The following is a 57,671-nucleotide window of genomic DNA, read 5'->3' as shown; positions in this document are numbered from 1 at the left end:
CCGTGGCAAATCGACAATCACCCTTCCTCGCCGATGCCGGGACCAGTTTCGCAACGCGCGGGGACGGTGCGGCGAGCCTGGGGCGCACGCTCACCAGGGCGTGGCGGCGTTCCTGCCTGGGCCTGGCGGGGACCATGGCGGCCATGTCGGCGGCGGCGGGCGAAGCGCCCGCAAGCGCCGCCTTCGTCGACCTGCGCTATCGCTACAGCAATCTGTATTCGCAGTCGGCGCCGCTGCGCGGGCATGCCAATACGGTGCGCCTGCAGTTCGGCTATCGCTGGGCGCTGGGCAACGGCTGGAGCGCGTATGCCGAAGGCATCGCGGTGCGCTCGCTGTTCGGGCGCCAGTACGACGACACCTCCGGCCGCCGCCTGCCGTATCCCGTCGAGGCCGATCCGAAATCGACCGGCCTCACCAATGCCTGGCTGGAATACCGCAACGACGACGTGCGCGTGCGCGTCGGCCGCCAGTACGTGGTGATGGACGGGGGCCGCTTCATCAGCAGCAACGGCTGGCGGCAGACCTCGCAGTCCTTCGACGGCGTGGGCGTGGCCTGGAAGGCGTGGGACGGCGCGGAACTGCGCTACCACTGGCTGGACCAGGTCAACCGCACGGTGGGCGAGGATTTCCCCGACCGCCAGCAGCGCCGCTGGAAACTCAGCGCGCACCTGCTGCATCTGGATCAGGCACTGCCGCTGGGCAAGCTCACTGCCTACGGCTATTTCATCCGCAACAGCACGCGGCCGGTCAATTCGGTGCGCACGCTGGGCCTGCGCTGGAGCGGTACGCGCAAGCTCGGGCCCGAGGGCGCCAGCCTCGGCTGGATCGCCGACGTGGCCCGCCAGCACGACTACGGCAACAACCCCGCGCAGTTCAGCCTGGGCTACCACCTGGCCGAAGTGAGCTACGGCTACGCGCCGTTCTCGCTCAAGGCCGGCGAGGAGCGCCTGGACGGCAATGGCCGCACGCCGCTCAACGTGGCCTATGGCGCGGCGCGCGCGTTCAATGGCTGGGTGGGCGCCTTCCGTATTCCGGTGACGGGATTGCGCGACCGCTACGCGGGCGCGTTCGGCAGCCTGCCGCTCGCGCGCAAGGCGAGCTGGCAGGTGGTCTATCGCCACTTCACCCCGGTGCTGGGCGGACCGGCGCTGGGCAACGAGTTCGATGCCGGCGTGCTGTTCGACGTGGGCAGCGGCGTGACGCTGGAAATGCAGTATGGCGACTACCGCGCGCGCGGCTATGGCGTGGACGAGCGCAAGCTCTGGCTGATCGCGCAGTACCGCTTCGGGCGCCAGCCGTAAACAACGCGGGCCAACTTCCGGCACTTATCGCCTCGCCTGCCTTGCGCCGATAAGTCGGGGCTGGCAAGTGCGCGCCGCGCACTCCAGGCGGAGGTGGGGGCATGGCGAGCAGGCGTCGTTTCGTACAGGGCGTGGCGGGCGCGCTCGCCGGCGCATGGCTGGCCCCTTCGCTGCTGGCGGCGGAAGCCGGGGCGGACAAGGGCGCGGGCAAGAGTGTGAGGGCGGTCGTCGACGATTTCGTCAAGGCGAACGGCTTTCACGGCGTCATCCATCTGGTACGCGGGCAGCGGGTGGTGTTGTCCGAAGCGTTCGGCATGGCCGATGTGGAAACGGGGCGCCGCGCCACGGTCGACACGCTCTATCCCCTGGCCTCGATCAGCAAATGGTTCGTCTCGGTGGCCGTCTTGCGGCTGGTCGAGCAAGGCAAGCTGGCGCTCGACGGATCCATCGGCGACTACCTGGACGGCTACCGCGCCGACAACGGCGCCAAGGTGAAGCTCAAGCACCTGCTGTCCAATTGCAGCGGCATTCCCAATGGGTTTTCGCCGCGGGTCAAGGCCGATCCGGCGATATGGACCAAGCCCTACACCACGGGCGAGGCGATCGAGGCGTTCTGTTCCGGCGACCTGGCGTTCGAGCCGGGCAGCCGGTTCTCGTACGACCTGACCAACTGGATCCTGGTCAAGGGCATCGTCGAACACGTCACCGGCCAGGAATTCGCGCAGGCCATCGATGCGCTCGTGCTCGCGCCGCTGGGACTCAAGCACGTGCTGCCGCGCTACACCGACGCGGCGCGCGCCCAGGTCGCCGTCGGCTACGCCACGATCGAGCCGCCGGTGCGCAAGATGAATCCGCAGCTGGTGTACATGGTGGCGTCGGGCGGCTATTGCGGCACGGCGGCCGATCTCGTGCGCGCGGCCGAGGGTGTTTATGGCGGTTCGCTGCTGAGCGAGGCTTCGCGCAAGGCGCTGAGCACGATCCTGGTGCCGGCGGAATCGTATGCACTGGGCGGCCGCGTCAAGGACGTGCAGGCCGATGGCGCGGCACGGGCATTTGCGTGGGAGACGGGGCGCACCGACGGCTACCGCTCGCTGCTGGCGCACCGGCTCGACGGCCAGGCCACCCTGGTGCTGCTCAACAACACCGACCTGAGCCAGAGAACCATCGACGAGTTCGGCGTGGCGGTGTTCGCCGCCGGCGCGCAGGCATAAAAAAAGCGGGGAATATCGCTGTTCCCCGCCGCTTCCAGAGTATAGCGCACCCCCCGGCTTGCCGTAAGGCCGGGGGCCAGGCGCAGCATTGCCGGCCTTGTCGGTATCGACAGCCTTGGGAGCGATGCGATGGCAGAGCACGATGTGGTGATCGTCGGCGGTGGTCCGACGGGTTTGATGCTGGCCGGTGAACTGGCCCTGGCGGGGATCGACGTGGCGATCGTCGAGAAGCGCGCCAACCAGGATGTGCCCGGTTCGCGCGCGGGCGGCCTGCATGCGCGCACGCTGGAGGTGTTCGACCAGCGCGGCATCGCCGACTGGTTCATCGCGGAAGGGACACCGCATCCGCATGCGTATTTCCACGTGGCGCTGGATATCAGCGACTTTCCCACGCGGCACAACTACACGCTGGGGCTGTGGCAGAAGCATATCGAGCGCATCATGGCGAGCTGGGTCGCCGCGCTGCCGGTGACGTTCCATCGCGAGCGCGAGGTGGCGGGCTTCGCGCAGGACGAGCGCGGCGTCAGCGTCGCGCTGGCCGGTGGCGGCTCGCTGCGCGCTTCGTACCTGGTCGGTTGCGATGGCGGCCGCAGCATCGTGCGCAAGACGGCCGGCATCGCATTCGACGGCTGGGACGCCACCAAGAGCTGGCTGATCGCCGAGGCCTCGATGCGCGAGGAGCCCGCCTGGGGTTTCCGCCACGATGCGATCGGCACCCACGCCATCGGCAAGGCCGAGGACGGCCGCGCACGCATCGTGCTGACCGAAGCGCGGCTGAGCTCGGCCGGCGATCCCACGGTGCAGGAAGTCGGCGCGGCCCTGGCCACCGTGTACGGCACCGACTTCGGCATCCACGACGCCAGCTGGGTTTCGCGCTTCACCGATCTCAGCCGCCAGGCCGCAGCGTATCGCGAGCGGCGCGTGCTGCTGGCCGGCGACGCCGCGCACGTGCATCCGCCGATGGGCGGGCAGGGGCTCAATCTGGGCGTGCAGGATGCGGCCAATCTCGGCTGGAAGCTGGCGCAGGTGATCAAGGGCACCGCGCCGGACAGCCTGCTCGATACCTATCAGGCCGAACGCCACCCGGTCGCCGCGCGCGTACTGCGCAACACCATGGCCCACGTCGCGCTGCAGCGCAGGGACGAGCGCAGCCTGGCGCTGGACGAATACCTCACCGAGTTCCTCGCCATGGACGAACCGCGCAAGCGCATGGCGGCGGAGGTGATCGGACTGGGCATCCGCTACGACCTCGGCGAAGGGCATCCGCTGCTGGGGCGGCGCATGCCCGACCTGGATCTGCTCACCGCCGGCGGCCCGTTGCGGGTCTACAGCCTGCTGCACGAAGCGCGTCCGCTGCTGCTCAACCTCGGCGCGCACGGGGTGCTCGATGCGGCGATCGCGCCGTGGGCCGATCGCCTGCGCCGCGTCGATGCAAGCTGCGAAGGGCCATGGGAACTCCCCGTGCTGGGCCGCGTCGAGGCGCCTTCCGCGGTGCTGATCCGTCCCGACGGCTACGTGGCCTGGGTCGGCGACGGTGGCGACAGCGGACTGGCCGATGCGCTCGCCACCTGGTTCGGCCCGCCGGCGAAGGCGTAGCGCCTTGTCCGTTTCGTCAGGCGGCGTTGGCGGCGTGCAGCGCCGTCCGTCCCTCGAGAAACGCCATGCGCGGCGCCGGATGCATCAGGAAGTTCTGGTGCGAGATATTCCAGGCATAAGCGCCGGCCAGCGGAAACAGCAGGCAATCGCCGATGGCCAGGGCCTCCACCGGCTGTGCACGCGCCAGGACGTCCTTGGGCGTGCACAGCTGGCCGACTAGGGTGACGCGTTCGTTCTCGATGGCCGCGGCGCGCTGGCCGCGCAGGATGCGGAACGGATGGTCGTGGCCCTGCGCCGGCGGCGTGCGGAAATGATGGGTGCCGCCGCGCGCCACGGCGAAGTACTCGCCGTGGCTGCGCTTGATGTCGATAACTTCCATCGCGTACCAGCCGCAGGCAACGCTGACGTAGCGGCCCGGTTCGAAGCGCAGCTTCAGGCCATGCGCATGCTGGCGCAACACCTCGCGCAGGCCGGTGCAGAACCGCAGCCAGTCGAAGGATGCCGAGGGTTCGGCATAGTCGACGCCGAAGCCGCCGCCGGCATTGACCGTGCCGATATCGAGCCCGTAGGCGGCTTTCCAGCGCTGCGCGATATCGAGATAGGCGCGCACCAGGGCGAGCTGCATCAGCGCGTCCTTCTGGTGCGACATCAGATGGAAATGGAAGCCTTCCAGCCGCAGCGCGGGATGCTCGCGCAGGATCGCCACCGCCTGCGGCAGATCCTGTTCGTCCATGCCGAACGGCGTGGGCTTGCCGCCCATCATCAGGCGCGTGTCGCCGACGCCGGGCACGGCGATATTCATGCGCAGGAAGATCGGCACCGGCCTGCCGCCGCGCTCGGCGATGGACGCGAGGCGGGCCAGTTCGCCCAGGCTTTCCACATGCAGCGTGCAGCAGGGCAGCGATGCCGCTAGGGCCAGTTCGCTGTCCAGCTTGCCGGGGCCGCCGAACAGCAGGGGATGACCCGCCTGCTGCTGGTGCAGCCAGCGCAGTTCGCCGCCGGAGGCCGCTTCGAAGCCGTCCACCCACGGCGCCACCGTCTGCAGCACCGGCGCCTCCGGGTTGGCCTTGGCGGCGTAGTACAGCTCGCAGCCGTCGGGCAGGGCTTCGCGCATCCAGCGCACGTGCTGCTGCAGCGCCTGCAGGTCGTAGAGGTAGGCGCAGATCGGTTCGGGCGATTCGGTGCGCCATTGGGCGATCTGCGCTTCGATGCGTTCGGGTGGGCAATGCAGGGTCATGCGTGGATACCTGGTCGAAGCGGAATTCAAGCCACCTGGCGCGCGGCGGCCGGCGGGCTGATCGGATTGGGCAGATAGGTGTAGTCGGAGTCGCGGTCGGCGCGCTTGAACAGGCGCGTGCGCAGGTTGTTCTTGCTGGGCAGGGCCGCGCCTTCGAGCAGGCCTTGCAGCAGCGGCTGCGCGCCGTGGCGTTCCTGCCAGCGCTGCGCGATGGCGCCGATGCACGACCACAGCCGCTCTTCGAGTGCGCTGTCGCCGTCGGCCAGGTGGAAGATCGCCTCGGCCAGATTGTTGACCAGGGCGCAGTAGGCCACGCGCTTCCAGCCTAGCTCCTGGCCGTAATGCACGGACTGCCGCGCGCGTTCCGACAAGCCGGCCAGCGATGCTTCCGGCCAGCGTTCGCGCACCAGCTTGGTGCCTTCCAGGTCGCGTATCCAGAGGCGCGCCGGCATGCCGCGGTCGAAGCCGATCACGGTGTTCTGCAGATGCGGTTCGAGCACGATGCCGTGCTTGAAGAAGGCCAGCCACACGCCGTCCAGCAGCAGGCCGGCATAGGCTTCGAACCAGGCGGTGGCGGTGCGCGCATAGCCGGCGGAAGAAGCGGACGGGCGCAGCATCGCCTTGCATATGCTGGCGCCGTGGCGATCGGTGGCGAACAGTGCGCCGGCCACCTGCGGGTGGTAGCGCTCGCGTACCAGGGCGGCGGGATTGTCGCGATAGAGGATGCCGAAGCTCTCGGCCAGCTCGCGGTGCGCCTCGGCGTCGCCGCCCAGCGCACTGAAGTCCAGCGTGGTCGCCGCCGGCTCCAGCATCACGCCGAAGCCCGGCACGCGCTCGCCCACGTCGCGCCATGCCGGTTCCAGCAGCGCGGTCATCGCCACCGCGCTTTCCAGTTCGTACCAGGCGTTCTTGCGCACGCAGTTGGTGAGGCGCACGTGGATCGACATCTTGAGGAAGTAGTCGAGCTCCGCGTGGTACATGGTGCGCACCGACGAGGTCGGCTGCAGCGCCATGCCCAATGGACCCAGCGGTTCGATCAGGCCGCGTTCGCGCGCCTGCCGCAGCAACGGATGGGCGAGCAGGCGTTCGGCTTCCCACGGATGGCAGGGGTAGAGATGCTCCGCGCCGGCCACCTTGGCCAGCGTGGCGCGCGCATCGCGGCCCAGGCTGCGCAGCAGTCCCGGATCGATGCGGAACCAGTACAGCGGAACCCGCACCCGCGCTTCCGGCGAGCAGGCCAGCACCTGCGCCAGCGGCACGCCTTCGCGGCTCTTCGGGGTGGGATGCAGCGCGTGGCCCCACAGCATGCCTTGCTCGGCGTCGATCAGCGCGTCGCCGCTGGTCATGGCATCGGCGGAGAGCTCCAGCAGATGGCGGGTGATCTCGATGCTGTTGGCGGATTGCGCCAGCAGCTCGGCGTTGAAGCCGCATTCCGGCGCCAGGCGTTCCAGCAGGAAGTGGATGGTGGTGCGCGCGTCGGCGCAGCGCCAGCCTTCGCCCGCGGCCTTCAGATATGGCGCCGACGTATAGGTGCAGCGGCCGAGCCGGCTGCTCTGGCCCAGCCGCACGCATAGCGCGTAGCCCGATTGCGCGAAGCCGATGCGCAGCAGCGGGCCTTCGCCGAGCGCGAGGCCGGCCGGGCGGTCCAGTCCGCGGTAATCCATATCGGCCTGGCCGCGCGGCAGCGCGAATTCGCGCAGATAGCAGTTGAGCCAGCAGGCGATCGCCTGCGCATCGGCCTGGGCCGCATACCACTGTTCACGCATCGCTTGCTGAAACATAGGTTTGCCTCGATGGAAGGAAGAGATAGCTGCGCGCGGCGCAGATCAGCGCGATGGCGCCCGCCATCGCCGCGGCGACGAATGGCGTGGCCAGGCCCCAGCGATGCACCAGCGCGCCGGCGGCCACGCCGCCGAGCGCGCCGGCCCATTTGCCGCAGGCGTCGAAGCGGCCGAACAGCCGTCCCGCACCGCCTTGCCCGGCGTGCTGGCTGAGTGCGCGATTGAGTCCGCCGATGGCCAGCAGCATGCCGATGCCGTAGAGCACGCGCGCCGGTGCGAGCAGGCCGGGGCCGCCGAGCAGTGCATGGCCCAGGCAGGCCAGCGAGAACAGGCCCAGTCCGAGCAGCAGCGGCCGTTGCGGAGCGGAGCTGCGTGCGCGCAGCCAGGGCAGCAGCACCAGGTACACCAGGTGCGGCAGGCTGTAGTACAGGCCGGCGTGGCTGTCGCTGCCCACGCCCAGCGCTTCGCTGTAGGAAATGAAATAGGGGAAGGTCACGACCATGGCGAAGTAGAAGAAAAACTGCACGAGCAGCAGCGGCGCCAGTTCGCGCAGATCGTCCAGGGCTTGCGGCTTTGCGTTGGCGGAAGAACTTCTGGTCACCGTATCGGCCGGCAGCAGCCAGGTCAGCAGCAACGCCAGCAGCGGCAGCACGGCCAGGTAGCGGTACAGCGTCTGCGCCAGACCCAGGCCGGTCGCCAGGCCGAGCAAGGCCGGTGCGGTGACCATCGCCAGGCGCGCGGAGAACTGCGTCCAGTCCAGCGCGCGCGTCAGCGACTGGCCTTGCGCCTGGGTCGCCAGGTAGGCATTGGCCGCCGCCAGCGAACCGCCGCAGGTGCCCTGCACGATCAGGGCGCACACGAACCAGGCCAGGTTCGGCGCGAAGCCCGCCATCAGAAAGCCCAGCACCAGCCCGGCCTGCGCGCGCATCAGCGAGAGCTTGCGGCCGTAGCGGTCGGCCAGCCGTCCCCAGGCCGTGGCCGTCAGCGCCGTGCACACGGTGGGCAGCACGTAGAGCAGGCCGCTCAGCCAGTCGGGCGCGCCGGGCGCCAGGCCTTCGAGCACGCGCGGCATGAACACCGGCATGCCCAGCGCGGTGAATGCCGCCAGGTAGTGGGCGGCCAGCACGGAAGCGAGCGTGCGCATCAAGCCGCTCCGTCGGCGTGGCGCACGCCTGCCGCCGTTTCGTCCGCCAGCATGAAGTTGGGGCCGCTGTCGCCGTAGAACTTGTTGATGTCGCTGGCGCCGGTGATGCGCTTGCTGAGCAGGCTGCCGGCGCTGAGCAGGTATTTCACCGGCAGCCAGGGCGCTTGCAGCAGGCGCTCGGCCGGTTGCGTGTCGATGCCCTGGCGTTGCAGTTCGACCAGCGTGGCGCGCAGCGTGCGGCGCAGTACCGCGTACATCGGTCCGCGCCACGCCGGTTGCCATTCGGCCACGCCTTCGAGCACGGCCAGCAGATCCAGCTGCAGGATGATGGTGCAGAACATCCGCGCCAGGGCGGCATCGTCGTCGACCGGAATGCGCGGGTCGCGCAGGGCGCCGAGCGATTCGATCCCCGGCAGCCGCGCGCGCAGGCGCGGCAGCAGGACGCGGGCGGAGTCGTTGTCCTTCATCAGCAGGCGCGGCGCCTGTCCTGGGGCGTAGATCAGCACGGTGTTCTGCTGGTTGGCTTCCAGCGCCACGCCGTAGGCCAGCCACAGGCGCAGGTGCACTTCGCTCAGCAGCGATACGTACGATTGCCACCAGGCGAGCAGGTCGCCCTGGTGGAAACGGTCGGCAAGATGCGCGGCGAAGGGACGGCCGTCGGGCATGGTGCTGCTCAGCGCCGCAGCGGGGACAAGGGTGGCGTCGGGCAATGGCGGATAACGGCGGACCAGATAGGCAAGGTGCCTGGCCTCGTCGACGTGGCCGCCGTGCGCTTCGTCCACGTGCACGTAGCGGTTGCGCAGCGCGTCGTCGCCTGCTTCGATGGCGGTGAGCGCCTGGGCGAACCAGTGGCCGTCGTACAGCGTCGACGGCTTGATCAGGCGCAGGTTGAGCGCGCCGAGGGTGCGCATCAGCAGCGGCAATTTGAGGTGGCTGCCGGGATGGTTCACCGGCATCACGGTGCGCACCGACAGCGTAGGCCGTACCGGCAGCCACGCGAGCGGCGCGCGATGCGTATCCGGCGGCAGCGGGAAAGCGTCGCCCTCGTCCAGTCGCGGCCAGGTCAGCGGGTGCACGGGGAGCAGGGCATGCGTCGCGGCCAGCGTTTCGTCCAGCCCTACGTCGCGCATGCGGGGCCAGAATGCGGGTTGTGGTGTGGTGAGCTTCAGTGCATCGCGCGGCACCGCCAGCCAGCGCAGGTCGAAGCTCGGATCGAACTCCGGCGCATAGGCGCGCATATCCGTTTCGCCGAAGCCGGACTTGGCGCGCGCGGTCGGATAGAACGGATGGTCGCGATAGCTCGCCACCTGGTCGCAGCGCAGGGCGCGCTCGTCCCAGCCGGCGGCATCCAGGGCGCCGGCCAGCGCATCGGTGCGTTCTGTATAGGCCTGGCGCGACAGCGCGCGATGCTCGGCGGCGCAGCGGGCTTCCGCCGCGTAGTCGCGATGCAGCTGGCGGGTCTCCTCGTCCAATCCTTCCGCCAGCAGCGCCAGCCACGCATCCGCGCCGTGTTCGTAGGCCAGCCCCTGCGGCGTCTCGCGCAGCCATCCGTCGCCGAGCGCGCGCAAGCTCTGCATGTAATCGCTGGCCTGCACCGGCAGCCACAGCACGCCGCCGGGCAGGTGGGCGATGCGCCACCAGCGTTCGGGGAAGCGATGTTCCGGCCATGCCTGCCGCGCTGCCGGCGCGGGCGCCGCTTCGCTGCCGCGGTGCATGATCCCGCGCAGGTCTTCGCGCAGGCAGCAGTCGATGATGCGCCAGGCGATATAGCCGCTGTCGCCGCGGTTCATGCGTCGGCTCCCTGGGCGATGTGCCATTGCAGGCCCGGCTCGGTCGCTTCCAAGGCCTGGCCGAGATCGTGCTCGGTCTGGGCCACGATGCTCAGCGTGCCCAGGTAGTCCTTGTTGGAGCGGCTCAGGCGGATCTCGTCGCCCTGTTGCCGCAGCCGCCGGTATGCCACGTGCGCACGTTCGTGCTGCTGCGCGCAGTCGTCGCTGATCTGCAGCAGCCGGCCTTCCTCGCTGGCCACGTAGTAGCGCACCAGCGCGTGCTGGCTGGCCGGCTGCAGCGGCACGAGCGGTTCGCCCAGGTGCAGGCGCAGGATGGCCTCGAACCAGCGCCCGCCATGCATGCGGTCGAGCATGAACTCGCGGCCGTCGCCGATGCTGCGGTAGTTGATCTCGACCAGCACGGGGCCGCGTTCGGTAAGAATGAATTCGCTGTGGCAGACGCCGAAGTCCACGCCGAAGGCCAGCACCTGGGCCAGCGCCTGCTGCCGCTGCTGCGTGCCGGCGGGGCCATTCCAGCGCGCTTCCAGTTCGATGAAATGCGGCGGCTCGGACAGCGTCACGTCGAAGCCGCCCACGGCCTGCGTGCGCCGCCGGTCGCTCAGCGTCTCCAGCGTGAACAGCGGACCGTGCAGGAATTCCTCCAGCAGCACCGCGCGCCCCGGGTGGCGTTGCCAGAACGCCTGCAGGTAGTGCTGCAGCTCGCCGGGGTTGGAGCACAGCTGCACGTCGAGGCTGGCTACGCCCTCGCGCGGCTTGGCGATCAGCGGCCACGGCGCATGCGCGGGGATGGCCTGGCCCGGCATCAGGCTTTCGAACCACGGCGCGGGCAGGCCGAGCGAACGCAGGCGTTCGCGCATGGCGGCCTTGTTCTTCGCGTCATAGCACACGCGCCACGGTTTGCCCGGCAGGCCGAATGCTTCGGCGACCAGGGCGGTGGAAGTCTGCAGGTGATCGCTGTTGGAGAACACCGCGCCCGGCCGGATACCCGCGCCGTGCAGCACGTCGATCACGCTCAGCGGATTGAACACATCGCACTCGATCACCTGCTGCGGCGCGTGTTCCGGCGCGCGGCCGAAATACTCCAGGTGCTGCAGCCGGTGATCGGTCAGCAGCACCACGGGCAGGCCCAGGCGGTGCGCGGCGGGAAGGAAACCATCGGTGACCGCCGCGTGGCATACGTGGGTCAGGATCACCAGGGGCGACAGGTTGTCGGTCATGAAGATATCCGTGTGAGAGGTCTGCGCGTGGCGGACTGCTCGGATGCCGGTCATGGCCGAAGCGCGAGAACGCGCGCAAGCCATCCACACGGCATCCTCGGCGGTCTGCCGAAGCGCTCGTTTCGACTGTGATGGCTGGGCCGGGCGGAACGCCTGGCTGGCTCGGTAGTGCTGCGGTCCGCTACCGGCAGGGCCGCGAATGCGCTGGTGCGTTCGCGGCGGGTTCTGGCTCGGCGCATCCCCGTGCTTGCATCGGCGCAGGAAGTTGCCGGAATCCTGAGCCGATGCGGCCGATCAATGGTGCATGGCGGCAGGTAAGTTTGGTGTCAACGCGCGGTTGCAGATGCAAGACACGATGCAAGGGCGTGCGCTGCATCACGCTGCATCAGAAGCTCAGTTCCACGCCTGCCGTCGCCGTGCGTCCCGGCGCCGGCTGGCGGCCCCAGGGGCTGGTGTCGATGCCGCGGTACCAGTAGCGGCGGTCGAACAGGTTGTTCACCGCCAGCGTGCCCTTGAGCGTGCTGCTGCCGGCGCGCATCAGCGTGCGCGTGAGCTGCATGTTCCATACCCAGTACGACGGCAGTTCGCCGACGGAGGCGATGGCGTTCTCGCGCACCGTGTTCGCCGCATCGCTGTAGGCGCGGCTGAAGTAGTAGCTGGTGAGCGCGACGACGGTGTCGCCCGCGCCGTAGCTGGCGCCCAGGTTCAACTGGTTGCGCGAGGTATACGGCACGCGCCGGCCGGCGTACTGGCCCGATGCCTGGCTGGCGTCGAGATAGGCATAGCCGGCGCTGAGCTTGAGCGCGCGCAGGCCGGGCGGGCTCCATTCCAGTTCCAGTTCCGCGCCCTGGTGGCGGGTCTTGCCCAGGTTGGCGTAGGTGCGCGTGGTGTTGTCGAGCTGGATCTGCTTGTCGAAGTCGATGCGGTACACGTCGAGGTTGATGCTGGTGCCTTCGGCCGGCGTATAGCGCGCGCCGGCTTCGTAGTTCCAGGCCAGCTCGGAGTCGAGATTGTCGCCGTAGATGATCTGCGTCACCTGCGGCGCGCGCAGGGAACGCTGCGCGTCGGCATAGACGTACCACTGCGAGCTGGCCTTGTAGCCGACGGTGAGGCCGGGCAGGGCATTGCGCACGTTGTTCTGCGTGGTGCTGCCGTTGGCGCGGTTGAGGTAGGTGGAATCGAGATGCTCGTAGCGCAGGCCGGGCGTGATGGTCAGGCGGTCGTTGAACAGGCCGACCGCATCGCTGACGTAGGCGGACCAGGCGCGGTCCTTGAACTGCCAGTTGCGCACGAGTGTGTAGACCCCGTTATCCAGGCCGGTATTGCCGACGAGGAAGTCGATGTCCTCGTGCACCGCGCGCACGCCGGCCGTCCACTGCTGCGTGACATTGCCGGAGTCGACATGCAGCGCAATGCGCGGCTCGCTGCCATAGACCTTGAAGCCGCGCGGCGCGCTCTGCAGCAGCTGCGGCGCCAGGTCGGGGCGCCAGGTCTCGCTGGCGAGGCGGCGCATGCCCACGATGAAGTTGCGCGTGCTGTCGGCGCTGAAGTTGCTCCAGGTGAACTGCGACTGGTCGAACGGGCCCCAGGCGCCGAGATCCTGCTGGTAGGTGAGCGAGGCGCGCGTGGTGCGGCCGGTGAAGCGGTCCAGCGGACGGGTGGCCTGGCGCGGGTTTTCCTCGTAGCCGGCCACCGACAGCGCGCCGGCCATGTCCATGTTCGCCACGTAGCGCTGCACGTCGGCCTTCAGCAGCTTGTCGTCGGCCAGCCACCATTCGGTGCGCAACCTTACGTTCTTCACGTCGGTGCCGCTGTGCTCGCGCCAGTACTGGCCCTTGTTCCAGTCGGCATCCAGCTGCAGGCCGAAGTCGGGCGTGAGGTAGCCGCCGGTGCTCACCGTGGTGTCGCGCAGGTAACGGCCCGCGCCGCCGGCGGTGATCTTCTCGCCCAGCGTGGTGGTCCAGCGCTCGGGGATCGGCTTGCTGACCAGGTTGATCACGCCGCCCACATTGTTGGGCCCGTACTGCACCGCCGCGCCGCCGCGCACGATGTCGATGCGGTCGACCTGGTTCATGGTCACCGGGAACAGCGACAGGCTGGTCTGGCCATACGGCGCCAGCGACAGCGGAATGCCGTCCTCCAGCACCTGCACGCGGCCGCTGCGGCTTTCGTACAGGCCGCGCAGCATGATCTGCGGTAGCACGCCGGTGCCGGTCTCGTCGAAGATCTTGATGCCCGGCACCTGCTGCAGGGCGTCGTCCAGCGAGCGGTTGGCGCCGGTGGCCAGTTCCTCGCTGCCGATCACCTTGCGGCTGCCGGCATAGGTGCGCACGTTCTCCTTCGACGACTGGCCCAGCACATTGCCCTGCACCTGCACGGCTTCGAGGTCGCGCGGCTTGTTCGGCGCGGTGGTGTCATCGGCGTGCGCGGCGGCGCACAGCGCGCAGGCGATGGCGAGGCCGAGGAGATGCAGGCGCAGGCGGGGAAGACCGGTCACGTAGCGATTCCAATGCGGGGAGTGAGGGATCAGGGTTCGCGCAGGGCGCTGGCGCGCTCGCGCAGGGCGGCGAGCAGCAGGCCGCGGTCTTCGCCGGCGAGCATCCAGCGCACTTCGCGGCGGGCCCAATGGCGCAGCTGTTCGTCGTTGCGCGGGTTGGGGCAGAACGGAATGCCGGCTTCGTCGCAGCACTCGGCGATGCGCAGCAGGCGTTGCCACACTTCGGCGTGCAGCGGCTGCGGTCCAAGGCCGAGGTCCAGCGCGAGATCCAGCGCGCCTTCCATCACCAGCGAGATGCCGGGGACGGCGAGGATCCGCGGCAAGGCGCGCACGCCGGCGTCGGTCTCGATCATCGGCACCACCAGGATGTCGCGGTTGGCCTGTTCGATGTAATCGGGCAGCGGCGTCTTGCCGAAGCCGGTGACGCGGCCGCCGGTGATGCCGCGCCGGCCCAGCGGCGGGAAGCGCGCGGCGGCGACGGCGCGTTCGGCCTGCTCGACCGTTTCCAGGCGCGGGATCACCACGCCCCTGGCGCCGGCATCGAGCACGCGGCCGATCAGCTTCTCGTCCACCTCCGGCACGCGCACCCACGGTGCGCAACCGCCCAGCTCGCAGGCGCGGATGGCGTGCTGCAGCTGGTCGGGGGAGACCAGCAGGTGCTCCAGGTCGAGCAGGACGAAGTCGTAGCCGGCATGGCCCAGCATTTCGCACAGCAAGGGGCTGGGTACGGATTGCAGGAGTCCAATCGAGCGCGGCATGCGAACCCAGGTCCGGTGGGAAGGTGCGCAAGCATAGGTTTAATGAGAATGATTATCAACAAAGTGCGTCCACGAGGCGTTGCCGATCGTCCGGATCCAGCTCCGCCAAGGCTTGCCGCGTTCGGGTTGCCAAGTATTAGACCGGACGACTAGCATGCTCGGGCTGACATGGCAGGCGACACCTCATGAATGCTTCGCAGGAGTTCCCCCAACTCTTTGCGGCGGTCCAGCAACTCCGCGCGCGCAGCACGCCCGAGCCGGCCGCACTGGCCACCATTGTCCGCACCAGCGGTTCCACTTTTCGCCGGGCCGGCGCCCGCATGCTGGTGCATGCCGACGGCGAAGTGACCTGCGCGCTCGCCGGCGGCTGCCCCCAGCGCGACATCGTGCTGCGCGCCCAGCGCGCCATAGCCGAGCGCACGCCCGCCCTGGTGCCGTACAACCGCGAATCCAATCTGGACGTGCTGATGGAAGTCGGCTGCGGCGGCGAACTGGACGTGCTGATCGAGCCGCTGGTGCAGCCGGACGATTTCCAGTTCTTCGACGTGCTGGCCCGGCTGCACGACGAACGCGCGCCGGCCAGCGTCGCCACCGTGTTCTCGCGCGACGGCGCGGTGCACACGCCGCGCCCGTGGCGGCTGATCCGCCATGGCGCCGGGCATTGGACCGATATCCCCGCGCCGCAGCTGGCCCGGCGCATCCATGCGCTGGCCGACGGCCTGCCGGCCCACGGCGGCGCCGTGCTCGAACGCGCCGAAATGGACGGCGCGCAGATGGACGTGCTGTTGGAAGCCTGGCGGCCCAAGCCCGCGCTGGTGGTGGTCGGCTACAGCGAATGCGCGCTGGCGTTGTCGCGCCTGGCGCATGGCCTCGGTTGGCAGACCACGCTGGTCGAGCATGTCGCCGCGGCGCGCGGCCAACTGGAAGGTGTCGGTGCGCAGCTCCATGCCGCGCCCGAAGCCTTGCCGGAACGGTTGCCGTTCGATCGCCAGACCGCGGTGGTGGTGATGACGCACCACTACGAACGCGACCTGGCCTACGTCCAGGCGCTCGCCCAGGTACCGCTGGCCTATCTCGGCGTGATCGGCTCGCGCGAACGCGCTGTCCGCATCCACCGTGCCGTATCCGCTTCCGCCACGGCCATCCATGCCCCGGCGGGTCTCGATATCGGTTCGGAAACCGCGCAGGAAATCGCCCTCTCCGTCGCCGCCGAAATCATGGCTGCGATGCGCGCGCGTTCCGGCGTGCGGCTCAGCCGCACCGACGGGCCGATTCATTCATGACCGGCGCGCGCACCCTCGGCATCGTCCTGCTCGCCGCCGGCGGCGCGGTGCGCTATGGCTCGGCCAAGCAATTGCTGCCGATCGACGGCGAGCCGCTGGTGCGCCGCATGGCGCGCGCGGCGCTGCAGGTGTCGCCGCGGGTCGCGGTGGTGGTCGGCGCCTATAAAGACGACGTCGAAGCCGCGCTCGATGGCCTGCCGCTCGATGCGGCCTTCCATGCCGGCTGGCCCTCCGGCATGGGCGGCTCGCTGGCCTTCGGCCTGGGACGCCTGCGCGAACGCCATCCGGAGCTGGCCGCCGTGATGGTGTGCTTATGCGACCAGCCGGCACTCGGCGCAACGCAGCTTCAAGCCTTGGCGAACGCAGCCACCGCTGACCTTATCGTCGCCGCGGACTACGGCGACGGTGTGCTCGGCGTGCCCTGCCTGTTCCCCGCGCGCTTCTTCCACGAACTGGAACTGCTGCACGGCCCGGAAGGCGCGCGCAGCCTGCTGATGGCTTATGCGGACCAGGTGCAGGCGCTGCCCATGCCCGAGGCCCGTATCGACATCGACACGCCGGACGACTACGAACGTTGGCGCACGGGCAGCGGATAGCCCGATCGAAGCCGTATCCCCGACATCGCCCATGCACAGACGCGGAGGCAACATGATCGTCCTGAATATCAACGGTGAATCCCGCTCGGTCGACGTCCCGGACGACATGCCCCTGCTATGGGTGCTGCGCGACGTGATCGGCCTGACCGGCACCAAGTTCGGCTGCGGCATCGCCCAGTGCGGCGCCTGCACGGTGCACCTGGATGGCGCGGCGGTGCGCTCCTGCGTGCTGCCCGTTTCCGCCGTGGGCAGCAAGGCCGTCACTACCATCGAAGGCGTCGGCGCCAGCGCGGTGGGCAAGAAGGTGCAGCAGGCCTGGCTGGATATCGAAGTGGTGCAATGCGGCTACTGCCAGTCGGGCCAGATCATGTCCGCCACCGCGCTGCTGGCGGCGACGCCGGAACCGAGCGACGCGGAGATCGACGTGGCCATGTCCGGCAATATCTGCCGCTGCGGCACCTATGTGCGCATCCGCGAAGCGATCAAGCAGGTGGCGACCGGCCAGAAGGTGGCGCCGCAGACCATTCCCAACGTAGCGCCAACAGCCAGCCCGGCTGCCGCGGCCGCCGCGCTGCTTTCCTTCGTTCGCGTGGAGGACGTGGCATGAACGCGCGCTTCGGCAACCCCCCGGGCGAAGGCCGGCCCGACAACCCCTCGCGCCGCGAAGCGCTGAAGCTGGGCGGACTCGTGGTCGCCTTCCTGTGGCTGGGCGGCGGCGCCAAGGTGCTGGGCCGCGCGGTGGCGCAGGGGCCGGTGGCGGCGGGCGATCCCGCGTTCGCGCCGAATGCGTTTATCCGCGTCGGCGCGGATGGCTCGGTGCATCTGGTGATGCCCAGCATCGAAATGGGGCAGGGCGCGTACACCGGCCAGGCCACCTTGCTGGCCGAAGAGATGGACCTGGGGCTGGACCAGATCGTGGTGGAGCACGCGCCCGCCAACCGCAAGCTCTACGCCAACCCCCTGCTGGGCGAGCAGGCCACGGGCGGCTCCACCACCATCCGCTACTGCTGGACCACGCTGCGCCAGGCCGGCGCGGCCGCGCGCACCCTGCTGGTCAACGCCGCCGCGGCCAAATGGAAAGTGGACCCCGCGCAATGCACGGTGGCGCGCGGCGTGATCAGGCACGAGGCGAGCGGACGCACCGTGGGCTACGGCGAAGTGGCCAATGCCGCCGCGCAATTGCCGGTGCCGGAAAAGGTGCAGGAAAAAGACCCCTCCGCCTTCGCCCTGATCGGCAAGCCGCTGCGCCGCGTCGATACCGCCGGCAAGGTCGACGGTTCGCTGCAGTTCGGCATCGACCTGCGCGTGCCGGACATGAAGATCGCCACGGTCAAGGCCTGTCCCACCTTCGGCGGCAAGCTGGTGGCGGTGGACGACAGCCGCGCGCGCCAGGTGCCGGGTTTCGTGGCGGTGCTGAAGATCGCCGATGCGGTGGCCGTGGTGGGCGAGCACTTCTGGGCCGCGAAGCAGGCGATGGAAGCGCTGGATATCACCTGGGACCACGGCCCCAACGCGCATTACTCCACCGAGCAGCTGTTCAAGGACCTGGCCGAGGCCTCGAAGAACGGCACGCCGATTCCCGGCAAGGCGGTCGGCAACGTTGACGGCGTCAAAGGCAAGGCGCTGGAAGCCACCTACCAATTGCCCTTGCTCGCGCACGCCACCCTGGAGCCGCAGAACGCCATCGTGCACGTGCGCCCCGACGGTTGCGATATCTGGACCGGCACCCAGGTACCGGCGCGCTGCGTCGATGTCGCCGCCAAGCTCACCGGCCTGAAGCCGGAAACCATCGTGGTGCACAACCAGTACATGGGCGGCGGCTTCGGGCGGCGCCTGTTCGAGGACCCGGTCGAGCAGGCCGTGGCCTTCGCGCGCCAGGTGAGCTATCCGCTGAAAGTGGTGTGGACGCGCGAGGAGGACATCGCGCACGACCGCTTCCGCCCGGCCTACTACGACCGCATCGCCGCCACCCTCGGCGACGACGGCAAGCCGCTGGCGTGGACGCACCGCATCACCAGCGGCTCGGTGCTCGCCACCTTCGCGCCGGGTGCGATGGCCAAGAACGGCATGGACTCGGACGCGATCGAATGCGCCGCCGACCTGCCGTACGAATTCCCCAACGTCAAAGTGGAATGGGTGCGGCACGACCCGCCGGACGGCCTGCACCTGGGCTGGTGGCGCGGCGTCGGTCCCGTGCACAACGTGTTCGTGATCGAGAGCTTTATCGACGAGCTCGCGCATGCCGCGAACAAGGACCCGCTGGCCTATCGCCGCGACCTGCTGCAGAAGAACCCGCGCGCCCTGGCGGTGCTGAACCTGGCTGCCGAAAAAGCCGGCTGGGGCAAGGGCAGCCTGCCGGCGCGCGTCGGCCGCGGCGTGGCGGTGGCGGCGCCGTTCGGCAGTTATCTGTGCGTGATCGTCGAGGCGGAGGTGTCACCGCAGGGCGAGGTGAAGTTGCGCCGCGCGGTCGCCGCGGTCGACTGCGGCGTCGCGGTCAATCCCAATACGGTGGAGGCGCAGATCCAGGGCGGCCTGATCTTCGGCTGGACCACCGCGCTGTACAACGGCATCACGCTGAAGAACGGCACCGTGCAGCAGCACAATTTCAACGACTACCGCATGATGCGCATCAACGAGACGCCCGCGCTCGAAGTGCATCTGGTCGACAGCAAGGAAACCCCCGGCGGCATCGGCGAGACCGGCACCGTGATGGCTTTCCCCGCGCTGTTCAATGCCGTGTTCGCCGCCACCGGCGTGCGGCTGCGCAGCTATCCCATCGACCGCGCCGCGCTGGTGCAGGGCGCCGAGGCGCTCAAGGCCGTGGTCACCCAAGCGTCCGATCATGGCCAGGCGCAGGAGGGCAAGGTATGAAACTCGTGCGCGCTGTATTGGCGCTGGTCGCCATCGTCATCGTTGCCGCGGTGGCCTTCACCGCCTACGCCTGGTTCATCGTGCGCGACGGCAAGGAAACCGGCGCACCGCAACCGGCGGTTGCCGGTGCGCCGGCCAGCATCACCGACCCGATCGCGCGTGGCGAATACCTCACCCGCGCGGCCGATTGCGCGGCCTGCCACACCGTGCCCGGCGGCCAGCCGTTCACCGGCGGCCTGGCCTTCAAGATGCCGTTCGGCACGATCTACTCGACCAATATCACCGCCGACAAGGAAACCGGCATCGGCGACTGGAGCGACGACGAGTTCGTGCGCGCGCTGCATGCCGGCGTGGGCAAGGATGGCCAGCCGCTGTATCCGGCTTTCCCGTACACCTCGTATACGGCGCTCAGCCGCGATGACGTGCTTGCCATCAAGGCTTATCTGTTCAGCCTGCCGCCCAAGCATGCGCCGGCCACGCCGAACGAGCTGTCGTTCCCGTTCAACCAGCGCTGGGGCTTGAGCGTGTGGAACGCGCTGTTCCTGAAGAAGGAGCGCTTCCAGCCGGTGCAGGGCAAATCCGAGGCATGGAACCGCGGCGCCTACCTGGCCACGGCGCTGGGGCATTGCGACGAATGCCATACGCCGCGCAATGCCATGTACGCGCTGAAGAGCAGCCAGGCCTTGTCCGGCGAAGTGCTGCAAGGCTGGAAGGCCTACAACATCACGCCCGACAAGACTTATGGCATCGGCAACTGGAGCGAGCAGCAGCTGGCCGATTATCTGTCCAAGGGCCATGCCAGCGGCCGCGGCACCGCTTCCGGCCCGATGGGCGAAGTGGTGCAGAACAGCCTGCAATACCTCAGCCAGGAAGACATCGCCGCGCTGGTCACCTATCTGCGCGAGGCAAAACCGCAACAAGGCAATGCGGGCACGGAGGTGAACGAGCGCCCGGCCCTGGCCTTGGCGTCGACGGCCAACGCTCCGGGTGCGGAGGAGCTGGCGCAGGGCGGCCTGGGGCAGCACCTGTTCCAGGGCGCCTGCGCCGCTTGCCATGCGTGGAACGGGCAGGGGCGGCAGGTCGAGGCGGCGGCGCTGCTGGGGACACAGGCGGCCAACGATCCGGAAGCGCACAACCTCACCCAGGTGATCCTGCAGGGCTCGACCTTGCGCACCATGCATGGGGAGGCTTCGATGCCGTCCTTCGGCCAGGCCTATACCGACGCGGAGGTGGCCGCGCTGGGCAACTTCGTGCTGGTGCACTTCGGCGGCAAGCCGGCGACGCTGACGGCGGACGAAGTGGCAAAGCGCCGCACGCCGTAGGTTGGGGTGAGCCAAGGGCGAACCCCAACACCACGATGATCATGCGCGCTGCGTTGGGGTTCGCCTCTCGGCTCACCCCAACCTACGCTGGCGCGTCCGGCATGGTGCGGGACATAAAACGCTTGGTGTAGCAGCCTCCCAGCGCCCATACTTCAACCTGTGCATGAGCCACCGCCGAAGCCTGCGGCTCGTGCGTCCAGACGGGATGATTGTTAATTGAACGTGATGCCTTCCATGCGCCATCCGCGAGGGAAAACGCGCGCGCTTTTGCGAGGCGCGGGAGCGGCGTCATGAACGTGCTGTCCGATCGCTATGGCCGCCACTTCCCCTATCTGCGCCTGTCGATCATCCCCGCCTGCAATTTCCGCTGCACCTACTGCCTGCCCAACGGCTACCACGCCGACCCGGCGGCCACCGCACCGCTGACCTTGGCGGAAATCGCGCGCCTGCTGCGCGGCTTCGCCGCGGTGGGCATGCACAAGCTGCGCATCACCGGCGGCGAGCCGTCGGTGCGGCACGACCTGACCGAGGTGCTGCGTACCGCCGCCGCCATTCCCGGCGTGCGCAAGCTGGCGATGACCACCAATGGCACCTTGCTGTCGCGCCGGCTGGGCGAATGGATGGACGCGGGGCTCAACGCCATCAACGTGAGCGTGGACAGCCTCGACCGCGCCAGCTTCGCGCGCATCACCGGCCACGACCGCCTGGACGACATCCTCGCCGGCATCGACCAGGCCGTGGCGGCGGGCCTGCCGTCGGTGAAGCTCAACGCCGTGCTGCTGCGCGACGTCAACGACCATGAGCTGCCCGCGTGGCTCGACTATCTGCGCGACCGCCCGGTGGGCCTGCGCTTTATCGAATTGATGCAGACCGGCGACACGCTGGCCTTCTTCCGCGAACGCCACGTGCGCGCCGAAACGCTGGAAACGCAACTGCAGGACGCCGGCTGGGAACTGCTGCCGCGCGCCGCCGATGCCGGCCCCGCGCGCGAATACCGCCACACCGGTTACGCCGGCCGCATCGGCATCATCGCGCCGTATTCCAAGGATTTCTGCGCCGGCTGCAACCGCCTGCGCGTCACCGCCACCGGCGACCTGCGCCTGTGCCTGTTCGGCGAGTTCGGCATTCCGCTGCGTCCGCTGCTGCAGCAGGACGACCAGCTCGAAGCGCTGGTGCGCGCGATCGGCGGCCAGCTGGTGCGCAAGGAAGAGACGCACCACCTGCACGAAGGCCGCACCGGCATCACACCTCATCTGGCATCCACCGGAGGCTGATCCATGCTCGAACGCGATACGCGCGTCACCCCGCTCTTATGAGTGCCCGCTCTTATGAGTAATTTCCATATGGCCGACGTGCGCCGCAAGCGCGCCACTGCGCGGCGCGCCGTGGCTGTCGGAGAGTTGTACGCAGGCAACGCCTATGAAGATCTCGCGCATGGCCGCCTGCCCAAGGGCGACGCCATCGCCATGGCCCAGATCGCCGGCCTGCAAGGCGCGAAGAACGCATCGCAGCTGATGCCGCTATGCCATCCGCTGCCGCTGGAATACATCGACCTGCGCTGCGAGCGCGTGCCGGAACGCCAGTCCATCCGCGTGTACTGCGAAGTGGCCACCTTCGCCCGCACCGGCGTGGAGATGGAAGCGCTGGCCGGCGTCAGCGCGGCCCTGCTCACCTTGTACGACCTGACCAAGCCGGTGCAGCCGGCCTTGTCGATGGGCGGCACGCGCCTGCTGTTCAAGGAAGGCGGCAAGAAAGGCCTGTGGCTGCATCCGGACGGCATGAGCGATGCCGAGCGCGAACACTATCGTCCGCGCGCATCCGCCGGGCTTGAAGGCGTAGCCGCTGCCGTGATCACGCTCAGCGACCGCGCCAGCCGCGGCGATTACGAAGACGTCTCCGGCCCCTTGCTGGTGGAACGCCTGCGCGCGCTCGGCGCCGAGGTCGGTGCCGCCGAACTGCGTCCCGACGAGGAAGAAGGCCTGGCCGCGCGCCTGCGCGAACTCGCCGCCGATGGCACGCGCCTGGTGCTGTGCACCGGCGGCACCGGCCTGGCGCCGCGCGACCGCACGCCCGAAGCGCTGGCGCGCGTGGCCGACCGCCACGTCGCCGGCATCGGCGAACTGTTCCGCAGCGAGAGCGGCCGCCATACGCCGATGGCCTGGCTGAGCCGCGCCGACGCGGTGCTGGTAGGCGGCACCCTGGTGATCGCGCTGCCCGGCAGCGCCAAGGCGGTGGCCGAAGGCATGGACATTCTCGCGCCGATCCTCAAGCACGCACTGGACATGGCGGCCGGCGGAGGCCACGCATGAGCCACCAGCTGCTCGAGCCGGACGAGGCCGTGCGCATCGTCCTGGAACACTGCACGCAGGCGCCGGCGGAAGATTGCTGGAGCGAACTGGCGCTGGGGCGCGTGCTGCGCGAGCCGGTGGTCAGCGGCGCCGCGGTCCCGCCGTTCGACAACTCCGCGATGGACGGTTATGCGCTGGGCGGCGGCGCCGAACCCTTGCCGGCCGGCAGCGAATGGCTGGTGGAAGGCGAGCAGGCGGCCGGCGATGCCATGCGCGGCCGCGCGCGCGGCGCCTGGGAAATCATGACCGGCGCGGCGATGCCCGAGGGGCTGGACCGCGTGATCCCGGTCGAACAGACCGAACGGCTGGAAGCGCCCCACCGCGTGCGCCTGCTGGCCGACGTGGCGGTGGGGCAGAACGTGCGCCTGGCCGGTTCGGACGTCGCCATCGGCGAGACCGTGCTGGCCGCGGGTACGCTGCTGGGGCCGCAGCATCTGATGCTGCTCGCCTCGCTGGGCGTGGCGAAGCTCAGCGTCACCGCGCGTCCGCGGGTAGCGGCGCTGTGCACCGGGCGCGAACTGGTCGACGACCCCGCCGTGCCATTGGCGCCGGGGCAGATCCGCAACTCCAACGGCCCTTTCCTCGCCGCGCGCATACCCGCGGCCGGTGCCGAACTGGCGCACGCCGAAACGGTGGGCGACGACGTCGACGCCTTTCTCGATGCGGTCGACCGCGCCCGCGCGGCCGGCGCGCGCATCATCATTTCCACCGGCGCCGTGTCGATGGGGCGCTACGACTTCGTGCCGGTGGCGCTGGAACGGCTGGGCGCGCAGGTGCTGTTCCACAAGGTGGCGATCCGCCCCGGCAAGCCGCTGCTGTTCGCGCGCCTGCCGGACGGCACGCTGTTCTTCGGCCTGCCGGGCAATCCGGTCGCGGTGGCGGTGGGCCTGCGCTTCTTCGTGGAGCCGGCGCTGCGCGCGATGCTCGGCCTTGCGCGCGAGCGGCCCTGGCAGGTGCCGCTGGCCGCGCCCTTCGTCAAGAAGCCGCGCCTGCATTTCTATCTGAAGTCGCAACTGGCGGTGGACGAGCGCGGACAGCTGTCGGCCATCGCGCTGCACGGCCAGGAGTCGTACCGCATCCGCCCGCTGGCGGATGCCAATGCCTGGGTGCATATCCCGCTCGATGCCGGCGAGCTGCCTGCTGGCACCTTGGTCGAGGTCCATGGGCTGGGCCATCTGGAAAGTCCGTCGTGGGGTCGCGCATGAAAACCCGGATCGCCCTGTACGGCGCGCTGCGCGAAGCGGACGCTCGCGGCTATCTGGAACTGGACGTGCCGCCCGGCAGCAGCATCGCCGAGCTGCGCGAGCTGCTGGCGGCGCATCTGCGCGAGCATGCGCCGCAGGTGAATGCGGGGCTGGTGCGCATCTCGGCCTTCGCCAGCGCGGAGGAGATACTGCACAACCACCGCGAGGTGCCCGAGGGTGTCGAATTGGCGGTGCTGCCGCCGGTCAGCGGAGGTTGAGCGTGGAAAGCGTGATGGACGATCTGCACCTGGCGGTGGTCGAACGCGCCGAGGCCGCGCTGGACGTGGCCGCTGCGCTGGACTTCGTGTCGGACCCGCGCTTCGGCGGTATCGCGGTCTTCGTCGGCAAGGTGCGCGACTTCAATGTCGGCCGCCACGTGGTCGGCATCAGCTACGACCTGTTCGTGCCGCTGGCCCTGCGCACCTTCCAGGCCATCGGCGAACGCGCGCGCGCCGAGGTGGGCGCGCCGCTGAAGCTGTACATCGCCCACGCCAAGGGCGACCTGGGCCTGGGCGACCTCGCCGTGGTGGTTGCCGCGGGCACGCCGCATCGTGCCGAAGCGTTCCGCGCCTGCCGGCTGGCGATCGAAGCGGTCAAGCACGAGGCGCCGATCTGGAAACAGGAGCATTACGTCGACGGCGACAGCGCCTGGAGCGAAGGCTGCTCGCTGTGCGAAGCCTCGGCGGAAGAAACGCACGACACGGCCGGGCATGGCGGTCATGGGCACGCCCACTGAGCCGCCGCGCTGCCTGGGCGTGGTGCTGGCGGGCGGGCTGTCCTCGCGGATGGGACGGGACAAGGCGCTGCTGTCCTGGCGCGGCAGGCCGCTGATCGAGCATCAGCTCGAGGTGTTGCGCGAAGCCGGTGTGGACGAAGCGCGCGTCAGCGGCATGCGCCCGGATTACCAGGGTGTCGCCGATGCCACGCCGCAGGCGGGGCCACTGGGCGGCTTGGCTGGCATCGCGCAGGCGGTGATCGGCGATGCCGACCTGCTGGTGATTCCAGTCGACATGCCGCTGCTGCAAGCCAACCTGCTGCAGCGCTTGCGGAGCGAGCAGCCGCAGGCATCCAGTGTCTCTTTTGCCGGCCACGTGCTGCCGCTGCGCTTGCGCCTGAATACGCGCAGCCGCGAGGCTTTGGCGGAGCTGATGTCGCGCGACGACCCGCGCCGGCGCTCGCTGCGCGCCCTGCAGTCCGCGCTCGGCCACGTGGAGCTGGCGCTGGGTGCCGGCGAAGCCGCGCAGCTGGCCGACTGCAATACCGAAACCCAATGGAACGAGGTGGCCGGATGAAGGTGCAGCTGCAGGGCCAGACATTGCGCCTGCGCATCGACGAAGCGGAGCTGGCGCAACTGCTGGGCGGCGCCGCGGTGGGCAATCGCACGCGCTGGCCGGATGGCCGGCTGGAAAGCCAGCAACTGATCCTGGGCGATGCCCATGGCTGGCAGCGCCATGCCGACGGTTGGCAGGTGGCATTGAATGGCGCCGACGTGCGCGCCTTCGCCGCGCGCCTGCCCAGCCGCGACGGTCTGGAGCTTGCCTTGCCGGTACCCGGCGGCGAGCCGCTGCAACTGTTGTTCGACGTGGACGTGCGCGACAGCGTGCGGCAGCGCCGCGGCAAGAAGGAGGAGGGGGCATGAAACGCGGATATCGTCTCCTGGCGCGCTGGCTGTCGCCGCTGCTGTTGCTGTCCGCCGCGGCGGTGCTGGCAACGGACGCGCCGGTGCTGCGCGTGGCCTACGCCGGCTCGATGGGCGTGGTGATGGACCAGTCGCTCGGCCCGGCCTTCGCCAAGGCGCACGGCGCGCGCTTCGAAGGCGTGGGGCAGGGTTCTTTCGCGCTGGCACGCCTGCTGGCCGGCAAGCAGATGCAGGCCGACGTGTTCGTCGCCATCACGCCGCCGCCGATGAAGGTGGTGCGCGATGCGGGGCTCGCCGGGCGCGCGGTGCCGGTGGCGAGTACGCGCATGGTGGTGATCTATGGCCCCAAGAGCCGTTTCGCCAAGGATTTCGAAGCGGCGGCCAAGGGCAGGAAGACCTGGTACGAAGTGTTGCGCCAGTCCGGACTGCGCATCGGGCGCACCGATCCCGCCGTCGATCCGCAGGGCGCCAACGCCTTGCTGACCTTGCAGCTGGCCGAGACCTATTACCACCAGCCCGGTCTGCTGAAGGACATCGCCGGCGAGCTGCAGAACCCGCAGCAGATCTTCGCCGAACCTTCGCTGATGTCGCGCCTGGAGGCCGGCCAGATCGATGCCGCCGTGGGCTACGCCAGCGCGGCGTTCTCGCATCATCTGCCCACTATCGATCTGCCCGACGAGATCAACCTCGCGCAGCCGTCCCTGCAGGAAGCCTGGTATGGCAAGGCCAATCTCACCCTGGCCGACGGCAAGGTGCTGAAGGCGCAGCCGCTGGTGTTCTATGCCGCCGTGCTGACCGATGCGAGGCAGGCGCAGCTGGCCGCCGACTTCGTGCAGCTGCTGCAGTCGGCTGCGGGGCAGGCGATGCTGCGCGAACGCGGCTACGACCCGCCGCACGGCGAGGCGCTGTGAGCTCAGCGACCGGCATGGCGCGCTATCGTCCGCGGCTTTCCGCGCTGCCGGCGGCGCTGGCCTTGCTGCTGCTGGCCACGCCGTTCGTCGGCCTGCTGCTGGCCACCGACTGGCGGCATTTCGGTTTCGCGCATGGCGACGGCGGCGCGGTGCGCGTGTCGCTGGGCTACAGCCTGATCGCGCTGCTGCCGATCGTGGCGCTGGGCACGCCGCTGGCGTGGTGGCTGGCGCGGCATCGCGTGCGCGGGCAATGGCTGGTTGATGCGCTGCTGCTGGTCTCGCTGCTGACGCCGCCGCTGGCGATGGGCCTGCTGCTGGCGTCGATATACGGGCCTTATGGCCCGGCCGGCCATCTGCTGGAACGCGCCGGCGTGCTGCTGACCAATTCGGCGCCGGCCTTCATCCTGGCGCAGTTCTACGCGGCGCTGCCGTATTACGTGATGGCCGCGCGCACCGCTTTCGAAGGCGTGCCGCGCGAGCTGGAACAGATCGCGCTCACGCTGGGCTATTCGCCCTGGCGCAGCTTCGTCCACGTCAGCCTGCCGCTGGCGCGGCTGGGGCTGGCCGCCGCGGTGGCCTTGGCGTGGGTGCGCGCGCTGGGCGAGTTCGGCGCGGTGCTGATCGTGGCGTATTACCCGCAGGGCATCCCGGTGAAGCTGTGGGTGAACCTGCAGGACATCGGCCTGGATGCGGTGTATCCGCTGCTGTGGGTGTTCTTCCTGGCGGCGCTGCCCTTGCCGCTGGTGCTGGGCATGGCCGTGCGCAGGCGCCTGGCGTGATGCGCATCGATTACCGCATCGAGCAGCCGGTGGCGCTGCACGCCAGCTTCGAGGTGGCCGGCTTCACCGTGCTGCTGGGTGCGAGCGGCGAGGGCAAGACCTTGCTGCTGTCGGCGATCGCGGGGCTGATCGGGGCGCGCGGCGAACCGTTCGACGGGCTGCCGCCGCAGCAGCGTGCGGTGGGTTATCTGCCGCAGGGCCACGCGCTTTTTCCGCACCTGCGCGCGTGGGAGAACGTGGCTTTCAGCCTGCGCGGCGCGCAGCGGCGAGCGCAGGCGCTTCAGTGGCTGGAGCGCGTGGGCATGGCCGATCTGGCCGAACGCTGGCCGGCTTCGTTGTCCGGTGGGCAACAGCAACGCGTGGCCTTGGCGCGCGCACTCGCGCGCAAGCCGAGCCTGCTGCTGCTGGACGAACCCACCTCGGCGCTGGACCCGGTCACGCGCGACGAAGTGCTGGCCGAACTGATTGCCGAAGTGCACGAGGCCGGCATTCCCGCCCTGGCGGTGAGCCACGATCCGGCGCTCGCCGCGGTGGCCGACCGCCTGGTGCTGATGCACGGCCGCCGCATCGTGCAGATCGGCACGCCCGAAGAGGTGCATGCGCAACCGGCGAGCGGCGCGGTGGCGCGGCTGCTGGGGTTGCGCAACGTGCAGCGCGGCCGCGTCGTCGGCTCGCCCGGGGCGCAGCGCCTGTCCTGGCCCGAAGCCGAAGCCAGCCTGCCGCTGGAGACGCCGTTGCCCGATGGCACCTTGGTCGATTGGCATATCGCGCCGGCGGCGGTGCGGCTGCACGATCAGTCCGTCGCGCCAGCGGGTGCCATTCCCGCCGCGTTCGAACTGCGCCAGACCGCGCCGCACCGCAGCTATCTGGGCATGCGTTGCGGCCAGGCGCGGTTGTGGGTGGAACCGCCGGCGGGCTACGAGTTGCCGGCGGCAAGCGCGGTGTCCTTGCCGCCACCGGCGATCCGTTGCTGGCCCGTGGAAAACGGCAGCTAGACATGCGCATCCCTGGCCCGTATCCGGCAGCGGGCCTATCATCGCCTCGATCGACGACATGCACGACGCGGTAACCCCATGAGCGCCCACCCCAAAGACAGCGACCTCGACAAAAGCATCCAGCCCTACGACGGCCCCGCCGGCGGCTGGGGTGCGCTGCGCGCCGTGGCCAAGGCGATCCGCGACCAGATGGCGGTGGCGCGCTCGGTGGAGGCGCTGCAGCGCGCCAACAAGCCGCTGGGTTTCGATTGCCCCGGTTGCGCCTGGCCCGATCCGCGCCACACCTCCTCGTTCGAGTTCTGCGAGAACGGCGCCAAGGCGATCACCTGGGAAGCGACGTCCAAGCGCACCACGCCGGAGTTCTTCGCGCAGCACACGCTGTCCGAACTGTGGGAGTGGACCGACCACGCGCTGGAAGACCAGGGCCGCCTGACCCACCCGATGGCGTACGACGCGGCGCAGGACAAATACGTGCCGGTTTCCTGGGACGAAGCCGCCGCGCGCATCGGCGCCGCGTTGCGCGCGCTGCCCGATCCGACCATGGCGGAGTTCTACGCCTCCGGCCGCGCCTCCAACGAGGCCGCCTTCCTGTACCAGCTGTTCGCGCGCGAATACGGCTGCAACAACTTCCCCGATTGCTCGAACATGTGCCACGAGGCCTCCAGCGTCGGCCTGCCCGAATCGATCGGCGTGGGCAAGGGCACGGTGCAGCTGGAAGACTTCGAGCATGCGGATGCGGTGTTCTGCATCGGCCACAATCCCGGCACCAACCATCCGCGCATGCTCGGCACCTTGCGCGAGGTATCGCTGCGCGGCGTGCCGATCGTGGTGCTGAACCCGATGCCCGAGCGCGGCCTGGAACGCTTCACCTCGCCGCAGGACCCGGCCGAGATGCTGACCGGCCGTTCGGTGCCGATCGCCACCACGTATTTCAAGCCGAAGATCGGCGGCGACATCGCCACCATGAAGGGCATCATGAAGTGGCTGTTCGAAGCCGACGCGGCGGATCTGGCCGGCGGCGGCAAGGGCGTGCTGGATCGCGGCTTCATCGCCGAACACACCACCGGCTTCGAAGCGCTGCGCGACGACGTGCTCGCCACCTCGTGGGACAGCATTGAGCGCGCCTCGGGCCTGAGCCACGCCGAGATCGAAGTGGCGGCCGGCATCTACGCCGCCGCCGAAAAGGTGATCTTCTGCTATGGCATGGGCATCACCCAGCATCGCCACGGCGTGCAGAACGTGCAGCAGTTGCTCAACGTACTGCTGCTGCGCGGCAACCTGGGCAAGCCCGGCGCCGGCATCTGCCCGCTGCGCGGCCATTCCAACGTGCAGGGCGACCGCACGGTGGGCATTACCGAAAAACCCAGCGCCGCCTTGCTCGACGGCATCCGCCGCGTCTACGGCTTCGAGCCGCCGACCGCGCATGGCCACGATGCGGTGGCCGCGGTGCGGGCGATCGGCGAAGGCCGCTCCAAGGCGCTGCTGTGCCTGGGCGGCAACCTGGCGGTGGCGATGTCGGACCCGCAGGCAACCTTCCCGGCGATGCGCAAGCTCGACCTGGTGGTGCACGTCGCCACCAAGCTCAATCGCTCGCATCTGATCCCTGCGCGCGAGGCGTTCCTGCTGCCTTGCCTGGGCCGCACCGAGATCGACCTGCAGGCCGCCGGCCCGCAGTCGGTGACGGTGGAAGACTCCATGTCGATGGTGCATGCCTCGCAGGGCCGGCTGCGGCCGGCGTCGGAGCATCTGCGTTCGGAGCCGGCGATCGTCGCGCTGCTCGCGCGCGCCACGCTGCCGCAGTCGAAGGTGGACTGGGAAGGCATGGTGGCGGACTACGACCGCATCCGCGACGGCATCGAGGCGGTATTCCCGATCTTCGCCAACTACAACGAACGCGTGCGCCAGCCGGGCGGCTTTCACCTGGAGAACGCCGCCGCGTTGCGGCGCTGGAACACGCCTTCCGGCAAGGCGCGCTTCCTGCTGGCCAAGGGGCTGGACGAGGACGCGCCGGCACCCGCCGATGTGCTGCGGCTGGCCACCATCCGCTCGCACGACCAGTACAACACCACCATCTACGGCTACAACGACCGCTACCGCGGCATCACCGGCCGGCGCGACGTGGTCTTCGTCAACCCGGACGACCTAGCCGAGCGCGGCCTGCGCGAAGGCGACCGCATCGACGTGGAAGCCAGCGCCGCGGACGGCACGCCGAACGGGCGCGCGGTGCGCGGTTTCGTGGCGGTGCCGTTCGGCATCGCGCGCGGCTCGGTGGCGATGTACTTCCCCGAAGGCAACGGCCTGCTGGCGCTGGACGAACACGATGCGCGTTCCGGCACGCCGGGCTACAAGTCGATCCCGGTGCGGTTGTCCGCATCGCGCGAACCGGCGGAGGCCTGACCGCCATGCCGCGCTCCGGACTCGCGCGCCGCCATGTCACCGTCCGCCAGGGCAACGACCTGCGCCAGGGCGAGGACTGGCTGGCCGAGGAAGCGCCGGTGGAGCTGCGCTACAACGGCGAATCCTTCGCGGTGATGATGGCCACGCCGGCGGACCTGGAAGACTTTGCCTACGGTTTCTCGCTGACCGAAGGGCGCGTGGCGCGCGCGGGCGATATCCGCGGCGTCGCCATCCACGAGCAGCTCGAAGGCTATGTGGTGGACGTCGACGCGGGCGAAGTGGAAGGCGTGGACGAGGACTCCGCCCGCCTGCTGCCGGGACGCAGCGGTTGCGGCCTGTGCGGCAGCCGCCATCTGGAAGACGTGCTGCATCCGCTGGCTCGCGTGCCGGACGGTCCGCTGCTGGAGCCGCATGCGCTGGAGCGCGCGCTGGAGGGTCTCGCGCCGCACCAGCAGCTCAACAGCCAGACCGGCGCGGTGCACGCCGCGGCATGGGCATCGCCAGCCGGCGAGATCCTGCTGGTGCGCGAGGACGTCGGCCGCCACAACGCGCTGGACAAGCTGCTCGGCGCCTTGACCCGCGCCGGCACCGATCTGCGCGGCGGCTTCGTGCTGGTCACCAGCCGCGCCAGCTACGAGATGGTCACCAAGGCGGCCAGTCTCGGCGTCGGTGTGCTCGCCGCGATTTCCGCGCCGACGGCGCTGGCGGTGACGCTGGCGCAGTCCTGCCATCTGACGCTCACCGGCTTCGTGCGGCCCGGGCGCCATGTGGTCTACAGCCATCCGCAACGCCTCAGCGACATGGCGCAAGCGCCATGATCATCCGCCCCACCCACAGCCATTCGGTGCGCACGCTGCTGTTTGCGCTGAAGGGTTCGATCATCCCCATCATCTGGCCGCGCGTGCTCTATACCGTGCTGCTGTCGCTGGCGGTGGTGCTGGCCGACTGGAAAGGCGTGGCGTTGCATTTCCGGCTGGACGCGGCGCCGCTTACCTTGCTGGGGCTGACCCTGGCGATCTTCCTGGGCTTTCGCAACACCGTGGCCTACCAGCGCTGGTGGGAAGGCCGCTCGCTGTGGGGCGAGCTGGTGATCGCGACGCGCAACCTGACGCGGCAGACGCTGTCCTTCCTGGCGGATGCGCCGCTGCAAAAGCGCCGGCAGCTGGTGCACGCGCTGATCGGCTATACGCATGCATTGCGCCATCACCTGCGCGGCACCGATCCGGAGGCGGACCTGCGCCGCTGGCTTCCGGCCGATATCTGCGCCGTCGCCATCGCCGCGCCCAACCGGCCCAATGCGATTCTCGGCATGCTTGGCGAGGCCTATGCCAAGGAGGCGCGCGCAGCGGGCGTCGACGGCATGCTGCTCGCGTCGATGGACAAGGAACTCAACACGCTTTCGCACGTGCTCGGCGGTTGCGAACGGATCAAGGGCACGCCGATTCCGTTTGCCTACATCCTGCTGCTGCATCGCACGGTGCACGTGTACTGCTTCATGCTGCCGTTCTGCCTGATCCATCCCTTCGGCTGGCTCACGCCGGTGGCGGTGGGCGTGCTGGCGTATACCTTCTTCGGCCTGGATGCCATCGGCGAGCAGATCGAGGACCCGTTCGACCTGCTGCCGAACGACCTGCCGCTGGATGCACTCAGCCGCACGGTGGAGATCAACCTGCGCAGCCTGCTGGGCGAGACCGAACTGCCGCCGCCGCTGCAGCCGGAAGACTACGTGCTCACTTAGCACAGACGTACACCGATCCTTGAACGCCGGCGGGCGATGATCCGCGCCTGCCGCCTTGTCCATGAGGAAGTTGCCATGAATCAGCGCTTCGATGCCGTCGTAATCGGCGCCGGCCAGGCCGGCCCGCCGCTGGCCGAACAACTGGGCAAGGCGGGCCGGCGGGTGGCGGTGATCGAGCGCAAGCTGGTCGGCGGCACCTGCGTCAATACGGGCTGCATCCCCACCAAGGCGATGGTGGCGAGCGCTTACGTGGCGCATATGGCAGCACGGGCGCATGAGTATGGCGTGCGTGCCGAGGCGGCCGCGCAGGTCGACATGCAGCGCGTGTGGGAACGCACCCAGGGTATTTCGGGCAAGTCGCGCAACGGTGTGGAGCAATGGCTGAGTGGCATGGCCCAGGTCAGCTTGCTGCGCGGGCATGCACGTTTCGAATCGCCGCACAGCCTGCGCGTGGGCGAGGAGCTGATCGAGGCGGAATCGTTCTTCATCAATGTCGGCGGCCGCGCCGCGGTGCCGGATTTTCCCGGCATCCACGACGTTCCCTTCCTCACCAACACCGGCATGATGGCACTGCGTGAATTGCCGGAACATCTGATGATCGTCGGCGGCAGCTATATCGGCCTGGAGTTCGGGCAGATGTTCCGCCGCTTCGGTTCGAAGGTGACCATCGTCGAGCGCTCGGAGCGCTTCCTGCCGCGCGAGGACGCCGACGTGGCCGATGCGGTGCTGGCGATGCTGCGCGGCGAAGGCATCACCGTGCACCTGGGTGCCGAATGCATCGCGCTGGAAGGCAAGGCCGGCGCCATACGCATCAAGGCGCGCGGCAACCAGCTATGCGAACAGGCGGTGGGCACGCATCTGCTGCTGGCGGTCGGGCGCCGGCCGAACACGGACGACCTGGGCCTGGAGCGGGCCGGCGTCGCCATGGACGAGCGCGGCCATATCAAAGTCGACGACCACGGCCGCAGCAGCGTGCCGCATATCTGGGCGATGGGCGATTGCAACGGCCAAGGTGCGTTCACCCATACCTCGTACAACGACTACGAGATCGTCGCCGATGCCGTGCTGGGGCAGGGCAGGCGGCGCATTTCCGACCGCATCCAGGCCTATAGCCTGTTCACCGATCCGCCGCTGGCGCGGATCGGCATGAGCGAGCAGGAGGCACGCAAGTCGGGCCGCGAGGTGCAGGTGGGCACGCGGCCGATGGCGCGGGTCGGGCGCGCGGTCGAGCGCGGCGAGACCACCGGTTTCATGAAGGTGGTGGTCGACCGCGCCAGCAGGCAGCTGCTGGGCGCGGCGATCTTCGGCATCAACGGCGACGAGGCCATCCATGGCCTGCTGGATACGATGTACGCCAAGGCGCCGTATACGACGGTGTCGGAAGCGGTGCATATCCATCCGACCGTGGCCGAGCTGCTGCCGACCACGCTGCAGAGCCTGAAGTAACGCAGGTTGGGGTGAGCCGAAGGCGAACCCCAACATCGCATCGGATGGAGCCTGCCGCATGATTGTTGGGGTTTTCACCCCAACCTGCGCCGACGCTACGCTACCGCATCGGCGCGGCGCGCCAGCTTGCCGGAGATGAAGCGCACGCCGACGCCGGCCACGCACAGCAGCACCGCCGCCAGCTTCATGTGCGCGCTGAACAGCGCCACCGCACCGAACAGCACCGCCACGAACAGGTCGCGCAGCAGCCAGCTCCAGGCGCGCGGCGCGGGCACGTCCGGCGCCAGCTTGCCGATAAACGAGGCATAGCCCCAGGACGCGGCCAGGCACAGGTAATTGGCCATCAGCGCCAGCGCATAGATCAGCATGCCTTCACCGGATTCGCCGTTGGCGGCGGTCAGCACCACGCGGATCACCACCGGCATCAGCGACACCATGCTCAGCACCGCGAGAGTGAGCAAGGTCATTGGCGTGTCGACGTGGCGCAGGTGGGTGAGCACGCGGCGGTGCTGCATCCAGACGCCGCCGACGATGAAGAAACTGAGGAAGTAGATCAGCAGCGGAGTGGCCCACTGGGCGATCAGGCCGTGGGCGCCGGCGGCTTCCTCCGGTTTCAGTTCCACCGCCGACAAGGTGAGCGCGATCGCGAACACGCCGTCGGACAGCATCACCAGGCGGTCGAAATGACGCTGGTGCACGTGATGCTCCCGCACGGGCAGCTGATGATTGGATTCCACGTTGAGCTTCCCCCTGGTTGAGGCGGTCATGATGCACTAGTGGGTGGGGGAATCGTAAGGTGTTGCGAGGGGGAGTCCTTCGCCCCTCCGGGGAGCACGCGGGGAGCGCACAGGGATGTGCGCGGCTTTCCTCGCTCATCAAAGCCGGGCACATCCCTGTGCCCTCTTCGCGTAGGGGAGCGAGGAAGGTGGCGGCAGCCGGATGAGGGGGGCTCTAGCGGGAGCGCTTCTACAGAGTCAAGAAAAAAGCTTTTAGGTTTTTCTCGACCCTCCGCTCACCGCTCCGACCGGCCCCTCACCCCGACCCTCTCCCCGGAGGGGAGAGGGGGCTGGTTGCGCGAGATTGTGGTGTTTGGCATTGGCATACGCATCGCCGTGAAGAAAAAGTGCATGCAGCCCATCATTATCATTTGGACGTCTAAACATCCGATCGCTTGCACAGGAAACGGTTGACAATCGAGTGGCAGCGATGCAAGTTTGCCGCGAACCCGAACGGACCCGCTCCTTCGGGTTTTATAGGGGGCGAGATTTGGATCGATCCATGTAAGGGATTGCCGGGCCGGTCCTGGGCTACAGGCGCATCGCTTTCCTACGCGCACTCGCTTGCCTTCGTGTCGCCATGCGGCACGTTCATCTCGTCCATGGGCTCAAGCCAGCGATGGGGATGACGATGATCGAAGCGACACAGCGCCTGCCGTCCGCGACTGCTCTTTCCAGGTCTGCTTTTTCCAGGCATGCCCTGGCCGTGGCATTGGCCATCGCCGCGATGGCTTCCGGCGGGGCGCAGGCCCAGTCGACCACCGGAACGATCTTCGGCCAGGTCGCGGCCAGCGGCGGCGAGACGGTGCTGATCGAGAACGCCAATGGCTTCCGCCGCGAGGTGGGCGTCGATGCGCGCGGCCGCTACGTCGCCGCGCAGCTGCCGCTGGGCACGTATACGGTGTCGTTGCGGCGCAACGGACAGACCGTGGACTCGCGCAACCAGGTGGCGCTGCAGGTGGGTGCGGGTACCGACGTGTCCTTCATGGCTGCCGCCACGGACAAGCAGGCCACCAATCTCGGCGCCGTCACCGTGGTGGGCAATGCGCTGCCGGCCATCGACGTCACCAGCGTCGATTCGCGCACGGTGATCACCGCCGAACAGCTGGCCAGGCTGCCGCTGGTGCGCTCGGCCGAAGCCGCCGCGCTGCTGGCTCCGGGCGTCAACCGCAACAGCGCCAACTTCACCACCGCCACCGGCAAGCCGCTGGTGAGCTTCGGCGGTTCGGCGGCCACCGAGAACGCGTATTACATCAACGGATTCAACACCACCGACCCGCTCAACGGGCACGGCGGCATCACGCTGCCGTACGGCGCGATCGACCAGCAGGAGGTCTACACCGGCGGCTACAGCGCCCAGTACGGCCGCTCCGACGGCGGCGTGATCAACCAGGTGGGCAAGCGCGGCAGCAATGCCTGGCACTTCGGCGCCCAGGTGCTGTGGGAACCCTCGTACACGCGCAGCGACTACACCGATCTCTACTATGCCAACGGCACGCCGGCCTCGCCGGTGGCGGGGCGCCTGTACGATCCCAAGAGCGGCAACAAGCTGTGGACCACCACGGTCAGCGCCTATGCCGGCGGTCCGCTGGTCAAGGACCGGCTGTTCTTCTTCCTTGCCGGCGAGTTCGAGCGGCAGCAGGGCGCCAACGTCAATGCGGTGGACAACAGCAAGCCCTACCAGACCTACCGGTACGACAGCCCGCGCTGGTACGGCAAGCTGGACTGGAACATCAGCGACAGCCATATCCTCGAGCTGACCGGCGCCTCGGACAAGCGCAAGGGCAGCGGCGCCGTCTACGACTACGACTACACCGCGCGCCGCCAAGGGGCGCTGATCAACGCCGACGACAACACCAAGGTCGGCGGCGACCTCTACGTCGCCAAATACACCGGCTATCTCACCGACAACCTCACGCTGAGCGCGATGTACGGCGAGATGAAAACACGCGACTACGATGTGCCGGGCAGCTACGACGGCGACCTTACCTACGTCAGCGGCATCACCAACCAGAATCCGGCCTTGAACGGCGGCGTGCCGCGCGGCAACAACCAGACCGTCTCCACGCTCTACGATCCGGCGCGCGGCAACAAGACCACCAACACGCGTCTGGACCTCAGCTATCACCTGGGCGACCACACGCTCAGCATCGGCATCGACAACCAGCGTTCGGAAGCGCTGAACCAGGGCAACCGCAATTCCGGCCCCGGCTACACCTGGCAATACGGCCACACCAATACGCCGAACCTGCCGCTGGTTTCCGGACTGGGCGTGCCGGCGCCGGCGGATTTCCCGAACGGGCAGGGCGGCTACTACGTGCAGAAGAACGTCGCCAACAATGCGGTGAGCGTGCGTTCCATGCAGCGCGCGCAATACGTGGAAGACAAGTGGCAGGTCAGCGACCGCTGGCTGCTGTCGCTGGGCCTGCGCAACGACCAGTTCACCGACTACAACCCCAGCGGCGCGGCCTTCATCACCCAGACCAAGCCGCAGTGGGCACCGCGCCTGGGCTTCAGCTGGGACGTCAATGGCGATGCCAGCTTCAAGGTCTACGGCAATGTCGGCCGCTATTACCTCAGCATGCCGCTCAATCCCGCCACCGGCGCGGCGGCCGGCTACGTCAGCACGCAGCAGTACTACACCTATGGCGGCATCGCCGCCGATGGCACGCCCACCGGGCTGACGGTGATGTCCAACCCGGTGTCGGCGAACAACTCCTTCGGCATACCGCCCGACCCGCGCACGGTGACCGCGCAGGGCATCAAGGCGGAAAACCAGGACGAATTCATCCTCGGCTTTACCAAGGCCGCCGGTTCCACCTGGGTCTACGGCGCCAAGCTGACCCAGCGCATCCTGCGCAATGCCATCGACGACTTCTGCGACGTCAACCGGGTGTTGGACAAGGCGCAGGCGCTGGGCTACGACATCGCCTCCAGCAACAGCTGCTACCTGATCAATCCGGGCCGCGCCAACACCTTCAACCTGGTCACCACCGGCGGGCAGCTGGTCGGCGTGCCCATGAGCAATGCGGAGCTGGGCTTCGATCGCCTGAAGCGCCGCTACTACAGCCTGGAAACCTTCCTGGAGCACCCGTTCGACGGCACCTGGTACGGCAAGCTCGACTACGTGTTCTCGCGCAGCTACGGCAATACCGAAGGCCAGGTGCGCTCGGACCTGCTGCAAGGCGGCGCCTCGGCCAGCGAGGACTGGGACAACTACGCCATCATGGAGCACACCAACGGGCCGCAGAACAACGACCACACCCACGTGCTGAAGCTCTACGGCTACTACCAGCTGACGCAGGAGTGGCAGTTGTCCGCCAACCTCAGCGTGCAGTCGGGCAATCCGCGCATCTGCCTGGGCTATTACGGGCCGGATCACACCGACCCCGTGGGTTACGGCAATGCCTACCACTATTGCGATGGCCAGCCGTCGCCGCCCGGCAGCCATGGCCGCCTACCGTGGCTGCATCAGCTGGATCTGGGCGTGACGTACCGCCCGCTGTTCGCGGCCAAGCGGCTGGCGTTCAATGCCAACGTGTTCAATGTGTTCAACGAGCAGCGGCCGACCTTCCTGCAGCCCAATTCCGAGCAGGCGCCGTATTCGCCCAACCCGCTGTTCGGCACGGCTCTGTATCGGGAAGAGCCGCGCTATGTGCGCGTGAGCGTGAGCTACGACTACTGAGGACAGGACGCAGCGTCGCACCGGAGGACACCATGCCGCCTGGCCGTGTCTCCCCGGCGGCCTTGCCCCTATACTCCGCGGCCATTCGGGCAGCGCCAGGCTTTCGGCGCTGCCCCGCTCACCGCATCACCCGCCAAAGGCTTTATCCGTGACTCTTACCAGGGGCGAGTCGCTGATCCCGCATCGATGCGCCGTCCGGCGCGCCTGCCTGCTCGTGTTCGCCGCCTGCCTGCTGGCATGGCAACTGGCGGCGCAGGCCGCGCAGCTCCCGCTCACCCTGTACGACCAGGGCAGCGGCCTGACCAGCCTCTCGGTGGTGCGCATCTACCAGGACCGCGAAGGCTTCGTATGGGTGGGTACGGAGAAAGGCCTGTACCGCTTCGACGGCATGGCCTTCAGCCAGGTCGGCGCGGAGCAGGGCTTCCAGGTTTCGGAGGTGATCAGCTTCGACGAGGACGTGCGCGGACGCCTGTGGGTCGGGTCGCGCGCGGGCCTGCAGCTGCGCGAGAACGGCCGCTTCGGCTGGGTGCGCCCCGAAGGCAAGCCGCTGCTGGCCGATCGCGGGCAGACCTTGGCGGCCGACGATGCCGGCGGCATGTGGCTGGTCAGCGCCAACCGCCTGCTGCTGCTCAGCCCCGATGGCGCCAGCCACTGGAACGTGACGGCGCCTTTCAGCGACGCGCAGCGGCAGGCCTTTGCCGGACTCGACAAGGTCAGCGCGGTCTTCCATGCCAACGGCAGCACCTGGTTCGGCTGCGGCGACGAGCTGTGCAGCCTGCGCGGTGGACAACTGCGCCGCTACGGCGCCGATGCCGGCGTACCGGCCGACAAATGGCTGGGCTTCCTCGCCGCGCGCGACGGCAGCCTGTGGGTGCGCGGCATCCACACGGTGCGGATGCTCGCACCCGGCAGCGACCAGTTCGTCGCGCGCGACATGCCGGGCAACAGCGCGGACGTGGCGGCATCGAGCATCGATATCGCGCAGGACCACGAAGGCCGAGTGCTGACGCGAAGCTCCACTGGCCTGGCGCGCTGGGACGGCCAGCGCTGGGAGCTGTTCGGCACCGACGACGGCCTGCCCAAGGTGGGCGTGTCGGCGCTGAGCGTCGACCAGGACGGCACCTTGTGGATCGGCACCTACGGCCGCGGCCTGCTGCACTGGAGCGGCCGCGACGCGGTGGAAAACTGGACGTCCGCGCAGGGGCTGAGCGGTTCGCTGATCTGGTCGATCGACCGCGCGCCTTCCGGCGCGGTGTGGGTGGCCGACGACTGGGGCGGCAGCGTGATCGGCGCGGGGCAGGACCATGCCGAGCCCTGGCCGCTGGCGGTGGCGCCGCCGCACCAGACGCGCACCGTGCTGTCGGCCGCGGACGGCTCGGTCTGGTACTTCCTGTTCGACGGCCGCGTGCTGCGCTACGAACCGGACAGCCGCAAGACCACGGTGGTCGCCACCTTGCCGTTCCTGGTGCGCGGCGCGTTCCAGGACAGCCACGGGCGCTTCTGGGCCTACACGCTCGGCGGCCTTTATGCGCTCGACGGCGCGACCGGCCGGATGGAGCGCGCGGCGCCGGATCTGATTCCCACCTCGATGTGCTCGGATCTGGCGGAAGATCGCGCGGGACGCCTGTGGGCAGCCTGCCGCGCCGGCCTGTTCCGTTTCGCCGACGGCCGCTGGACGCATGTCAGGGTGGCGCCGGAAGAAGCGCTCGGCGGCTACGAGAACGTGGCCGTCACGCCGGACGGCCGGCTCTGGCTCAGCTCCTTGCAGCCCGGCCTGCTCGGCGGCGCGGCCGGCGATGCGGACAGCGTGACGCTCACGCCGGTGGACGATCCGCTGCTGGCCGATTCGCGCGTGTACTTCCTGCGCGCCGATCGCCGCGGCCGCCTGTGGGTGGGCGGCAACAACGGCGTGGACGTATTGAATGCGCAGCGCTGGACGCGCCTGACCTCGCGCGACGGCCTGCTGTGGGACGAAACCAATCATGGCGCCTTCCATGCCGACGAGGACGGCTCGGTCTGGGTCGGCACGCCGATCGGCCTGTCCCATCTGCTGAAACCGGAAGAGCTGCTGGCGCCGCGCGAGCTGCATCCCTGGCTGGTCTCGGCGTTCTACAACGGGCACGAGCTGGCGGGTAAGCAGGCGGAAGCCGACTTCGGCGTCGGCGGCGCCCTGGTGTTGCGCTTCGCGGTGCTGGGCAACAGCTCGGGCAGCCCGGTGCGTTTCCGCTACCGCCTGTCCGATATCGACAACGACTGGGTGGAGGCATCGACGCGCGAAGTGCGCTACGCCGCGTTGCCACCCGGCACCTATCGTTTCGAACTGCAGGCGGTCGACGAAAACCAGCGGCGCCTGTCCGCGCCGATCAGCCTGGGCTTTACCTTGAATCCGCCGTGGTGGCGCAGCACGCCGGCCTTCGCCGCGGCGGCCTTGCTGCTGCTGGCCGCGTTCGCGCTGGCCTGGCGCTGGCGCGTGCGCGTGCTGGTCAAGCATGCGCAGCGGCTGGAGCAGGCGGTGGCGGTGCGCACCGAGCAGCTGCAGAGCGCCATGCGCGCGCGCGGCATGCTGCTGGCGCGCATCAGCCACGACCTGCGCTCGCCGCTGGCGGGCATCATCGAAAGCGTGCGGCAATGGCGGCAGGGCAGCCGGCGGCGCGACTATCCGGCGCTGATCGAAGGCAGCGCGCGGCAGCAGCTGGATCTGATCGACGAGCTGCTGGAATTCTCACGCGACGAGCTCACCGACCTGGAACTGGTGGAGGCGCCCGGCTATCTGCACGCCTTCCTGCAAAGCGTGGCCGAGCAGGCGGCGCTGCCGGCGGAGCGGCGCGGCAACCGCTTCGTCACCCGCTATGCGGAGGATCTGCCCGCCCTGGTCCGGCTGGATTTCCGCCGCCTGCGCCAGGTGCTGGCCAACCTGATCGGCAATGCCGCCAAGTTCACCGACGACGGCTATATCCAGCTCACCGTCACCGCCGCGCCAAGCGTGCCGGGCCGGGTGCAATTGCAGGTGGCGGTGGAAGACAGCGGCATCGGCATCGAGCCCTCCGAACGCGAGCGCCTGGCGCAGCCGTTCGCCCGCGGCGGCAATGCCGCGCATTACGACGGTTACGGCCTGGGGCTGGCGATCGTCACGCAGCTCCTGGGGCGCATGGGCAGCCGGCTGAATATCGACGCCGCGCCCGGCGGCGGCAGCCGCTTCGGTTTCGTGCTGGACGTGGCGCTGGCGGAAGAGGCCGAGCTGGATCAGGAGCTGTCGGCCGAGGGCGGCGGCGAGATCGACGGCGCGGGACGGCGCATCCTGGTGGTGGACGATCATCCGCAGAGCCGCGACATGCTGTGCGATCTGCTGGACGGGTTCGGCTTCGAGAGCGTGCCGGCGGAGTCGGGCGAAGAGGCGCTGTCGGCCTTGCAGAAGCAGGCCATCGATCTGGTGGTGACCGATCAGTTCATGCCGGGAATGGATGGATGGGCGTTGTTGCGCGCCTTGCGCAGCGAATATGCGGCGGTGCCGGTCCTGCTCTATTCGTCATTGCCGCCGCGGCGTGCGGAGGATGGCCTGGCGTTCGACGATGCGTTGCTCAAGCCGGCGAGCGGGAAGCAGTTGCTGGAGCATGTCGATCGCCTGCTGTCGGGCGTAAACAGCGAAACATGAAATCCGCAACTCTTCTCCCCTCCGGGGAGCACGCGGGGAGCGCACATGGATGTGCGCGGCTTTGAGGAGCGAGGAAGATGCCGGCAGGCAGATGAGGGGCGGGTGCTCGCGGCAACGCTTCTACGAAGAAAAGAAGAGCTTTTTGAGCTTGTAGCGACCCTCAGCTCACCGCTCCGCCCGGCCCCTCACCCCAGCCCTCTCCCCGGAGGGGAGAGGGAGCAGAGCTAATGCTCGCCTGTCGTGACACCCGGCAACCGCGCCAACGCCAACTGCTTGCGCAAGCTCTGCACCACCCCGCGCGTCGCCGCCGTCAGCGCCATCCCCGACAGGCTCAGCAGATGCACCGGCGTCGGCTCCGGCTCGAACTCCTCGAACACCCGCTGCAGCCGGCTCGCCTTCAAGTCATCCGCGCAGGCGTAGAGCGGCAGCTGCGCCACTCCGGCCCCTTCGCGCGCCGCTACCAGCAGCGTGGACAGATGCCCCGTGCTCAGCGGCCCCGCCGGCTTGCGCACGCGCGCGCCGCGCAAGGTCCAGTGGCGCGAGCCGCCGGCGCTCGGATAACCCAGGCAATGCCGGTCTTCCAGCTGGTCCGGATGCGTCGGCGAACCCAGGCGGCGGAACAGGCGCGGGCTGCCCACCGTCACCATGCGCACGTGGCAGAGCTTGTGCGCCACGATGTCGCCGCGGTCGGGCATCTTGTCGTCCATATGCAGGGCCAGGTCCACGCGCTGCGCCAGCAAGGCCTCGACGCCGCCGTTCATGCTCAGCGCAAGATGCAGGCGCTCGTGCTGCGCGGACACTGCCACCAGTGCCTGCGACAGCAGGTCGCCGGCCAGGTCCGGCACGTCGATGCGCACGCGGCCGCCGGGATTGCCGGCCGCGTCCTGCACCGCATGGATGGCCGCTTCCGCCGACTCGCACATCAGCAGGGCGTGGCGGTATACCTCGTTGCCCAGCGGCGTCACGGCGAAGTGGCGCGCGTTGCGCAACAGCAGCTGCGCGCCGAGCCGCTGCTCCAGCCCGACGATGCGGCGGCTGAGCAGCGAGCGCGTCATGCCGGTCTGCCGGGCCGCGGCGGCGAAACCGCCGGCCTCGATCACGCGGGTCAGCAGGTACAGGTCGTTGAGGTTGTCGGTCAGGAGCATGGTGCGGATGCGGCCAGGCCAGCGCCGGAGCGGCGACGGTGAGGAGCTTAGGTCCACGCCGGCGGGGCGGACTTTGCCCGGGGGGACCGCCGTTTTGCCTGGGGGGACGATGAAACGAAAGCCGCTATATACTCGTTCCGCTCGTGCAGCCGGATGGCCACGGGCGGTTGGCAGCGGCCTCGGCCGCCCACAGGGGGAAACATGCCAGCGCAGGCGTCACCGCACATCCTGGTGATCGACGATTCGCCGGAAGAACTTCGCCACCTGCAGCAGCTGCTGCGGGGCGAGGGCTATCGCGTGACGCTGGCCACCGACGGACGCCAGGGCTTCCAGCGCGCCATGGCGCTGCAGCCGGACCTGATCCTGCTCGACGTGCGCATGCCGGTGCTCGACGGTTTCGCCACCTGTCGCCTGCTGAAAGAAGCCCCGCGCACGCAGCACGTGCCGGTGATCTTCCTGAGCTCCGCCGGCGCGCTGGAAGAACGCCTCGAAGGCCTGACCCACGGCGGCGTCGACTACGTGCTCAAGCCCAGCCACCCCGACGAGGTGCTGGCCCGCGTGCGCATCCACCTGCGGCTGGGGCCGCGCGCGCATGCGGCGGCGCCGGCGGATGCCGAGAGCTTCCTGTCGCACGACGAGATCACCCTGCGCGCCGCCGTGCGGCTGATCCGCGAGCAGCTGGCGGCCTTGCCGCCGCTGGAAGAGATCGCGCGCAAGGTGGGCACGCACGACAAGCGCCTCTCGGCGATCTTCCGCCAGCACATGGGCACCACCGTGTTCGCCTGGATCCGCGAGGAGCGCCTGCGCAAAGGCCGCGAGCTGCTGACCGAAACCTCGCTGGGCCTGCAGGACATCGCCGAGAGCGTGGGCTTCCGCAGTTCCTGCAACTTCATCACGGCGTTTCGCGAACGCATGGGCGTGACGCCCAACCAGTTCCGCAAGGCCTCGCACAGCGACGAGCTGGCGACCAGCGAATAGCGCGCGCCAGCTTCGCGCAAGCATCTGCGCGAGCTGGTTCACAGTTTGCTCGCCACGCGATTGAAGCGGCTGCCCAAATGCGCTTCAGTACGACGCACGCCGCTTTCCTGCGCCGTCCGCAAGCTTTGCCGCATGCCACGCCAACCCGGCGCAGCCGCTTCGGCAAAATCGTCGCCAACTGCAGCGACGCCGGTTTTCCCGCTGAAAAAGCCCTTTTCCCCATCCCTCCCATGCCAACTGCGGCACGCCAAAGTTTTGGCGCGGCGGCGGCACGTCCCGCCGTGCAATACGCAAGTTCCCGCAGCACCACCTTCCACGCCTTCCCGCGGCAAGCTTACGATCCGCGCCGCTGACGACACCGATTCGGCATCGATGGGAAATGCCGACATTGGCCTGGCTGCCGCGTAGCGTCGCGGAGCCGCCGCCAAAGGGGGTAACCGGTGTCGTCAGCAAGGCTTTCGCGCTGAGGTCGTGACGGCAGCTGCAGGGACTGCCGCCGACACCTCCTCACCCCATCTCTAGCCGCCACAAGGGCGCAACCGTCCTGCTTTTCAGCAGCGGCGGCCAGGGGCTTTTCGCCGTCTGCATGCACTTCTCCGCGCACCGGAGGAGCGGGTACGGCTGCGCCACTTTCCGACCAGGCCGTTCCGCCGCGCGGGACGCCACGAGCATGAGAGTGAACGGATATGTCCGCTTTGCCGGGTAGTTATCGCGGGACAGGGACACGCGCCAGGGCGACGCTGTACCAGAAGCTCTTCGCCTTGCTGGCGCTGCTGCTGCTGGGCATGGCCATGCCGACAGTGGCGCAGGCAAACGAATGCCGCATGGCCGATCCCAACTCCAAGGGCGCGCACGTCGACGAGATCTGCTGGCTGCAGCTCGACGGCGTCACCTTGAATGCCAATGGCTCGACGCCGCTGACGTTCAACCTGCCCGACGGCTCGACCATGACCTTTACGGTCGACGTCAGCAACGTGGGTTCGAGCGCGGGCCTCAAGGGCGTGCAGGCGCCGAGCTGGACCGGCTCGCAGTTCAGCGGCAGCACCGGCTACTACACCATCTACAAGCCCAATACCGCTGCGCTGTACACCAACACCGGCACTGTCGCCAACGACACCACGGTGGCCTTGCGCGACATCCATCTGTTCGGCCCCAGCGGGGTGGAGAGCACCAACGCGTTCGAGATGGTGGTCGCCGACGGCGAAAGCACCAACAGCAACGAGTATCTCGACTTCGGCGTGGTCTCCGGCGGCAGCACGTTCAACCTGGTGGAATGGCTGGGCGCATCCGCGGCCAACAACCTCACCTATGGCGCGCCGGGCAGCGCGGGCGTGCCGAACACGCCGGCCTCGGCCTGCGCCGGCATGATCGATTGCATCCGCATGGTCGGCAAGAGCGGCACCGCCAACGCCGTGGTGTTCTCGACCACGCGCACCGGCTCGCCGTTCACCGTGATGGGCCAGGTGCACACCAACGCCAGCAGCCTGCAGGGCTTCGCCTTCGGCGTGCGCTGGGGCGGCGTGCGCCTGCGCAAGGCGCTGCCGAATGGCCGCCTGGACGCCAGCGACCAGTTCACCTATCGCGTGATCAACGTGAAGGGCCAGGAGATCATCAATACCTCCACCACCGGCGCGGCCACCGGCAACTACGCCTACATCAGCGGCCAGGCGACCATGCCGGGCAACGTGATCACGCTGAAGGAGGAGATGGCGCCGGGCAGCAAGTCCACGCTGGACCAGTACGACCGCAATATTGTCTGCACCAATGGCAACCCGGGTTCGGCAACGGTGTTGCCCACCGGCACGTTCGATCCCGCCAACCCGCCCAAGGTCGACCTGCAACAGCTGGGCGACCGCGTGGATTGCACGCTCACCAATATCCCGCGCATCGCGGACCTCAAGCTGGTGAAGACCGCGCCCGCCACCGTGCAGGCCGGCCAGCCGCTGAGCTACACGCTGGCGATCAGCAACAACGGCACGCACACGGCCACCGGCGCGGTATTCACCGACGCCCTGCCGGTGGGCATCACCGGCGTCAGCGCCGGCGGCGTGAGCTGCGGCAGCGCTACCAACGGCGCGGTGTGCGGTGCGCTCGGCGTGAATGTCACCGGCAGCGATGCCGCCGGCTATACGGTTACCGGGGCGGTGCAGAGCCTGCCCGCCAACAGCAGCGTGGTGGTGACCATCAATGCCACCGCGCCGGTCAGCCTGATCGGCACGCTGAGCAATACCGCCAACGTCAAGCTGGCTTCCACCGATACCACGGTGGGTGAGCCCAGCGCCGACACCGGCGACAACACGTCGACCGCCACCACCACGGTGCAGGGCACGCCCGCGCTGCAGGTGAGCAAGACCGCCACGCTCAACGACACCAACGGCAACGGCAAGGCGGACGTCGGCGAAACCATCAGCTACGCCATCACCGCCACCAACAGCGGCAATCTCACGCTCAATGGCCTGACCGTATCCGACCCGATGGCCGGCGGCACTGCGCTGGCGTGCTCGCCGGCCTCGATCGATCCGGGCAAGAGCGCCAGCTGCGGCAGTTTCGTCTATACGGTGAAGCAGGCCGACGTGGATGCCGGCGTGGCGCTGCACAACGTCGCCACCGTCACCGGCACGCCGCCGGGCGGCGGTTCGCCGGTGACGTCCACCGGCACCACCGATACGCCGGTCGGCGACGTGCAGATCACCGCGAAGAACGACAGCTACAACGTGCCAAACGGCGCCAATGGCGGCAGCACCGGCAACGTGGTCGGCAATGACCAGTTCGGCACCACCACCGGTCCGGCCATCGGCACCGCCAAGGGGCAGGTGACGCTGAGCTGGGGCAGTGTCGGCAATCCGCCGGCCACTGGCGGCTTCACCCTCAATGGCGACGGCACCATCACGGTGAAGCCCGGCACGCCGGCCGGCACCTACAAGATTCCGTACACCATCTGCGATGCCGCGCAGGCCTCCAATTGTTCGACCGCCGAAGCGGATGTGACGGTGGGCGCGGCAGCGATCGCCGCCACGCCCGACAGCTATACCGGCATCGACGGCGGCGTGGGGCAGGCCAATGCCGGCAACGTGCTGGATAACGACACGCTCAATGGGGTGAAGACCACCCCGTCCACCGTCAACCTGACGGTGACCACGCCGGCCAGCAACCCGAACGTGAAGCTCGACCCGGCGACGGGCGAAGTGTCGGTCGCCCCGGGTACGCCCGCTGGCACCTACACCATCACCTACCAGATCTGCGAGAAGCTCAACCCGAGCAACTGCGCCAGCACCACGGCCAGCGTCACCGTCGCCGCCGGCAAGATCGCCGCGGCCAACGACAACTACACCGGCATCAACAGCAGCCTCGGCAATGCAAACGTCGGCAACGTGCTGGGCAACGACACGCTCAACGGCAGCGCGGCGGCGGTCTCGACGGTCACGCTGAGCGTCACCTCGCCGGCCAGCAACCCGAACGTGAAGCTCGATCCGGCGACCGGTGAAGTGTCGGTCGCTCCGGGCACGCCCGCCGGCACGTACACCATCGGCTACCAGATCTGCGAAAAGCTCAACCCGAGCAACTGCGCCACCGCCACCGCGACCGCCACGGTGGTGGCCGGCCCGATCACCGCGGGCAGCGACAATTACTCCGGCGTTTCCGGCGCGGGCAACCCGTCGGTGGGCAATGCGCTGGACAACGACACGCTCAATGGCGCCAAGGCCACGCCGTCCACCGTCAACGTGACGGTGACCACGCCGGCCAGCAACCCGAACGTGAAGCTGGATCCGGCCACCGGCAATGTCTCGGTGGCGCCGGGCACGCCGGCCGGCACGTACACCATCGGCTACCAGATCTGCGACAAGATCAACCCCGCCAGCTGCGCCAGCGCCACGATCAGCGTGATCGTCGCCGCCGGCAAGATCGTCGCCACCAATGACGCCTACACCGGCATCGATGGCGGCGTGGGCCAGCCGAACGCCGGCAACGTGCTGGACAACGACACGCTCGACGGCGTGAAGGCCACTCCGTCCACCGTCAACCTGACGGTGACGGCGCCGGCCAGCAACCCGAACGTGAAGCTGGACCCTGCCACCGGCCAGGTCTCGGTCGCACCGGGCACGCCGGCCGGCACGTACAGCATCGGCTACCAGATCTGCGAGAAGCTCAACCCGGCCAACTGCGCCACCGCGACGGCGAACGTCACCGTGATCGCCGGCAAGATCGTCGCCACGGGTGACAACTACACCGGCATCGATGGCGGCAACGGCAATCCGTCGGTCGGCAATGTGCTGGACAACGACACGCTCAACGGCACGAAGGTCACGCCGTCGACGGTGACGGTGTCGGTCACCACCCCGCCGGGCAACCCCAACGTCAAACTGGACCCGGCGACGGGCAATGTCTCGGTGGCCCCGGGCACGCCGGCCGGCACGTACACCATCACCTACCAGATCTGCGAAAAGCTCAATCCCAGCAACTGCAGTTCCGCCACGGCCAGCGTCACGGTCGCCGCCGGCAAGATCGCGGCCACCGACGACAGCTACACCGGCATCGACGGCGGCGCCGGCAAGCCGAACGCGGGCAATGTGCTGGACAACGACACGCTCGATGGCGCCAAGGCCACGCCGACCAACGTCAACCTCACGGTGACCACGCCAGCGAGCAACCCGAACGTGCAGCTGGATCCCGCCACCGGCCAGGTCTCGGTCGCCCCGGGCACGCCGGCCGGCACGTACTCCATCACCTATCGGATCTGCGAGAAGCTCAATCCGGCCAACTGCAGGAGCGCCGTCGCCACGGTGGCGGTGGTCTCGCTGCCGCTGCAGGCGGTGAACGACGACTACCGCACCACGCCGGTCAACGGCGCCACCGGCGGCACGCCCGGCAAGGTGCTGGGCAACGACACCCAGGGCGGCGCGGTCATCGGCGATCCCGGTCGCGTGATCACCACCCTGGTGGACAACGGCGGCCTGAAGGGCGCTTCGATCGGCCCGGACGGCAGCGTGATCGTGCCGGCGGGCACCGCGCGCGGCACCTACACGTTGAGCTACCGCATCTGCGACACGCTGCTGCGCACCAACTGCAGCACGGCCTCGATCACCCTGGCGGTGAGCGACGATGCGCTGCTGCACGTGAGCAAGCAGGCCACGCCGCAGACGGTGAAGGTGGGCGACGTGGTGCGCTACACGCTGACCATCCAGAACACCGGCAAGGCCGACGTGCACCAGGCGGTGCTGGCCGATACCCCGCCGGTGGGCTTCACCCTGGTGGCCGATTCGCTCAATGTCGGCAACTCCGGCGGGCGCCTGGCCGGCAGCAGTCCGATCCGCGTCGAAGGCATCGACGTCGGCGCCGGCAAGAGCATCACGGTGGTGTACCTGATGCGCGTCGGTCCCGGCGCGTCGGCCCGCGGCGAGTACGTCAACACCGCGCAGATGCTGCTCAATGGCGTGCTCACCAGCAACGTGGCGCAGGCCAAGGTGCAGCGCGATGCCGATCCGCTGTTCGAGGACAGCCGCGCCTTCGGCACCGTGTTCGACGACCGCAACGGCGACGGCTGGCAGGCCAGCGCCACCGCCGACGGCCTGCGCGTGCAGGGCGGCTTCGCCCCGGGCGCGTACATCGCCGGTTCCACCACGGTGGACCGCGGGCACGGCCCGCAGCCGGAGGCGGATGCGAGCGCGCCGCTGCTGCATGGCATCGCCCTGGGTTCGCTGCGCGGCCGCGATACGGTGGCGCAGCCGGAAGACCTGCGCCGCATCGTGATCTCGCAGCGCCTGCGCCGTGCCGAGTTCACCGGCGATTTCCAGCTGACCAGCGCGGAAGGCACCACGGTGCGCCTGCGCAGCGGCGGGCAGAGCGATACGGCGCTGAGCGGCGATGCGGCTTCGGGCCATTCCGCGGAGAAGCTGACGGTGGAACGCCGCGTCAGCACCGAAGCGGACGGCAACCTGCGCGTGGACTACGTGATCGTCAACCGCGGCGTCGACGAGCGCGGCATTCCCGGCGTGCGCATCGGCACGGTGGAAGGCAACCTGATCGAGACCGACGCCTACGGCCGCTTCCACCTGGAAGGCATCGACGTGCCGAACATGGCGCGCGGCCGCAACTTCATCATGAAGGTCGACGCGGCCACGCTGCCGCCGGACAGCGAGTTCACCACGCCGAACCCGCAGGTGAAGCGCATTACCCAGGGTATTCCGGCGCGCTTCGACTTCGGCGTGAAGCTGCCGGTGCAGACCTTGCCGGCGCCGCAGAACGACGAGCCGGGTGGACCACCGGAGCGCGCCGCCACGCGTGGCGACCAGCAGACGGGAGGGCAGCCATGAACGCCCGCCGCTCTCACTCTCCGACCAAGGCCAACCGGACCATGCAGATCAGGACGCTGGACGCCGCCATTCTCGGCGTGCTCATCGCGGGCGCCTGGACGCCCGCCCAGGCGCAGTCGGCTAACGCCGCTGCCATTGCCACCACCACCACCGCCGCGCAAAGCGCACCGGCGGCGCGCGGCCGCTACAGCCTGGATCTGCCCAACGGCGGCCTGATCTGGGCCACCGAGGATCCGGCGCTGACCTCGCCCCTGCTCAATGTGCAGGGCAGCGCGGTGGCCGCGTTCGAGCGCGGCCAGGTCACCGAGCCCGTGCGCTTCCAGGTGTACAGCAACTACGACGCGTTCATCCGCAAGATGCAGATCAGCATCTACCGGAGCGACGACACCAACCTGACTGCACCGCTGGCAACGGTGGACGTCGCTCCCGGTGCGGTGGTGCAGGCGAGCTGGGACGGCAAGCTGCCGGCCGGCATCTCCCTGCAGGCGGGCCAGCAGCTCAGCTACGTGCTGCGCGCCTGGGGCGAGGACGGCAGCGTGGATGAAACCTATCCGCGCAGCTTGCAGCTGGTGCGGCCGGAAGACCGGCAGCGCTCGCTGGAGCAGCGCCGCCAGGGCGCCACCGGCGAGTTGCGCTCGATGAGCGCGAGCCAGCTGGAGGACCGCGAGCTGCTCGACAGCACCTTCGGCGGCAATGCGCTGCGGCGGCAGAACATCGCCATCCGCGGTTCGCGCGTGCGGGTCTACGGGCAGAACGTGCCGGACCAGTACGCCGTGACCATCGCCGGGCAGAGCGTGCCGGTGGACCAGCAGCGCAAGTTCGTCGCCGAGTATCTGCTGCCGACGGGGTCGCACACGCTCGACGTCGCCCTGCGCGGCGCGGGCGGTGCTGCCAGCCACTATCCGCTGGCGGTGAATGTGCGCGACAACTATCTGTTCGCGGTGGCGATTGCCGACCTCACCGCGTCGAAGAGTTCGGTCAGCGGCACGGGTGCTTCCGCCTTGACGGTGGACCCGCGCTACCGCGACGGCTTCCTCGACGAGGGACGCCTGGCCTTCTATATGAAGGGCAAGCTGGAAGGGCGCTATCTGTTCACCGCCCAGGCCGACACCACGGAACGCAACACGGGCAGCCTGTTCAACGGCTTCTTCAAGGCCGATCCGAAGGACGTGTTCCGCCGCCTCGATCCGAACATGTACTACCCGGTGTACGGCGACGACTCGACCACGTACCGCGACATCGACACCCAGGGCAAGCTGTACCTGCGCCTGGACTGGGACAAGAGCCAGGCGCTGTGGGGCAACTACCAGACCGGCTTCACCGGCACGCAGTACGCGCAGTACGTGCGCAGCCTGTACGGTGCGGCGATCGACTGGCGCAGCCGCGAGGCCACGCCGTTGGGCGATCCGAACACGCTGCTGAAGGCGTTCGCGTCGCAGGCGCAGACGGTGCTGGGCCATACCGAGTTCCTCGGCACCGGCGGCAGCCTGTACTACCTGCGCAACACCGACATCCTGCCGGGTTCGGACCAGGTGGTGCTGGAAGTGCGCGATCCGGCCACCGGCAGCGTGGTGTCGCGCGTCACCCTGGTGCGCGGCGTCGACTACGACATCAACGAGATGCAGGGCCGCCTGCTGCTGACCCGGCCGCTGGCGCAGATCGCCCAGGCCAATGTCAGCACCTTGTTCCGCGATCGCCCGCAGGGCGGCTACGAGAATCACCTGCTGGCCGATTACGAGTACGTGCCCAGCGGTTTCGACAGCAACGACGTCACCGCGGGCATCCGGGCCAAGCACTGGTTCGGCGAGCACGTGGCGGTGGGCGGCACGTATGTCGACGAAGGCCGTTCGAGTGACGACTACTCGCTGAAGGGCGCGGACGTCACGCTGCAGGCGGGGCGCGGCACCTATCTGAAAGTGGAGCGCTCGCACAGCGATGCCGCGGTGGCGCCGATCTACTACTCGGACAACGGCGGCCTGAGCTTTATCCGCACCAATCCCGTGACATCGGGCAGCCGCGGCGGCAATGCCACGGCGGTGGATGCGCACGCCGACCTGCGCGAGCTGGGCTGGAGCGCGCGCGAGTGGACGGTGGGTGCGTGGTGGCGCGACGTCGATGCCGGCTATTCGGTGGCGCGTGCCGACCAGGGCCTGGCCGTCAAGGAATACGGCGCGGAGTTCGCCGGGCAGATCCAGGACGGCCTGCGCCTGTCCGGGCGCTACAGCTATGCCAAGCGCGGCAACGATGCGCTGGAGCAGGGACAGGTGCAGCTGGATTGGCAGCTGGCGGAGAAGTCGGACCTGATCGCGGAGATCCGCCGCGTCACCGAGACCTACCAGTTGCGCAGCGGTACCGGCACCTTGGCGGCCCTCGGTTATACGCAGCGCATCGGCAGCTCGCTCGATGTGTATGCCACGGGGCAGGTGACGTTGAACAACGACAACGGCGCGTATCCGACCAACGATGCGGTGACCGTGGGTGCGAAGTACCAGTTCGGCGACCTGTCCAATGCGGGGGCGGAAGTCACGCGCGGTTCGCGTGGCAATGCGGCGCAGGTCAACGGCGAGTACCGCCTCAATCCGGATCACTCGCTGTATGGCGCGTACACCTATTCGGTGGACAGCACCGCGCTGTACAACGATTCCAGCCTGCTGTCGCAGGCACCGGACGGCCTGACCCTGGGCCAGCGCTGGCGCGTGACGGACAAGACCAACCTCTATAACGAGAGCCAGTGGCTGAAGTCCGGCCCCGATACCGGCATCGGCCACACCTTCGGCATGGATTTCTATCCGAGCCTGGGCTGGACGCTGGGCTTCACCTTGCAGGATGGCCAGCTCGATGCGGCCAGCGGGGCAGGGCGCGTCAACCGCCATGCGGGCAGCCTCAACGCCGGGCTGACCGACGCCTCGACCAGTTGGGCGAGCAAGCTGGAATACCGGCGCGACCGCGGCGCCGAGCAGCGCGACCAGTGGGTGACCACGCACCGGCTCAGCTACAAGATCAACGAGTCGTGGCAGGTGGCCGGCCGCATCAACTGGTCGCGCACCAGCGACAAGGTGGACCCGAGCAACAACGCGCGCTTCAACGAGACCAATGTCGGTTTCGCCTGGCGTCCGTGGAACAGCGTGCGCTGGACGGTGCTGGGCAAGTACACCTACCTGTACGACCTGTCCTCGCCGGGCCAGACCGAGTCAGACAGCTACTACGACCAGCGTTCCAGCGTGTTCTCGCTGGAAGGCGTGTACCGGCTGGATACGCAGTGGGAGTTCGCGGCGAAGCTGGCCACCCGCGAAGGCGAGGCTCGCGAGGGCCGCGGCACCGGGGCGTGGTACGACAACCGGGCGACGATGCTGGCCGGGCAGGCGCGCCGCTACGTGATGGGCGGCTTCAGCGTGATGGGCGAGTACCGCGTGCTGCGCGCGTCCGAGGGCGGCACCCGCAAGGGCTGGCTGGCCAGCGTGGACTATGACGTCAGCAAGCATTTCCGCATGGGGCTGGGTTACAACTTCACTGATTTCAACGATGACATGACCAAGCTGGGCTACCGCTATAAGGGCGTGTTCCTCAACGTGGTCGGCTATTACTGAGCGAGCTTGATGCCCGGGCGCCATGCCTCTGCGAGGGGGCATGGCGGGGGAGACGTCCGTCCCTGTTTTCTCCGCTCGCGCCTGGGCGTCTTTTTTTGCAGCCCGCAAATTTCCCGCTCCTCGCTCGTCATTCCGGCGTAGGCCGGAATCCAGTCACTGTATGGCTTGGTTGTCGTGGTGACGTTTGTGGGTCTCGCCTTTGGCGAGTGTTTCGCCCCGCTGCCGCGGGGCGAGTTACTTTTTCTCTGCGTGCCCAGAGAAAAAGTAACCAAAAAGAGAGGGCACCCTGCTTGGCGCCCTCAGCAGCGCAGCTGCTGAGGGTCCGTGAGGGCTGGCCGGGCTTTTTGACAGGGCATCCATGCCCTGATCAAAAAGGCGGGGACATCATGTCCCCGCCCCCCTGCGGGGGCCTTTTCGTCCAGCCCTCACCGCCGGCGCCAAGGGGACCCGGTAGATCAAGAGCAGAAGCGTGCAAGCGGAACGCAGCGGCTGCGCCGCATGCTCTTCGCTCGATTTTTGCCCCGCCCTGCATCCCCCTCTCCCCTCCGGGGAGAGGGTCGGGGTGAGGGGCCGGGCGGAGCGCTGAGCTGAGGCTCGCAACAAGCCCTCTTCGCTACACCTCTAAGCAAACAAATCACCCGCCGGCGGATACGTCACGGTGCCGTCCGCATGCGGTCTCGCACGCTCGGTAAGCTCGGCAGTTTCCACATGCCCCGGCCCCAGGATATGCAACACCGTTTCGCCGCGCGCCAGCAGGTAATCGGTGACGATGCGCCGATGGCAGCGCCACCACACCGCTTCCGAACACATCACGGCGCAGCGCTGCTCGCGGCCCAGGCCGATCAGCGTTTCCAGCCCGACCTGGAAGACATGGGTCAAGGCATAGTCGGCGTAGTTGTGAAAGCTCTGGTGCGTCCAGTAGCCATTCGTCTCGACCGGCACCGTTTCGGATTTGCGCCGCCGGCCGCCGAGTTCGGCCAGGTGCCGATAGGCGATGCCTTCGGCCGCCAGGGACGCCGGCAGCACGTCGTCATTGAATGATGGGTTGGTGCGCGAGCGCGGAAACGCCCTGACATCCGCCACCAGGCCCACCTCGTTTTCGTGCAGCAGCGCGATGAAGTCCGCAAGACTCCGGTTGGAATGGCCAATCGTGAAAAATGGCAAAGCCATGCAGCGCTCCATCGTCGATACGCGATCCAATCCTGCACCATGCCCGTCGATTTGGACGTCTAATTTTCATCGACTGCATGTGATCCGACCAGCGATCCTTGCCGCGAACACAAGCCATTGCATGCGGATGTTGCATCGCAGCTTGATCTCATGGGCACGCCCAACCAATGATTCGGGCTTCGCTCATATTTGTATGATTAACTGACTATCTGGGGACGTCAGGGGAGTACAACGACTTGAGCCCGTCGCGCTCGATGCGCGACGGAGCAGCACGGTTCGAACACCCGCCCAGCACCATCCGGGCTTCGCAGCGAGTTTCCCCGGACGGGCGGCGCGCCTCCCCCAGGTTTCTGCGCGCCGCCCGTCGTTTTTTTCGAATGCCGCCTGGAGAGAGTCGATGAAAGTGTTTTCCGCAACGATGACCCGCCTCGCCATCTGTGTCGCCGTGAGCTTCGCCACGGCGGCCTCGGCCGAGGACGTCAAGCCGGAATGGTCCAGCGCGGCCGTGCCGCAGATGGGCTTCAATAACTGGAATTCCACCCACTGCCGCGACGAATTCAACGAAGACATGATCCGCGGCGTGGCGGACAAGATGATCAGCAGCGGCCTGCGCGACGCCGGCTATCGCCATATCAACCTCGACGACTGCTGGGCCGACTGGCAGCGCGACAAGCAGGGCAACCTGCAGCCGAACCTCAAGCGCTTTCCGCACGGCATCAAGGCGCTGGCGGATTACGTGCACTCCAAGGGTTTCGCCTTCGGCCTGTATTCCAGCGCCGGCACCAACACCTGCGAACCGCACCAGGCCAACCGCGGCTTCCCCGGCGGCCTGGGCCACGAGAAGCAGGACGCGGCGTTCTTCGCCTCCGTGGGCGCGGACTATCTGAAGTACGACAACTGCAATAACGAGAAGAAGCCCGCCAAGGAGCGCTACGCCGCCATGGGTGAAGCGCTGCGCGCCACCGGCCGGCCGATCTTCTACAGCCTGTGCGAGTGGGGCGAGAACAAGGCGTGGCTGTGGGGCACCGACCCGGCTGTCGGCGCCTCGTCGTGGCGCACCACCGGCGACATCAGCGACAAGTACGACTCGATGCTGAAGATCTTCAAGGAGAACGTGGTTCTCGACGCCTATGCCGGCCCCGGCCACTGGAACGACCCCGACATGCTGGAAGTGGGCAACGGCGGCATGACCGACGTGGAGTACCGCTCGCACTTCAGCCTGTGGTCGATCATGGCCGCGCCGCTGCTGATCGGCACGGACCTTCGCAAGATCAGCCCGTCCGCGCTGGAAATCCTCTTGAACAAGGACGTGATCGCGGTGGACCAGGACCCGCTGGGCAAGCAGGGCAAGCAGGTGCGCGATGCCAAGGGCATCCATGTGATCGTCAAGCCGCTGAAGGATGGCAGCAGCGCGGTGGCGGTGTTCAACGAAGGCGATGCCGCGCAGGACGTGGCGGTAACGGCCCGGGAAGTGGGGCTGAAGGCCGGCAAGTACCGCATGCGCGATCTGTGGAAGCACGCCGATGCGCAGGGCGACGGCTCCATCAAGGTGAAGCTGGAGCCGCATGCGACGGTGATGTACCGGATCTCGGCGATGTAAGCCGGCCGGCCATCCGGCGCCGACGTTGGCGCAGGTTGGGGTGAGCGCAGCGAACCCCAACATGGCACCTGCCAAGACGTGGCCGTTGGGGTTCGCTGTGCTCACCCCAACCTACGCCGGTCGCGGGTGCCGCAAAAAGTTGGCAAGATCGCGCCGCCATACACCATTGCCACCCCGCCAAGGACGCGCCCTCCATGAGGAAGCCGAACCCCGTTCGCAACCTGTACGGACACGTGATGCAGGAGATCGGCCAGCGCATCGTCAGCGGCCAGGTCAAGCCGGGCGAGGTGTTGCCGCGCGAAGAGACCCTGGCCGAAAGCCTCAAGGTCAGCCGCACCGCCTTGCGCGAGGCGATGAAGGTGCTGTCGGCCAAGGGCCTGATCGAATCGCGCGCCGGCGTCGGCGCGCGCGTGCAGGAGCCGCGCCACTGGAACCAGCTCGACGCCGACGTGCTGGCCTGGCGCTGCGCTTCCATGCCCACCGACGATTTCATCGACAAGCTGGTGGAAATGCGCGAAGTCATCGAGCCGGCGGCTGCGGCCGCCGCGGCGCGCCGCCGCACCGATGCGCAGCTGGCCGAGATCCAGTCCGCCTACGAGGCGATGGACGCGGCGCAGACACTGGAGGCCTGGGCCGAAGCCGACCTGCGCTTCCACGAAGCCGTGC

39 protein-coding genes and 1 pseudogene (1 of these 40 running past the window's edge) are annotated in these 57,671 nt (G+C 68.6%); 29 read left to right on the top strand and 11 right to left on the bottom strand.

Going from position 1 to position 57,671, the window contains the following annotated elements:
• Positions 1–134 precede the first annotated feature (134 nt).
• The 3 genes from ISN75_RS11940 to ISN75_RS11930 all read left to right on the top strand — a co-directional run bounded on the left by ISN75_RS11940 (position 135) and on the right by ISN75_RS11930 (position 4,108).
• Complete coding sequence (locus tag ISN75_RS11940) at positions 135–1,301, top strand: alginate export family protein (RefSeq protein WP_343820269.1); 1,167 nt, start codon at positions 135–137, stop codon at positions 1,299–1,301.
• 101 nt (positions 1,302–1,402) lie between these two features.
• Positions 1,403–2,512 (top strand): serine hydrolase domain-containing protein, encoded by a 1,110-nt coding sequence (locus ISN75_RS11935; protein ID WP_343820268.1) that lies wholly within the window; start codon positions 1,403–1,405, stop codon positions 2,510–2,512.
• A 129-nt stretch (positions 2,513–2,641) separates the two neighbouring features.
• Positions 2,642–4,108 carry an FAD-dependent monooxygenase gene (locus ISN75_RS11930; protein WP_343820266.1) on the top strand — a complete coding sequence of 489 codons (1,467 nt, stop codon included), beginning with the start codon at positions 2,642–2,644 and terminating at the stop codon, positions 4,106–4,108.
• A 16-nt stretch (positions 4,109–4,124) separates the two neighbouring features.
• Here the strand turns inward: ISN75_RS11930 and ISN75_RS11925 are convergent, their stop codons facing one another.
• The 7 genes from ISN75_RS11925 to ISN75_RS11895 form a co-directional block, all read right to left on the bottom strand.
• Positions 4,125–5,345, bottom strand: a complete 1,221-nt coding sequence (locus ISN75_RS11925) for a type III PLP-dependent enzyme (RefSeq protein WP_343820265.1) — start codon at positions 5,343–5,345, stop codon at positions 4,125–4,127.
• Positions 5,346–5,371: 26 nt separating this feature from the next.
• A complete protein-coding gene (locus tag ISN75_RS11920) occupies positions 5,372–7,126 on the bottom strand; it encodes an IucA/IucC family protein (protein ID WP_343820263.1) in 1,755 nt (584 codons plus the stop codon).
• Positions 7,104–8,273, bottom strand: coding sequence for an MFS transporter (locus ISN75_RS11915; protein ID WP_423385057.1), 1,170 nt, complete (start codon positions 8,271–8,273; stop codon positions 7,104–7,106). The genes ISN75_RS11920 and ISN75_RS11915 overlap by 23 nt, the downstream gene beginning before the upstream one ends.
• On the bottom strand, positions 8,270–10,060 hold the full coding sequence (locus tag ISN75_RS11910) for an IucA/IucC family siderophore biosynthesis protein (RefSeq protein WP_343820260.1): 1,791 nt from the start codon (positions 10,058–10,060) through the stop codon (positions 8,270–8,272). The genes ISN75_RS11915 and ISN75_RS11910 overlap by 4 nt, the downstream gene beginning before the upstream one ends.
• Positions 10,057–11,277 carry a siderophore biosynthesis protein PvsA gene (locus tag ISN75_RS11905; RefSeq protein ID WP_343820259.1) on the bottom strand — a complete coding sequence of 407 codons (1,221 nt, stop codon included), beginning with the start codon at positions 11,275–11,277 and terminating at the stop codon, positions 10,057–10,059. Before ISN75_RS11905 ends, ISN75_RS11910 begins: the two co-directional genes overlap by 4 nt.
• A gap of 385 nt (positions 11,278–11,662) precedes the next feature.
• Positions 11,663–13,774, bottom strand: a complete 2,112-nt coding sequence (locus tag ISN75_RS11900; RefSeq protein WP_423385056.1) for a TonB-dependent receptor family protein — start codon at positions 13,772–13,774, stop codon at positions 11,663–11,665.
• 29 nt (positions 13,775–13,803) lie between these two features.
• Positions 13,804–14,532 carry an HpcH/HpaI aldolase family protein gene (locus tag ISN75_RS11895; RefSeq protein ID WP_167256210.1) on the bottom strand — a complete coding sequence of 243 codons (729 nt, stop codon included), beginning with the start codon at positions 14,530–14,532 and terminating at the stop codon, positions 13,804–13,806.
• A gap of 185 nt (positions 14,533–14,717) precedes the next feature.
• Between ISN75_RS11895 and ISN75_RS11890 the strand changes: the two genes are divergently transcribed.
• The 19 genes and pseudogenes from ISN75_RS11890 to ISN75_RS11800 all read left to right on the top strand — a co-directional run bounded on the left by ISN75_RS11890 (position 14,718) and on the right by ISN75_RS11800 (position 34,101).
• Positions 14,718–15,815 carry an XdhC family protein gene (locus ISN75_RS11890; RefSeq protein ID WP_343820258.1) on the top strand — a complete coding sequence of 366 codons (1,098 nt, stop codon included), beginning with the start codon at positions 14,718–14,720 and terminating at the stop codon, positions 15,813–15,815.
• Entirely contained in the window at positions 15,812–16,411 is a 600-nt protein-coding gene (locus ISN75_RS11885; RefSeq protein WP_168648722.1) for a nucleotidyltransferase family protein, read from the top strand. The genes ISN75_RS11890 and ISN75_RS11885 overlap by 4 nt, the downstream gene beginning before the upstream one ends.
• 52 nt (positions 16,412–16,463) lie before the next feature.
• Positions 16,464–16,907, top strand: a pseudogene (locus ISN75_RS11880) ((2Fe-2S)-binding protein); the annotation flags it as partial.
• Positions 16,908–17,014: 107 nt separating this feature from the next.
• Complete coding sequence (locus ISN75_RS11875; protein ID WP_343820257.1) at positions 17,015–19,282, top strand: xanthine dehydrogenase family protein molybdopterin-binding subunit; 2,268 nt, start codon at positions 17,015–17,017, stop codon at positions 19,280–19,282.
• Positions 19,279–20,604 (top strand): cytochrome c, encoded by a 1,326-nt coding sequence (locus tag ISN75_RS11870; RefSeq protein WP_343820256.1) that lies wholly within the window; start codon positions 19,279–19,281, stop codon positions 20,602–20,604. The genes ISN75_RS11875 and ISN75_RS11870 overlap by 4 nt, the downstream gene beginning before the upstream one ends.
• Before the next feature lie 290 nt (positions 20,605–20,894).
• On the top strand, positions 20,895–21,878 hold the full coding sequence (gene moaA, locus ISN75_RS11865) for a GTP 3',8-cyclase MoaA (protein WP_167256198.1): 984 nt from the start codon (positions 20,895–20,897) through the stop codon (positions 21,876–21,878).
• A gap of 54 nt (positions 21,879–21,932) precedes the next feature.
• Positions 21,933–22,913, top strand: a complete 981-nt coding sequence (gene moaCB / locus ISN75_RS11860) for a bifunctional molybdenum cofactor biosynthesis protein MoaC/MoaB (RefSeq protein WP_343820254.1) — start codon at positions 21,933–21,935, stop codon at positions 22,911–22,913.
• Positions 22,914–22,921: 8 nt separating this feature from the next.
• On the top strand, positions 22,922–24,157 hold the full coding sequence (gene glp / locus ISN75_RS11855; protein ID WP_343820320.1) for a gephyrin-like molybdotransferase Glp: 1,236 nt from the start codon (positions 22,922–22,924) through the stop codon (positions 24,155–24,157).
• Complete coding sequence (locus ISN75_RS11850) at positions 24,154–24,414, top strand: MoaD/ThiS family protein (RefSeq protein WP_343820253.1); 261 nt, start codon at positions 24,154–24,156, stop codon at positions 24,412–24,414. The genes glp and ISN75_RS11850 overlap by 4 nt, the downstream gene beginning before the upstream one ends.
• 14 nt (positions 24,415–24,428) lie before the next feature.
• Positions 24,429–24,932 carry a molybdenum cofactor biosynthesis protein MoaE gene (locus tag ISN75_RS11845; protein WP_167256194.1) on the top strand — a complete coding sequence of 168 codons (504 nt, stop codon included), beginning with the start codon at positions 24,429–24,431 and terminating at the stop codon, positions 24,930–24,932.
• The gene (mobA, locus tag ISN75_RS11840) at positions 24,916–25,488 is read left to right on the top strand and encodes a molybdenum cofactor guanylyltransferase (protein WP_167256193.1); all 573 of its coding nucleotides are present in this window, start codon (positions 24,916–24,918) and stop codon (positions 25,486–25,488) included. The genes ISN75_RS11845 and mobA overlap by 17 nt, the downstream gene beginning before the upstream one ends.
• Positions 25,485–25,835, top strand: a complete 351-nt coding sequence (locus ISN75_RS11835) for a hypothetical protein (protein ID WP_167256192.1) — start codon at positions 25,485–25,487, stop codon at positions 25,833–25,835. Before mobA ends, ISN75_RS11835 begins: the two co-directional genes overlap by 4 nt.
• Positions 25,832–26,746, top strand: a complete 915-nt coding sequence (locus tag ISN75_RS11830) for an extracellular solute-binding protein (RefSeq protein ID WP_343820251.1) — start codon at positions 25,832–25,834, stop codon at positions 26,744–26,746. The genes ISN75_RS11835 and ISN75_RS11830 overlap by 4 nt, the downstream gene beginning before the upstream one ends.
• Positions 26,743–27,525: an ABC transporter permease subunit gene (locus tag ISN75_RS11825; protein ID WP_343820250.1), complete on the top strand. Its 783-nt coding sequence runs from the start codon at positions 26,743–26,745 to the stop codon at positions 27,523–27,525. The genes ISN75_RS11830 and ISN75_RS11825 overlap by 4 nt, the downstream gene beginning before the upstream one ends.
• Complete coding sequence (locus ISN75_RS11820; protein WP_343820319.1) at positions 27,525–28,520, top strand: ABC transporter ATP-binding protein; 996 nt, start codon at positions 27,525–27,527, stop codon at positions 28,518–28,520. The genes ISN75_RS11825 and ISN75_RS11820 overlap by 1 nt, the downstream gene beginning before the upstream one ends.
• Before the next feature lie 78 nt (positions 28,521–28,598).
• Positions 28,599–30,917 carry an FdhF/YdeP family oxidoreductase gene (locus ISN75_RS11815; protein ID WP_343820248.1) on the top strand — a complete coding sequence of 773 codons (2,319 nt, stop codon included), beginning with the start codon at positions 28,599–28,601 and terminating at the stop codon, positions 30,915–30,917.
• Positions 30,918–30,922: 5 nt separating this feature from the next.
• Positions 30,923–31,735, top strand: a complete 813-nt coding sequence (gene fdhD / locus ISN75_RS11810) for a formate dehydrogenase accessory sulfurtransferase FdhD (protein WP_343820247.1) — start codon at positions 30,923–30,925, stop codon at positions 31,733–31,735.
• Positions 31,732–32,655, top strand: a complete 924-nt coding sequence (locus ISN75_RS11805; RefSeq protein WP_167256184.1) for a bestrophin family protein — start codon at positions 31,732–31,734, stop codon at positions 32,653–32,655. The genes fdhD and ISN75_RS11805 overlap by 4 nt, the downstream gene beginning before the upstream one ends.
• A 75-nt stretch (positions 32,656–32,730) precedes the next feature.
• On the top strand, positions 32,731–34,101 hold the full coding sequence (locus ISN75_RS11800) for an FAD-containing oxidoreductase (protein WP_343820246.1): 1,371 nt from the start codon (positions 32,731–32,733) through the stop codon (positions 34,099–34,101).
• A 95-nt stretch (positions 34,102–34,196) separates the two neighbouring features.
• Here ISN75_RS11800 and ISN75_RS11795 read toward each other — a convergent pair whose 3' ends face one another.
• Entirely contained in the window at positions 34,197–34,838 is a 642-nt protein-coding gene (locus tag ISN75_RS11795; protein WP_343820244.1) for a TMEM175 family protein, read from the bottom strand.
• 766 nt (positions 34,839–35,604) lie between these two features.
• Between ISN75_RS11795 and ISN75_RS11790 the strand changes: the two genes are divergently transcribed.
• Positions 35,605–38,562 carry a TonB-dependent receptor plug domain-containing protein gene (locus ISN75_RS11790; protein WP_343820318.1) on the top strand — a complete coding sequence of 986 codons (2,958 nt, stop codon included), beginning with the start codon at positions 35,605–35,607 and terminating at the stop codon, positions 38,560–38,562.
• Between the two features lie 148 nt (positions 38,563–38,710).
• A complete protein-coding gene (locus tag ISN75_RS11785; RefSeq protein WP_343820242.1) occupies positions 38,711–42,214 on the top strand; it encodes a hybrid sensor histidine kinase/response regulator in 3,504 nt (1,167 codons plus the stop codon).
• 224 nt (positions 42,215–42,438) lie between these two features.
• On the opposite strand, the gene ISN75_RS11780 is transcribed toward ISN75_RS11785, so the two are convergent.
• Entirely contained in the window at positions 42,439–43,359 is a 921-nt protein-coding gene (locus ISN75_RS11780; protein ID WP_167256174.1) for a LysR family transcriptional regulator, read from the bottom strand.
• A gap of 201 nt (positions 43,360–43,560) precedes the next feature.
• On the opposite strand from ISN75_RS11780, the gene ISN75_RS11775 reads away from it, so the two are divergent.
• Positions 43,561–44,337, top strand: a complete 777-nt coding sequence (locus ISN75_RS11775; protein ID WP_167256172.1) for a response regulator — start codon at positions 43,561–43,563, stop codon at positions 44,335–44,337.
• Positions 44,338–44,375: 38 nt separating this feature from the next.
• On the opposite strand, the gene ISN75_RS11770 is transcribed toward ISN75_RS11775, so the two are convergent.
• Positions 44,376–44,726, bottom strand: coding sequence for a hypothetical protein (locus tag ISN75_RS11770; RefSeq protein ID WP_343820240.1), 351 nt, complete (start codon positions 44,724–44,726; stop codon positions 44,376–44,378).
• Positions 44,727–45,023: 297 nt separating this feature from the next.
• Between ISN75_RS11770 and ISN75_RS11765 the strand changes: the two genes are divergently transcribed.
• Entirely contained in the window at positions 45,024–50,648 is a 5,625-nt protein-coding gene (locus ISN75_RS11765; RefSeq protein WP_343820238.1) for a DUF7507 domain-containing protein, read from the top strand.
• A complete protein-coding gene (locus ISN75_RS11760; RefSeq protein ID WP_343820237.1) occupies positions 50,645–54,235 on the top strand; it encodes a hypothetical protein in 3,591 nt (1,196 codons plus the stop codon). The genes ISN75_RS11765 and ISN75_RS11760 overlap by 4 nt, the downstream gene beginning before the upstream one ends.
• 621 nt (positions 54,236–54,856) lie before the next feature.
• On the opposite strand, the gene ISN75_RS11755 is transcribed toward ISN75_RS11760, so the two are convergent.
• Positions 54,857–55,405, bottom strand: coding sequence for a DUF488 domain-containing protein (locus tag ISN75_RS11755; protein ID WP_343820235.1), 549 nt, complete (start codon positions 55,403–55,405; stop codon positions 54,857–54,859).
• Positions 55,406–55,802: 397 nt separating this feature from the next.
• Here ISN75_RS11755 and ISN75_RS11750 point away from each other — a divergent pair, with 397 nt between their 5' ends.
• Together ISN75_RS11750 and ISN75_RS11745 are read left to right on the top strand one after the other, a co-directional pair.
• A complete protein-coding gene (locus ISN75_RS11750; RefSeq protein WP_208399779.1) occupies positions 55,803–57,005 on the top strand; it encodes a glycoside hydrolase family 27 protein in 1,203 nt (400 codons plus the stop codon).
• A gap of 194 nt (positions 57,006–57,199) precedes the next feature.
• Positions 57,200–57,671: the 5' portion of a FadR/GntR family transcriptional regulator gene (locus ISN75_RS11745; protein WP_168648704.1), read on the top strand. It continues 251 nt past the right edge of the window; only the first 472 of its 723 coding nucleotides appear in the window; the start codon lies at positions 57,200–57,202; its stop codon lies off the right edge, out of view.

The sequence above is a fragment of the Dyella marensis genome, assembly GCF_049532885.1.
GTDB classification, from domain to species: domain Bacteria; phylum Pseudomonadota; class Gammaproteobacteria; order Xanthomonadales; family Rhodanobacteraceae; genus Dyella_D; species Dyella_D marensis.
This window is presented reverse-complemented; position numbering and strand designations above follow the sequence as displayed.

What these genes read in the sequence shown, in the direction of transcription:
- ISN75_RS11850 (WP_343820253.1), top strand. Translation starts at nt 24,154, where the DNA reads ATGAAAACCCGGATCGCCCTGTACGGCGCGCTGCGCGAAGCGGACGCT.
- ISN75_RS11890 (WP_343820258.1), top strand. Translation starts at nt 14,718, where the DNA reads ATGAATGCTTCGCAGGAGTTCCCCCAACTCTTTGCGGCGGTCCAGCAA.
- ISN75_RS11940 (WP_343820269.1), top strand. Translation starts at nt 135, where the DNA reads ATGGCGGCCATGTCGGCGGCGGCGGGCGAAGCGCCCGCAAGCGCCGCC.
- ISN75_RS11805 (WP_167256184.1), top strand. Translation starts at nt 31,732, where the DNA reads ATGATCATCCGCCCCACCCACAGCCATTCGGTGCGCACGCTGCTGTTT.
- ISN75_RS11870 (WP_343820256.1), top strand. Translation starts at nt 19,279, where the DNA reads ATGAAACTCGTGCGCGCTGTATTGGCGCTGGTCGCCATCGTCATCGTT.
- ISN75_RS11770 (WP_343820240.1), bottom strand. Translation starts at nt 44,726, where the DNA reads ATGTCGGCATTTCCCATCGATGCCGAATCGGTGTCGTCAGCGGCGCGG.
- ISN75_RS11830 (WP_343820251.1), top strand. Translation starts at nt 25,832, where the DNA reads ATGAAACGCGGATATCGTCTCCTGGCGCGCTGGCTGTCGCCGCTGCTG.
- ISN75_RS11820 (WP_343820319.1), top strand. Translation starts at nt 27,525, where the DNA reads ATGCGCATCGATTACCGCATCGAGCAGCCGGTGGCGCTGCACGCCAGC.
- ISN75_RS11895 (WP_167256210.1), bottom strand. Translation starts at nt 14,532, where the DNA reads ATGCCGCGCTCGATTGGACTCCTGCAATCCGTACCCAGCCCCTTGCTG.
- ISN75_RS11760 (WP_343820237.1), top strand. Translation starts at nt 50,645, where the DNA reads ATGAACGCCCGCCGCTCTCACTCTCCGACCAAGGCCAACCGGACCATG.
- moaA (WP_167256198.1), top strand. Translation starts at nt 20,895, where the DNA reads ATGAACGTGCTGTCCGATCGCTATGGCCGCCACTTCCCCTATCTGCGC.
- ISN75_RS11905 (WP_343820259.1), bottom strand. Translation starts at nt 11,277, where the DNA reads ATGACCGACAACCTGTCGCCCCTGGTGATCCTGACCCACGTATGCCAC.
- ISN75_RS11750 (WP_208399779.1), top strand. Translation starts at nt 55,803, where the DNA reads ATGAAAGTGTTTTCCGCAACGATGACCCGCCTCGCCATCTGTGTCGCC.
- ISN75_RS11885 (WP_168648722.1), top strand. Translation starts at nt 15,812, where the DNA reads ATGACCGGCGCGCGCACCCTCGGCATCGTCCTGCTCGCCGCCGGCGGC.
- mobA (WP_167256193.1), top strand. Translation starts at nt 24,916, where the DNA reads ATGGGCACGCCCACTGAGCCGCCGCGCTGCCTGGGCGTGGTGCTGGCG.
- ISN75_RS11815 (WP_343820248.1), top strand. Translation starts at nt 28,599, where the DNA reads ATGAGCGCCCACCCCAAAGACAGCGACCTCGACAAAAGCATCCAGCCC.
- ISN75_RS11920 (WP_343820263.1), bottom strand. Translation starts at nt 7,126, where the DNA reads ATGTTTCAGCAAGCGATGCGTGAACAGTGGTATGCGGCCCAGGCCGAT.
- ISN75_RS11925 (WP_343820265.1), bottom strand. Translation starts at nt 5,345, where the DNA reads ATGACCCTGCATTGCCCACCCGAACGCATCGAAGCGCAGATCGCCCAA.
- ISN75_RS11935 (WP_343820268.1), top strand. Translation starts at nt 1,403, where the DNA reads ATGGCGAGCAGGCGTCGTTTCGTACAGGGCGTGGCGGGCGCGCTCGCC.
- ISN75_RS11910 (WP_343820260.1), bottom strand. Translation starts at nt 10,060, where the DNA reads ATGAACCGCGGCGACAGCGGCTATATCGCCTGGCGCATCATCGACTGC.
- ISN75_RS11800 (WP_343820246.1), top strand. Translation starts at nt 32,731, where the DNA reads ATGAATCAGCGCTTCGATGCCGTCGTAATCGGCGCCGGCCAGGCCGGC.
- ISN75_RS11755 (WP_343820235.1), bottom strand. Translation starts at nt 55,405, where the DNA reads ATGGCTTTGCCATTTTTCACGATTGGCCATTCCAACCGGAGTCTTGCG.
- ISN75_RS11775 (WP_167256172.1), top strand. Translation starts at nt 43,561, where the DNA reads ATGCCAGCGCAGGCGTCACCGCACATCCTGGTGATCGACGATTCGCCG.
- ISN75_RS11780 (WP_167256174.1), bottom strand. Translation starts at nt 43,359, where the DNA reads ATGCTCCTGACCGACAACCTCAACGACCTGTACCTGCTGACCCGCGTG.
- ISN75_RS11930 (WP_343820266.1), top strand. Translation starts at nt 2,642, where the DNA reads ATGGCAGAGCACGATGTGGTGATCGTCGGCGGTGGTCCGACGGGTTTG.
- fdhD (WP_343820247.1), top strand. Translation starts at nt 30,923, where the DNA reads ATGCCGCGCTCCGGACTCGCGCGCCGCCATGTCACCGTCCGCCAGGGC.
- ISN75_RS11790 (WP_343820318.1), top strand. Translation starts at nt 35,605, where the DNA reads ATGGCTTCCGGCGGGGCGCAGGCCCAGTCGACCACCGGAACGATCTTC.
- ISN75_RS11765 (WP_343820238.1), top strand. Translation starts at nt 45,024, where the DNA reads ATGTCCGCTTTGCCGGGTAGTTATCGCGGGACAGGGACACGCGCCAGG.
- ISN75_RS11835 (WP_167256192.1), top strand. Translation starts at nt 25,485, where the DNA reads ATGAAGGTGCAGCTGCAGGGCCAGACATTGCGCCTGCGCATCGACGAA.
- moaCB (WP_343820254.1), top strand. Translation starts at nt 21,933, where the DNA reads ATGAGTAATTTCCATATGGCCGACGTGCGCCGCAAGCGCGCCACTGCG.
- ISN75_RS11845 (WP_167256194.1), top strand. Translation starts at nt 24,429, where the DNA reads ATGGACGATCTGCACCTGGCGGTGGTCGAACGCGCCGAGGCCGCGCTG.
- ISN75_RS11875 (WP_343820257.1), top strand. Translation starts at nt 17,015, where the DNA reads ATGAACGCGCGCTTCGGCAACCCCCCGGGCGAAGGCCGGCCCGACAAC.